57 protein-coding genes and 2 tRNA genes are annotated in these 50,511 nt (G+C 27.7%); 26 read left to right on the top strand and 33 right to left on the bottom strand.

The genetic code is table 11. From position 1 onward, the window contains the following. Window positions 1-48: 48 nt before the first annotated feature. Window positions 49-1,380, bottom strand: a complete 1,332-nt coding sequence (locus NL43_RS02500) for a prephenate dehydrogenase (RefSeq protein WP_069592469.1) — start codon at window positions 1,378-1,380, stop codon at window positions 49-51. A 46-nt stretch (window positions 1,381-1,426) separates the two neighbouring features. Continuing rightward, window positions 1,427-1,735: a hypothetical protein gene (locus tag NL43_RS02505; protein ID WP_069592470.1), complete on the bottom strand. Its 309-nt coding sequence runs from the start codon at window positions 1,733-1,735 to the stop codon at window positions 1,427-1,429. A gap of 171 nt (window positions 1,736-1,906) precedes the next feature. Between NL43_RS02505 and NL43_RS02510 the strand changes: the two genes are divergently transcribed. The 4 genes from NL43_RS02510 (at window position 1,907) to NL43_RS02525 (ending at window position 5,904) form a co-directional block, all read left to right on the top strand. Further along, complete coding sequence (locus tag NL43_RS02510; RefSeq protein WP_069592471.1) at window positions 1,907-2,962, top strand: mRNA surveillance protein pelota; 1,056 nt, start codon at window positions 1,907-1,909, stop codon at window positions 2,960-2,962. A 95-nt stretch (window positions 2,963-3,057) separates the two neighbouring features. Beyond that, window positions 3,058-4,032: a cell wall biosynthesis protein gene (locus NL43_RS02515; protein ID WP_069592472.1), complete on the top strand. Its 975-nt coding sequence runs from the start codon at window positions 3,058-3,060 to the stop codon at window positions 4,030-4,032. A 241-nt stretch (window positions 4,033-4,273) separates the two neighbouring features. After that, window positions 4,274-4,507, top strand: coding sequence for a ferredoxin (locus NL43_RS02520; protein WP_069592473.1), 234 nt, complete (start codon window positions 4,274-4,276; stop codon window positions 4,505-4,507). Window positions 4,508-4,854: 347 nt separating this feature from the next. Next, complete coding sequence (locus NL43_RS02525; protein ID WP_069592474.1) at window positions 4,855-5,904, top strand: glycosyltransferase; 1,050 nt, start codon at window positions 4,855-4,857, stop codon at window positions 5,902-5,904. Between the two features lie 53 nt (window positions 5,905-5,957). On the opposite strand, the gene NL43_RS02530 is transcribed toward NL43_RS02525, so the two are convergent. The 8 genes from NL43_RS02530 to NL43_RS02565 all read right to left on the bottom strand — a co-directional run bounded on the left by NL43_RS02530 (window position 5,958) and on the right by NL43_RS02565 (window position 13,897). After that, window positions 5,958-7,265: an NAD(P)/FAD-dependent oxidoreductase gene (locus NL43_RS02530; protein WP_069592475.1), complete on the bottom strand. Its 1,308-nt coding sequence runs from the start codon at window positions 7,263-7,265 to the stop codon at window positions 5,958-5,960. A gap of 134 nt (window positions 7,266-7,399) precedes the next feature. Next, window positions 7,400-8,449, bottom strand: a complete 1,050-nt coding sequence (gene trpD / locus NL43_RS02535; protein ID WP_069592476.1) for an anthranilate phosphoribosyltransferase — start codon at window positions 8,447-8,449, stop codon at window positions 7,400-7,402. Between the two features lie 6 nt (window positions 8,450-8,455). After that, window positions 8,456-9,265 (bottom strand): tryptophan synthase subunit alpha, encoded by an 810-nt coding sequence (gene trpA, locus NL43_RS02540; protein ID WP_069592477.1) that lies wholly within the window; start codon window positions 9,263-9,265, stop codon window positions 8,456-8,458. Next, window positions 9,262-10,443 (bottom strand): tryptophan synthase subunit beta, encoded by a 1,182-nt coding sequence (gene trpB / locus NL43_RS02545; protein WP_069592478.1) that lies wholly within the window; start codon window positions 10,441-10,443, stop codon window positions 9,262-9,264. Before trpB ends, trpA begins: the two co-directional genes overlap by 4 nt. A 9-nt stretch (window positions 10,444-10,452) precedes the next feature. Further along, on the bottom strand, window positions 10,453-11,130 hold the full coding sequence (locus NL43_RS02550; protein WP_069592479.1) for a phosphoribosylanthranilate isomerase: 678 nt from the start codon (window positions 11,128-11,130) through the stop codon (window positions 10,453-10,455). A gap of 22 nt (window positions 11,131-11,152) precedes the next feature. Further along, on the bottom strand, window positions 11,153-11,947 hold the full coding sequence (locus NL43_RS02555) for an indole-3-glycerol-phosphate synthase (protein ID WP_069592480.1): 795 nt from the start codon (window positions 11,945-11,947) through the stop codon (window positions 11,153-11,155). 6 nt (window positions 11,948-11,953) lie between these two features. Beyond that, window positions 11,954-12,523 (bottom strand): aminodeoxychorismate/anthranilate synthase component II, encoded by a 570-nt coding sequence (locus NL43_RS02560; protein ID WP_069592481.1) that lies wholly within the window; start codon window positions 12,521-12,523, stop codon window positions 11,954-11,956. Next, window positions 12,524-13,897, bottom strand: a complete 1,374-nt coding sequence (locus NL43_RS02565; protein WP_069592482.1) for an anthranilate synthase component I family protein — start codon at window positions 13,895-13,897, stop codon at window positions 12,524-12,526. 149 nt (window positions 13,898-14,046) lie between these two features. Here NL43_RS02565 and NL43_RS02570 point away from each other — a divergent pair, with 149 nt between their 5' ends. Further along, window positions 14,047-14,550, top strand: coding sequence for an amino acid-binding protein (locus tag NL43_RS02570; RefSeq protein WP_069592483.1), 504 nt, complete (start codon window positions 14,047-14,049; stop codon window positions 14,548-14,550). A gap of 54 nt (window positions 14,551-14,604) precedes the next feature. Here NL43_RS02570 and NL43_RS02575 read toward each other — a convergent pair whose 3' ends face one another. Next, window positions 14,605-15,912: a YhgE/Pip domain-containing protein gene (locus NL43_RS02575; RefSeq protein ID WP_084790350.1), complete on the bottom strand. Its 1,308-nt coding sequence runs from the start codon at window positions 15,910-15,912 to the stop codon at window positions 14,605-14,607. Window positions 15,913-16,198: 286 nt separating this feature from the next. Here NL43_RS02575 and NL43_RS02580 point away from each other — a divergent pair, with 286 nt between their 5' ends. Further along, window positions 16,199-16,417: a HypC/HybG/HupF family hydrogenase formation chaperone gene (locus NL43_RS02580; RefSeq protein ID WP_069592485.1), complete on the top strand. Its 219-nt coding sequence runs from the start codon at window positions 16,199-16,201 to the stop codon at window positions 16,415-16,417. 25 nt (window positions 16,418-16,442) lie between these two features. Here NL43_RS02580 and NL43_RS02585 read toward each other — a convergent pair whose 3' ends face one another. From NL43_RS02585 to sfsA, 11 genes are all read right to left on the bottom strand, one after another. Next, complete coding sequence (locus NL43_RS02585; protein WP_069592486.1) at window positions 16,443-17,405, bottom strand: transposase; 963 nt, start codon at window positions 17,403-17,405, stop codon at window positions 16,443-16,445. Window positions 17,406-17,554: 149 nt separating this feature from the next. Continuing rightward, a tRNA-Ile gene (locus NL43_RS02590) sits at window positions 17,555-17,629 on the bottom strand. Window positions 17,630-17,693: 64 nt separating this feature from the next. After that, a tRNA-Ile gene (locus tag NL43_RS02595) sits at window positions 17,694-17,768 on the bottom strand. Between the two features lie 115 nt (window positions 17,769-17,883). Beyond that, the gene (locus tag NL43_RS02600) at window positions 17,884-18,186 is read right to left on the bottom strand and encodes a metal-sulfur cluster assembly factor (RefSeq protein WP_069592487.1); all 303 of its coding nucleotides are present in this window, start codon (window positions 18,184-18,186) and stop codon (window positions 17,884-17,886) included. Window positions 18,187-18,261: 75 nt separating this feature from the next. After that, the gene (locus NL43_RS02605) at window positions 18,262-19,182 is read right to left on the bottom strand and encodes a DUF5591 domain-containing protein (protein ID WP_069592488.1); all 921 of its coding nucleotides are present in this window, start codon (window positions 19,180-19,182) and stop codon (window positions 18,262-18,264) included. 48 nt (window positions 19,183-19,230) lie between these two features. Beyond that, window positions 19,231-20,412: an NAD(P)/FAD-dependent oxidoreductase gene (locus NL43_RS02610; RefSeq protein WP_069592489.1), complete on the bottom strand. Its 1,182-nt coding sequence runs from the start codon at window positions 20,410-20,412 to the stop codon at window positions 19,231-19,233. Between the two features lie 9 nt (window positions 20,413-20,421). Beyond that, a complete protein-coding gene (locus NL43_RS02615) occupies window positions 20,422-20,586 on the bottom strand; it encodes a 4Fe-4S binding protein (protein WP_069592490.1) in 165 nt (54 codons plus the stop codon). Between the two features lie 24 nt (window positions 20,587-20,610). After that, window positions 20,611-20,820 carry a TIGR04165 family Cys-rich peptide gene (locus NL43_RS02620; RefSeq protein WP_069592491.1) on the bottom strand — a complete coding sequence of 70 codons (210 nt, stop codon included), beginning with the start codon at window positions 20,818-20,820 and terminating at the stop codon, window positions 20,611-20,613. Window positions 20,821-20,832: 12 nt separating this feature from the next. Then, complete coding sequence (locus NL43_RS02625; protein WP_069592492.1) at window positions 20,833-21,099, bottom strand: hypothetical protein; 267 nt, start codon at window positions 21,097-21,099, stop codon at window positions 20,833-20,835. A 162-nt stretch (window positions 21,100-21,261) separates the two neighbouring features. Further along, window positions 21,262-21,702 (bottom strand): TM2 domain-containing protein, encoded by a 441-nt coding sequence (locus NL43_RS02630; RefSeq protein WP_069592493.1) that lies wholly within the window; start codon window positions 21,700-21,702, stop codon window positions 21,262-21,264. 17 nt (window positions 21,703-21,719) lie between these two features. After that, window positions 21,720-22,436, bottom strand: coding sequence for a DNA/RNA nuclease SfsA (sfsA, locus tag NL43_RS02635; protein ID WP_069592494.1), 717 nt, complete (start codon window positions 22,434-22,436; stop codon window positions 21,720-21,722). A gap of 83 nt (window positions 22,437-22,519) precedes the next feature. On the opposite strand from sfsA, the gene NL43_RS02640 reads away from it, so the two are divergent. From NL43_RS02640 to NL43_RS02660, 5 genes are all read left to right on the top strand, one after another. Next, entirely contained in the window at window positions 22,520-23,014 is a 495-nt protein-coding gene (locus tag NL43_RS02640; RefSeq protein WP_069592495.1) for a hypothetical protein, read from the top strand. Window positions 23,015-23,025: 11 nt separating this feature from the next. After that, on the top strand, window positions 23,026-23,397 hold the full coding sequence (locus tag NL43_RS02645) for a hypothetical protein (protein WP_069592496.1): 372 nt from the start codon (window positions 23,026-23,028) through the stop codon (window positions 23,395-23,397). Window positions 23,398-23,570: 173 nt separating this feature from the next. Next, a complete protein-coding gene (locus tag NL43_RS02650) occupies window positions 23,571-24,578 on the top strand; it encodes an SIS domain-containing protein (RefSeq protein ID WP_069592497.1) in 1,008 nt (335 codons plus the stop codon). Between the two features lie 162 nt (window positions 24,579-24,740). Beyond that, complete coding sequence (locus NL43_RS02655) at window positions 24,741-25,799, top strand: DUF1611 domain-containing protein (protein WP_069592498.1); 1,059 nt, start codon at window positions 24,741-24,743, stop codon at window positions 25,797-25,799. After that, window positions 25,799-26,266: a hypothetical protein gene (locus NL43_RS02660; RefSeq protein WP_069592499.1), complete on the top strand. Its 468-nt coding sequence runs from the start codon at window positions 25,799-25,801 to the stop codon at window positions 26,264-26,266. The genes NL43_RS02655 and NL43_RS02660 overlap by 1 nt, the downstream gene beginning before the upstream one ends. 97 nt (window positions 26,267-26,363) lie before the next feature. On the opposite strand, the gene NL43_RS02665 is transcribed toward NL43_RS02660, so the two are convergent. The 4 genes from NL43_RS02665 to NL43_RS02680 are packed head-to-tail and all read right to left on the bottom strand — an operon-like array spanning window position 26,364 to window position 30,191. Next, window positions 26,364-27,128, bottom strand: coding sequence for a TatD family hydrolase (locus tag NL43_RS02665; RefSeq protein ID WP_084790351.1), 765 nt, complete (start codon window positions 27,126-27,128; stop codon window positions 26,364-26,366). A 9-nt stretch (window positions 27,129-27,137) separates the two neighbouring features. Next, on the bottom strand, window positions 27,138-28,880 hold the full coding sequence (gene glyS / locus NL43_RS02670) for a glycine--tRNA ligase (RefSeq protein ID WP_069592500.1): 1,743 nt from the start codon (window positions 28,878-28,880) through the stop codon (window positions 27,138-27,140). Continuing rightward, window positions 28,880-29,473, bottom strand: a complete 594-nt coding sequence (gene dcd / locus NL43_RS02675; RefSeq protein ID WP_069592501.1) for a dCTP deaminase — start codon at window positions 29,471-29,473, stop codon at window positions 28,880-28,882. Before dcd ends, glyS begins: the two co-directional genes overlap by 1 nt. 4 nt (window positions 29,474-29,477) lie before the next feature. Next, the gene (locus NL43_RS02680; protein WP_069592502.1) at window positions 29,478-30,191 is read right to left on the bottom strand and encodes an RNA methyltransferase; all 714 of its coding nucleotides are present in this window, start codon (window positions 30,189-30,191) and stop codon (window positions 29,478-29,480) included. Between the two features lie 291 nt (window positions 30,192-30,482). On the opposite strand from NL43_RS02680, the gene NL43_RS02685 reads away from it, so the two are divergent. Then, window positions 30,483-30,992: a DUF308 domain-containing protein gene (locus NL43_RS02685; protein WP_069592503.1), complete on the top strand. Its 510-nt coding sequence runs from the start codon at window positions 30,483-30,485 to the stop codon at window positions 30,990-30,992. A 98-nt stretch (window positions 30,993-31,090) separates the two neighbouring features. Then, window positions 31,091-31,411 (top strand): YbjQ family protein, encoded by a 321-nt coding sequence (locus NL43_RS02690; protein WP_069592504.1) that lies wholly within the window; start codon window positions 31,091-31,093, stop codon window positions 31,409-31,411. A 40-nt stretch (window positions 31,412-31,451) separates the two neighbouring features. On the opposite strand, the gene tfrB is transcribed toward NL43_RS02690, so the two are convergent. Next, complete coding sequence (gene tfrB, locus NL43_RS02695; RefSeq protein ID WP_069592505.1) at window positions 31,452-32,951, bottom strand: fumarate reductase (CoM/CoB) subunit TfrB; 1,500 nt, start codon at window positions 32,949-32,951, stop codon at window positions 31,452-31,454. Between the two features lie 294 nt (window positions 32,952-33,245). Here tfrB and iorA point away from each other — a divergent pair, with 294 nt between their 5' ends. Together iorA and NL43_RS02705 are read left to right on the top strand one after the other, a co-directional pair. Beyond that, entirely contained in the window at window positions 33,246-35,105 is a 1,860-nt protein-coding gene (iorA, locus tag NL43_RS02700) for an indolepyruvate ferredoxin oxidoreductase subunit alpha (protein ID WP_069592506.1), read from the top strand. Window positions 35,106-35,110: 5 nt separating this feature from the next. Continuing rightward, window positions 35,111-35,695 carry an indolepyruvate oxidoreductase subunit beta gene (locus NL43_RS02705; protein WP_069592507.1) on the top strand — a complete coding sequence of 195 codons (585 nt, stop codon included), beginning with the start codon at window positions 35,111-35,113 and terminating at the stop codon, window positions 35,693-35,695. 21 nt (window positions 35,696-35,716) lie between these two features. Here the strand turns inward: NL43_RS02705 and NL43_RS02710 are convergent, their stop codons facing one another. Beyond that, the gene (locus tag NL43_RS02710) at window positions 35,717-36,148 is read right to left on the bottom strand and encodes an acetolactate synthase (RefSeq protein ID WP_069592529.1); all 432 of its coding nucleotides are present in this window, start codon (window positions 36,146-36,148) and stop codon (window positions 35,717-35,719) included. Window positions 36,149-36,173: 25 nt separating this feature from the next. After that, a complete protein-coding gene (locus tag NL43_RS02715; RefSeq protein WP_069592508.1) occupies window positions 36,174-37,475 on the bottom strand; it encodes a phenylacetate--CoA ligase family protein in 1,302 nt (433 codons plus the stop codon). A gap of 250 nt (window positions 37,476-37,725) precedes the next feature. On the opposite strand from NL43_RS02715, the gene NL43_RS02720 reads away from it, so the two are divergent. Then, window positions 37,726-38,055, top strand: a complete 330-nt coding sequence (locus tag NL43_RS02720; RefSeq protein ID WP_069592509.1) for a hypothetical protein — start codon at window positions 37,726-37,728, stop codon at window positions 38,053-38,055. A gap of 29 nt (window positions 38,056-38,084) precedes the next feature. Here NL43_RS02720 and NL43_RS02725 read toward each other — a convergent pair whose 3' ends face one another. The 3 genes from NL43_RS02725 to NL43_RS02735 form a co-directional block, all read right to left on the bottom strand. Continuing rightward, the gene (locus NL43_RS02725; RefSeq protein WP_069592510.1) at window positions 38,085-38,648 is read right to left on the bottom strand and encodes a PRC-barrel domain-containing protein; all 564 of its coding nucleotides are present in this window, start codon (window positions 38,646-38,648) and stop codon (window positions 38,085-38,087) included. Window positions 38,649-38,720: 72 nt separating this feature from the next. After that, complete coding sequence (gene pyrE, locus NL43_RS02730) at window positions 38,721-39,263, bottom strand: orotate phosphoribosyltransferase (protein WP_069592511.1); 543 nt, start codon at window positions 39,261-39,263, stop codon at window positions 38,721-38,723. A gap of 14 nt (window positions 39,264-39,277) precedes the next feature. Then, window positions 39,278-39,550 carry a PRC-barrel domain-containing protein gene (locus NL43_RS02735; protein WP_069592512.1) on the bottom strand — a complete coding sequence of 91 codons (273 nt, stop codon included), beginning with the start codon at window positions 39,548-39,550 and terminating at the stop codon, window positions 39,278-39,280. A 203-nt stretch (window positions 39,551-39,753) separates the two neighbouring features. On the opposite strand from NL43_RS02735, the gene NL43_RS02740 reads away from it, so the two are divergent. The 10 genes from NL43_RS02740 to mtnA all read left to right on the top strand — a co-directional run bounded on the left by NL43_RS02740 (window position 39,754) and on the right by mtnA (window position 49,129). Further along, window positions 39,754-40,263: a hypothetical protein gene (locus tag NL43_RS02740; RefSeq protein WP_069592513.1), complete on the top strand. Its 510-nt coding sequence runs from the start codon at window positions 39,754-39,756 to the stop codon at window positions 40,261-40,263. Window positions 40,264-40,280: 17 nt separating this feature from the next. Beyond that, window positions 40,281-41,411, top strand: coding sequence for a DUF2117 family protein (locus tag NL43_RS02745; RefSeq protein ID WP_069592514.1), 1,131 nt, complete (start codon window positions 40,281-40,283; stop codon window positions 41,409-41,411). Window positions 41,412-41,515: 104 nt separating this feature from the next. Then, window positions 41,516-42,499: a methanogenesis marker 2 protein gene (locus NL43_RS02750; RefSeq protein WP_069592515.1), complete on the top strand. Its 984-nt coding sequence runs from the start codon at window positions 41,516-41,518 to the stop codon at window positions 42,497-42,499. Window positions 42,500-42,827: 328 nt separating this feature from the next. Next, the gene (locus NL43_RS02755; protein ID WP_069592516.1) at window positions 42,828-44,360 is read left to right on the top strand and encodes a methanogenesis marker 3 protein; all 1,533 of its coding nucleotides are present in this window, start codon (window positions 42,828-42,830) and stop codon (window positions 44,358-44,360) included. Continuing rightward, window positions 44,344-44,850 (top strand): methanogenesis marker 6 protein, encoded by a 507-nt coding sequence (locus NL43_RS02760; protein ID WP_084790355.1) that lies wholly within the window; start codon window positions 44,344-44,346, stop codon window positions 44,848-44,850. Before NL43_RS02755 ends, NL43_RS02760 begins: the two co-directional genes overlap by 17 nt. Window positions 44,851-44,920: 70 nt before the next feature. Then, window positions 44,921-45,379 (top strand): methanogenesis marker 5 protein, encoded by a 459-nt coding sequence (locus tag NL43_RS02765; RefSeq protein ID WP_069592517.1) that lies wholly within the window; start codon window positions 44,921-44,923, stop codon window positions 45,377-45,379. Further along, window positions 45,372-46,625, top strand: coding sequence for a methanogenesis marker 15 protein (locus NL43_RS02770; protein WP_069592518.1), 1,254 nt, complete (start codon window positions 45,372-45,374; stop codon window positions 46,623-46,625). The genes NL43_RS02765 and NL43_RS02770 overlap by 8 nt, the downstream gene beginning before the upstream one ends. A 24-nt stretch (window positions 46,626-46,649) precedes the next feature. Continuing rightward, window positions 46,650-47,201: a methanogenesis marker 17 protein gene (locus NL43_RS02775; protein WP_069592519.1), complete on the top strand. Its 552-nt coding sequence runs from the start codon at window positions 46,650-46,652 to the stop codon at window positions 47,199-47,201. A 29-nt stretch (window positions 47,202-47,230) separates the two neighbouring features. Beyond that, the gene (locus NL43_RS02780; RefSeq protein ID WP_069592520.1) at window positions 47,231-48,097 is read left to right on the top strand and encodes a radical SAM protein; all 867 of its coding nucleotides are present in this window, start codon (window positions 47,231-47,233) and stop codon (window positions 48,095-48,097) included. A gap of 90 nt (window positions 48,098-48,187) precedes the next feature. Continuing rightward, complete coding sequence (gene mtnA, locus NL43_RS02785) at window positions 48,188-49,129, top strand: S-methyl-5-thioribose-1-phosphate isomerase (RefSeq protein WP_069592531.1); 942 nt, start codon at window positions 48,188-48,190, stop codon at window positions 49,127-49,129. Window positions 49,130-49,137: 8 nt separating this feature from the next. Here the strand turns inward: mtnA and NL43_RS02790 are convergent, their stop codons facing one another. Continuing rightward, a complete protein-coding gene (locus NL43_RS02790) occupies window positions 49,138-50,160 on the bottom strand; it encodes a class I SAM-dependent methyltransferase family protein (protein ID WP_069592521.1) in 1,023 nt (340 codons plus the stop codon). Between the last annotated feature and the right edge of the window lie 351 nt (window positions 50,161-50,511).

Consider the following 50,511-nt stretch of genomic DNA (forward strand, 5'->3'; position numbering starts at 1 on the left):
TCAAAAATAAATATAACAAACTATTTTATAAAAAAAAGGTGATGATATTTATCTAATAGATCCACCAATACCTATTAAATATTTCTCAACAATAAATCTATCTTCTTTACTAAAAGTAGTATAATTGAAAGTTATACTTTTATAACCTTCCTTGATTTGTTTACCTAAATATATGTCTTTTACATGAATATCTATAACTTCATCAATACTATTTAATAAATCTAATAATATATTCTCATCACTAGTGCAGGGTAAAACAACTGAAACATCAAACATATATTGTTTCAAATGTTTCTTTTTCCATTCATATGTTTCTTCATCAGATAATATATTTATATTAGATATTTTTAAAGTTATGATTTTATCTCTTAAATTTTTTATAGTAACAGTATCAGCATCCATGGATTGTATAATACCTATATGTATTTTCTTAGAATATTGATGTTCAAACCCTTTTTCTTTTCCAATGGATGATTTAATAACATTCAAATCATGAGTTAAACTACTAATAGCTTTATCTGATCTACCTAATGCTTCTTCATATTCATCTAAATGTTTTGCAGAATCACTCATATCTTCTACAAATTCCTGTTCATTATTTTCATCAATAAGTTTTGCTAATCGTTCACATTCTTCAACTAATATTTTTCTAGAAATTGCTGTTTGTTTATTTGATTTTTGTATTGAATAATATAAATAGGGGTTTTGTGAAACAATACGACTAATCATATCTAACATTAAACTATAAACAGGACTAGCGAATTCTCTTGATTTTTTAACACTTATATTTAATTTTCTAATAGTTGATGCAATTGCAATATATGAAAAATGAGTTAATCCTTGAACAACACTCATAGTCTTATCATGTTCTTCAGGTGTACTTATTACAATATGAGCATCTTGTTTTTTAAGATATTGGTATACTTTATCAAACCATAATTCACATCTATCCTCAACAGGTGTTAATATAATTGACTGACCTTCAATTGAAGGAACACGTGGTCCAAACATAGGGTGACATGGTAATATCTCTGTATTTCTAGGAGCATATTCTTTAAGTGCTTGAGCAGGTTCAGTTTTTACAGAAGTAACATCCATCAACAAGGAATTTTCAGGAGCATTTGGTGCGACTTCTTTAATTGTTTGAATCATATATTCAATAGGTACACTAAATATAATTATATCTGCATCTTTTATAGATTCAATATTATTATCACTATAATTAACATCTATTTTTTTAGCTACTTTTGATCCTGAAATTTTGTTACGACTTGTGATTGTAATATTAAAACCATCTTGTTTAAGTTTCTCTGCAATCCATTTACCTAAACCTCGTGTACCTCCTATAATGGTAATATTAATATTTTTATCACATGTCATAACATCAATCCTTTTATCTATAATGTTTATTTTTATTTTTATTTCTTTATATTTCTATTCTTGGTATCTTATGTTTACTGTAATATTTGTTTATAACTTCAAGTAATTCCATTACTTTGGGGTTATTTAGAATTTCAGTAAATGAAGTTAATTCATTATTACTTTTTAAATATAATCCTCTTCGTTTTATGGGCTGTCCTCGAACTGATGGATTTATTTCTACAAATACTGTCTGATTATTATTTTGTTCTGGTGTTTTAACGACAAATACGCCTTCAATATTTGTAGGTATACGTTCCCATGCTTCTGTTTGTTCAATTGCTTTTACTAATCTTTTTTTCTGTTCTTCATTCATAATGATATTTTTAATTCACCTTGAAATTTTTTTTTATAATTATTCTTTTATTTTTCATAATATAAAAGTATTACTTATATACTAAATTAGTATTACTTAATTATAAAAATCAATAAAAATACAAATAATAATAAGATAAAAAAAATTATTTTAAAAAAGGAAACAATCATCATGCAAATAAAAAATCAAGATAAAAAAATAGGTTTAATCGAATTAATTCCTGAAACAATTGATGATTTATGGCATTTATCCCACATAGTTGAAAAAAATGATTATATTTCTACATTAACTACTCGAAGAATTCAAGATAATAATAGTGGTAAAACAAGAGCAGATAGAGGAGTTAAAAAAACATTCTATTTAGGTGTTCGTGTAGAAAAAATAAGTTTTCATAAATACACGGGAATGCTAAGATTCACTGGAATTATAGAATCAGGACCTGAAGAATTAGTACCTATTGGTTCTTATCACACAATAAATGTTCAAATAAACAATAGTATAAAAATACAAAAAAACTGGAATAAATGGTCATTAGATAGGTTAAATCTAGCAATAGAAGCATCTAAACGACCAACAGAAATTATAGTGGCAATGGAAGATAACACAACAGACCTTGGGATAATAAAACAATATGGTATTGAATATGTAGGTCCAATAATTGGAGATATATCTGGAAAAAGAAATATTCAAAAAGATCGTAATGAAAAAATTAATCAATACTATGAAGATGTGACTCAAGTAATTAATCAACATGGGCCAGTAAATAAACTAATTATTATAGGTCCTGGATTTACAAAGAATGGATATTATAATTATTTGGAAGAATATGAGTCTGAGTTATGTAAAAAAGCAATATTAGAAAGTACTGGTGCTGGTGGTCATGCAGGAATACAAGAAGTTTTAAAAAATGGGTTAATTGAATCATTATCCAAGGATGCTAAAATAGCATCAGAAACGTCACTTGTAAATAAACTACTAGAACAAATTGGAAAATCATCAGATATGGTAACTTATGGACAAAAACAAGTATCAACAGCATCAAATATGGGGGCTAGTGAAAAATTATTAGTACTTGATAATTTAGTAAAAGAAAAAAATATTCAAAATATAATGAATATAACTGAAAATATGGGTGGAACTGTTGTAATTATAAGTAGTGAACATGATGCAGGTAAACAACTAGAAGCATTAGGTTCTATTGCAGTATTTTTAAGATATCCTATTTAATATATGATGGATAATTTTATAATTTATATAATTTATATAATAATATAATGAGATATTATTTGTAATATTTTAACAAGTAGATTTAAGGTGAATTTATGGAAATCTATCAAATGTGGATAGTTGCATTTTTTCTAACATTAATTTTGACAATAATATTTACAGTATTATTTTCTAAGATAAAGGGAAATCTATTTGAAAACATTCGAGGTGGAATTCCAAGAGGTGTTGGTATAGCACCATTTTTAGTAATGGTATTATTTTTCCCAGAACCATATAACTATTTAATAGCTATAATTGGAATTATGGCTTTTATTGATGATTTAATAGGACGTAAACGTCTTGGTTCATACATGGAAATAGGTCAATTCTTTAGAGGAATTGGGATATTAGTAGTTATGATATATGGTTATTTGATAATGGGGCCAGTAGCTATACTAGTAGCATTAATGGTACAAATATTAAATATTGCTGATATGCAACCAGGTACAGCATGTTTTACAGTTATAATAATGTCTGTAGTATCATTTACAATACTAACATTATTCCATTCTTCATCATATTATATACCTATATTGTTATTATTAATTTGTTTAGGTTATATATCACAGGATTATTCTGGATATATTATGATGGGAGAAATTGGAAACCATTCATTTGGTGTGGCATTAGGTATTTGTTTTGCTCTTGTTTCAGCAACAATAACTAAAACAATTGCACCTACAGTTTTCTATCCGGTAGAATTTATAATAATGTTAATTTTATTCTTAATCACAGCAATAATAATTGCTAAATTACGTGAAGAAACATTAAGGTATTATTTAACATATTATTTACACATAGACACACCAACTTTCGGTGATTTTGTAATGGATGTTTTAACAGGTGGTGGATTAGGTGATCTTTTCAGAAGATTAATTTTAGAAAATGAACATCCCACCATTAAAAATTCTCTTTTAATAAAATTAGGTGGAAGAAGATTAGTATACAATCCATTTAAATCAAAAAAATCAAAAAAAGATATATTGAATAAAAAGATTTCTTTAGCTGAAGATGAAGAAGGATTTATTTAATTTTCTTTTTTTTTATTTACTATTTTTTTTAAATTATCATAAAACTTATTTTAATTAGATTTCATTGTTTTATTAGTTAGTTTATATTAGAACTTAAATTTATAAAAAAATAATGGTTTTGTAACAATTCAGGACTTTTAACTAAAATTCTATAAATCAATATTTCAAATCAAAACATTTATATATATACTATATTAAAATCTATCTCTATAATACTAATATTATTCAGGGAGATTAATAAATGTATGAAGTAGTTTTAGAAAGAGAAGACTGCACTATATGTGGAAATTGTATAGAAATTGATGATACATTATTTGCTTTTGATGATGATGATTTAGCAACACTTGTTGGGTCAATAAGGGATGATGATGTTGATGAAATTGAAATAGATGATGCAGAAATATACAAAGAAGCAGCAGATAATTGTACAGGTGAATGTATAGAAGTATATGATGATGAAGGAAATCCTGCTTAATCTTTAAACTAATTGTTGGCTAAAGCTATTTTTTCAAATTCAATTAGCATAATCTAATTTCAAATAAATCACATCAGAAGGATGTTTTAACTAATTTACATTTGAAATTAATGCACTGTAAAAAATAATTATTATTTATTTTATAATAATTTTAACCTTTAGTCAACAGTACCTGTTTAAATAAAAATAACTTTTATTATCATGTTCTATTTATTTTAACTAATTTTTAGTAAATATTAACTTTTTTTTAAATCAATTAATTTATTAGATATATTTAATATATGATTAATTAAAGAATTATTTAACACAATATTCAATTTTTTTATAAAATAATCAGGTGTTTATTAATGAAATTATTAATTTTTGTAACGGGAAGGGGTATTGGTGGTGATGCTGTAACTGCATACAATATAGCAAAAGCATTAAAAAGTAAAAACATCTCTTCAAAAATTGTTTTAGATCCAAGTGCTCCTGGATATTACTTTAAAAAACGTGGTATAGAATGGCTTAAATCACCTATACCTGCTGCAGGAGGACATGCAGCATCAAAATCAAAATTATTCAAAGCAGCATTAAAAACAATTAAAGCTTCAATTTCAGGAGCTCGTTTAATTAAAAAAGAAAATGCTGATGGTGTTATTGGCGTTATTGGTGGTGGTGCAGTAATAGGTTGTTTATCTGCTAAATTAGCTAGAGTTCCAGCAATAGGTGTGGTTGCAACACCAACAGATACAAAATTGTCACTTAAACTTAATCCAACATTACTTTTACCAGAATCTCCATTATTCACTATTGATTCAGTAAAATCAAAATATGCTGTAAATACTAATTATTCACCTATTAAAACAGATATTATTAAAGGAAATAAAGAAAATATTTTGGATAAATTACCTAATCAATTTGACTCTAATAAAAAATCAATATTATTCGCATCAGGTTCAACACTTTTTGATGATATGGCAAAGGCAGCACGTAAGTTTGCAGAAGAGAATGATGATGTGAATATATTTGTAGTTGGTGATCCATTACATGATGATATAAATGACATTATTAATCATCCAAATATTATTAATTTAGGTTATATTAATTATATTGATGACTTATATGATTTAGTTGACTTAGCTGTTATAACTGATGATGGTTTAACATTACATGAAACTTTAGCATGTGAAATACCTGTAGTTGTAGTAATTGGTGTTAAGTATGGTAGATATCATGGGCTTTCAAAAGTATTTGATGGTGCTGTTATAGAAAGTAATGTTGAAAATATAACTGAAAATATAACTAGTGCTTTATCTAATTATGAATATATGCAAGAAAGGGCTACTAAATATTCAATAGGTATTCTCAATGGTAGTTCTGATTTAGTAAACTTTGTATTAGAACATATGAGTTAAAGTTATATAACTTTTTTCTCATACTTTTTTTTTAAATTTATTGGAATATTTTTTTATAAATAACGTTTGAAGTATCCAGTTAATTTAGAAATTCCATCAGTAGTTGGATGAATTTCTATGAAGTTATCAAAATTATCTATTTTATTTCCATCTTTTATTAATTTAATCATATAATGAAGTGCAATACTACTTGAAGGGGCAATAGAAAGGATATCAGTAATTTCACCATCACTATTAACAACTTCTTTTGTATAACCTGTTTTTCCATTTAACATTTTCCAGAAAGTTCCAGGACCTGCTGCTCCTGGAATTGATGTTTTGGTTCCAATATTTGATACTTGGTGGCCTAAAACATAACTTACATCATAGGGTAGTGTTATAGTTAAGGGAATATATGAGTAATCTGCAGCTATGTGATTACCCATAATATTTTTAATAGCAGTCATTCCTTCCATACGTGACACGGGTGTAGCTTGAATTCCACCAATAACATCACCTGCAGCATATATGTCTTTGTTTGATGTTTGCATGTATTCGTTGACTAATATGTATCCATTTTCATCTAATTCTACTGTATTTTTAACTAGTTGTGAATTAGGGGTTACTCCTGTAGCAAGTAAAACAGTCCCTTCAATTTCTCCAAAATTTGTAATGACTGATCTATCTGTAATCTCTTTAATTTCAACATTTTCATGTACTATTGTATTTTTAAGTAAATTACGTACAATATACTCTTCAGCTTCAGGGTCATTTAATATTTTAAGGAATTGAGTTCTACATAATATTTCAACTTCACTACCCATACTTGAAAAGATTCCAGCATATTCTGCAGCAGTAGAACCTCCACCAATAATAACTAATTTTTCAGGAATTTCTTTTATCTTTAAAGTATCTTTATAAGTAAGAGCTTTTTCAACTCCAGGAATATCTGGAATTAAAGGTGATGAACCTGTACAAACTAATAATTTATCATATTCATATTCATCATCTTCATTAACTATAACTACTTTTCTTACACTATCTACTTCAGCAGTTCCCTGAACATAATCCACACCCGTGTTAATAGTTTCATTAGTAATAACAGAACGTATTTTTTTCTGAGTTTCCTTAATAATTTGTGTAACTTTACTATAATTTACAACAGGTTTAGACTCAATAATTCCTAATTCATCAAAATTTTCAGCATCTAATACATGCTTAGAAACATCACTTAATGCACATACAACCATACATGCTTGATTTAAACATTTTCCACCAATATGTTTATTTTCAATAAGTGTTACATCATTTCCCTCTTCAGAAGCAGCCATAGATGCAAAACGACCAGCAGGACCTGCTCCAATAATAACTATTTTTGTCATATTAATCAGTACTGTTTTTTATTTTAAATAAGTTTATACATTTATAGTACTAATTATGTTTTTAAATAATATATTCATTACTTAATTTAAATATTAAAATAAGAAAAAATTAAAGGGGAGGTTAAGATAAGAAATTATTCATTACTATATTTGATAATTTTTTCCAATTGTTTTTTAGCTGTTCCATCTTCAATAAGTTTTCTTGATAATTTCACACCTTCTTTTAATGAATCAACTTTTTCAGTTAAATAAAGTATACTTGCTGAATTCATTAAACATAAATCCATTCTAGCCTTATCTTTACTAGTTTCAGTTACATTATCTAATATTTTATAAATAATTTCAAGATGTTCTTCAGGACTATCTGGTGCCATTATATCTTCAGGATTACAAAATTCTAAACCAAAGTCTTCTGGTGTAATGTATTTAACTTCAATGTTTCCATGATTAATAAATGCAACTTTTGTTTTTCCAATATTTGAAATTTCATCCATAGCAGGATTACCATCCTGATCAAAACCATGAACAATCATTCCACGTTCAACACCTAAATTAGAAGCTACTTTAGCAATAGTTTCAACAAGGTCTGGGTCATAAATACCAGTTAATCTTGCAGTTACTTTACTTGGACAGGAAATTGGACCTAATAAATTGAAAACAGTTCTTGTTTTCAATTGTTTTCTTAACATCATAACATTTTTAGTAGCTTGATGGTAAATTGGTGCAAATATAAATGCAAAATTACATTTATCAATAGAATTAGCGACTTGTTCTGGTGTAAGTTCAATATTTATACCTAGTGCTTCAAGAGCATCTGCACCACCAAACTTACTACTTACACTTCTATTTCCATGTTTGGATATTTTAGCTCCACCAGCACTAGCTATTATTGAAGAAGCAGTACTTACATTAAATGTTTTAAATACATCTCCACCTGTTCCACAAGTTTCTATTAAATATTCTCCAGGATCATAATCAATAGGGATAGCATGGTCTTTCATACTTCTAGTTAATCCTGTGATTTCATCAATAGTTTCTCCTTTCATTCTCAATGCAATTAAAAATGATGCAATAACTACATCAGGGTAGTCACCACTGATTATATCATCCATACATTCATATGCTTCCTCATCTGTTAAATTTTGTCTTTTATCAATTATGTTATCTAATACATCACTTATCATTTTAGACTACCTTTTTGTTGCTTTTTTCATTTCTTGGATGTAATCTATAATATTTGCAAACATTACATCTTTATTATCTAAGTTTTCTTCAATAATGTTTAATACTGCACTACCTACAATTGCTCCATCTGAACCTGCATCAAGTACTGTTTTTACATGTTCTGGTTTGGATATACCAAATCCTACACATAATGGTAAGTCTGTATGTTCTCGCACACGTTTTATTAAGTCAGTAGAGTCATGTGAAACTTCTGTACGTGCACCTGTTGTTCCCATAACTGATGCAACATATATAAATCCACCAACTATTTTTGTAATTTGTTCTAATCTATCATTACTTGTTGCTTGTGATACAATGAATACTTGTTCAATACCATATTTATTGGATGCTTCAATTACATCATCTGCTTCTTCGGGTGGTAAATCCGCTATTAGTATTGAGTTTACTCCAATATCATGTAGTTTTTTATAGAATTCATCAATTCCGTGTTGGTATACTAAATTATAGTATAATAGTAGTCCAAATGGTTTATCAGTATATTCTCTTAATTCTTTAAGGAATGTGAAACATTTTGCAACTGTCATTCCACTTTTAAATGCTCGTATATCTCCATTTTGAACACTTTTACCATCAGCTATAGGATCAGAGAATGGAAAACCTATTTCAAGTGCATCTGCACCATTATCAACTAATGTTTTTGCAAGTTCTAATGATGTATCATAGTCTGGGTCTCCAGCTACTAAAAAAGGTATGAATACTCCTTCATTATTTTTTTTTGTTTCTTTAAACATTTCTGCATAGGTTTTCATGCTCATATTTCCACTCCTAATTGTTTTGCTACAGTAAACATATCTTTATCTCCACGGCCAGATAAGTTTACAATAATTGTTTTACCTTTGTTTTCTTCTTTTTTAGCATATTTTATTGCATAGGCCACTGCATGTGAACTTTCTAAAGCAGGTATAATACCTTCTGTTTCACATAATGTTTTGAAACCTTCTAATGCTTCATCATCATTTATTGGTACATATTGTGCTCTTCCTATACTTTTAAGGTATGCGTGTTCTGGACCAATTCCAGGGTAGTCAAGTCCTGCTGATACACTGCTTGTTTCTTTAATTTGACCTTCTTCACTTTGTAGAACTAATGATAATGCTCCATGTAGAATTCCATCGGTTCCTTTGGTAAGTGTAGCTCCATGATCTTCTGTGTCAATACCAGCTCCTCCTGCTTCAACACCTATAAGATTAACATCTTCATCATCTATAAATCCACTGAAAATACCTATTGAATTACTTCCACCACCAACACATGCTATCACAGTGTCTGGAAGGTTACCTTCAAGTTCAAGTATTTGTTCACGTGCTTCAGTTCCAATTACTTCTTGGAAAAATCTCACCATACTTGGATATGGATGTGGTCCCATAGTAGTTCCTATAAGATAATGAGTGGTGTCTAAATTTGAAATCCAATATCTAAATGCTTCATTAATTGAGTCTTTCAATGTTTTAGAACCAATATCTACTGGAATAACTTCGGCTCCTGATAATTCCATACGGAAAACATTTAATTTTTGACGTTCAACATCTTTGGATCCCATGAATATTTTCACATTCATGCCTAGTTTAGCTCCAATAACTGCTGTTGCAATTCCATGTTGTCCTGCACCTGTTTCAGCAATTAAATTAGTTTTTCCCATATATTTTGCAAGTAATCCTTGACCAATTGCATTATTTATTTTATGAGCTCCTGTATGTAACATATCTTCTCTTTTAAGATATATTTTACATCCTAGTTTTTTGGATAAATTTTCTGCATAATATAATCCTGTAGGTCTTCCAGCAAATTCTTTTAAATAGAATTTTAATTCGTTTATGAATTTTTCATTATCTTTAAATTTATAAAAAGCATCTTCTAATTCTTCTACTGCAGGTATTAATAATTCTGGTGCATAAACTCCACCATATTTACCAAATTTTCCTTTATATTTCATTATATCACTTTATTCTCTTAAAAATTTAACAATTTCTTTAATTTTTTTTATATTTTTCTTTCCAGGAGTATCTTCAACACCACTATTTAAATCAATCCTATCAAAGTAGTGTAATTTATCTTGTATTTCAGTTAAATAATCTAAATTTAATCCACCTGCTAAAGTTACTTCTGTTCTATTATCATATTTTTTCACGATTTTACTTGCTTTAACTGCAGTATCTATGGGGATGTGTGTGTTTGTACCACCAGTTAAATTATCTTTAACATAATCGAATAATATATTATCACTGTATAGACAATAATTCTTTATTTCTTTTTCTTTATTATTATCTACTTTGTCTTGTAGGCCTATTGCTTTTGTGATATTTAGACGTTCTCCATTATGGTATTGATTTAACCAAGTCATATATCGGATATCAAAACAGTTGAGTGAATGTAATTGTATGTTAAATATTTTTGTTCTATTAGTTTTAAGCAGTGCTTCATAAGCATTTTTAGGCTCTAAAACTAATGTACTTAACCTTTTATTTAATAATTGTTTTTCCAGATAGTTTATAGTATCTAAAGAAACATTTCTTTTTGATCTTCCAATATTTATAAAGCCTATGCGGTCAATATCTAGTTTTTCAATTGCTTTTAAATCATTTTCATTAGTTATTCCGCATACTTTTATTTTTATAGTCATATTCAATACCTTCTTATGTTGTCTATTTTTTCAATACATTACTTAAATTATTAATAACATCTTCTATTCCTTTTTTTTCATTGTTTTTAAGAATGCTGGTACCAATCAGTACTGCATTTGCACCATAGCTTTTTAATAATTTTGCATCTTCAGGAGTATTCACTCCACTTTCTGAAATCATAAAGTTAGGTACATATTTTTGTAATTTTTTAGTTGTTTCTAAATTAATAGTTAAATTAGTTAGATTTCTATTGTTTATTCCAATAATTTTCGGATTATATTCTATAATACTATCTATATCTTCTTTGGAATGACATTCAACTATAGCATCTAATCCTAAGTCTTCACATATATTTAAACAGTTATTAATATCTGGTGTTATATTTGTTATTAATAGAACTGCACTTGCATTGTATAATGCTGCTTCATATATCATGTATTCATCAATAACAAAATCTTTTCTAAGTATTGGTTTATTTGTTAGTTCTGTTGCCTTTTTTAGGTTTTGAAGATTACTTTTAAAGTAGGATTCTTCGGTTAAGACTGAAATCATATCTACTTTTGTTTGATTATATATTGGAATTACATCTTCTACTTTTAATGAACTTATATTTCCTTGAGATGGGCTGGCTGGTTTATATTCTGCAATTAATTTTGTGTGTTTATCTTCATTTAATTTTTCTTGAAATCGGAAGTTATTTGTTTTTGTAGATGTATAATCAATAGCTTCTTTTTTGATTTCATTTAATGATTTTTTGTTTTTTGTTTTGTTAAGAAGTTTCTTTTTGTTTTCTATGATTTTTGGTATAACATCCATGTTTCATCATTCCATATCTAAAAAGTTTTTTATTATAGTATCACCATATGAACTTCCTATTGATTCTGGATGGAATTGTATACCATAAGTAGGGTATTTTTCATGTTCAATTGACATAATTATGTTGTCATGGGTGTAACTGGTAATTTTAATATCATTTGGTATAGCTGTATCATCACAAATTAATGAATGATATCTTACTATTTCAAATTCTTCTGGAATATTCTTAAATAATTTTGATTTAGTATGGATAATTGTATCTTTTTTTCCATGCACTGGTTTATTTTTTAGAATTTTTCCACCATATTTTGTATATATTCCTTGATGTCCTAGACAAACACCAAGTATGGGTGTTTCTTTTAATTCTTCAATTATTTTTTTACAAATTCCAAAATCTCTTTCTTTTGTAGGATTACCTGGTCCTGGGGATATTATAATGTGATTGGGGTTTAATTTTTTTATTTCATCAATAGTTATTTTATCATTTCGTGCTACTTGGATATCATTAGTGAATTTTCCAACTAATTGGTATAAATTGTATGTGAATGAATCATAATTATCAATTATTAATATCATTTATAATACCTCACTGCCTGATTCTTCTAGTGCTTGAACTAATGCTTGTCTTTTTCTTTTACATTCTTCATATTCTGATGTTGGTATGGAGTCATATACTATACCTGCACCTGCTTGAATTTCTGCACGTTCTTTGTTAGTTGTTAATGTTCTAATTGTTATTGCAAAGTCTGCATTACCATTTAATGAAAAATAACCTACTGCTCCGCCATAGGGTCCTCTTGCATATTTTTCTTTTTGGTTAATAATTTCCATAGCTCTGATTTTTGGAGCTCCACTTAATGTTCCTGCTGGAAATAGTGACATAAAAGCATCAACTGCATCTAATTTGTCATTTATTTGTCCTGTTACATGTGAAACAATGTGTTGAACATGAGAGAATTTTCTTATTCCATAGAATTCTTCAAGTTTCACTGTGTCTTTTTTACTTATTTTTCCAATATCATTTCTTGCAAGATCTACTAACATTAGATGTTCTGCTAATTCTTTTTCATCATTTAATAATGATTCTTCAAGTTGTTTGTCTTCATCTTCTGTTTTTCCTCTTGGTCTTGTACCTGCAATTGGATATGATTCTACAATTCCTTTTTCTAATCTCATTAGCATTTCTGGACTTGAACCAATTATTTCTCTTTCACCTAATTTTATATGATACATGTATGGTGATGGGTTGATTTTTCTTAAATGTTCATATAATGGTAATTTACTTCCCTTTAGAACTAAGTTTTCTGAATTAGATATAACTGCTTGGAATATTTCTCCTTCTGTTATCAATTCTTTAGTTTCACTTACCGCATCTTCATATTCATGTTGTTCAAAGTCTTCTTTTATAATTTTATATTCAAGAATTCCATTGCTGTGCTGTTCTTGATATATTCTTTTTATAAGTTCACTTCTATCTTCATTTAGGGTGGTGTATTCACAGGTGTTATTTATGTTGTCATAAACCACACAATCTAGGAATAATCCAAATTCAAAGTCAGGGTATATGCTTTTATGTGTTGGTACTTCTTCGAAGTATTTTATTGATTCATATGATACATATCCTAGTAATCCTCCTCTGAATCCTTCTTGTTCAAAATCATTATTAATTAATGTTTTTATATCTAGTAATGGATTTTCTGCTTCATATTCTATTGTTTCGGTGTCTGTTGTGATTGTAACTTTATGGTCGTGTGCTTTTATTTTAGCCACTGGGTTGAATCCTATTATTGAATATCTTGCTAATCCACTATCGGATTCCATAGATTCTAAAAGAAATGTGTCTTTATAGTTATAGTATAAATTTTTGAATAATTTAACTGGGTTAGCTATATTGATTGGTTTGGTTTGTGGTTTGTTAATTAATTTTTTAAGGTCGCCAAAAACATTCACTCTTTTTCATTTATATCACTCTCTTTAGTATATATAATTATTACATCAATGAACTATATAAATGTTTAGTGTATAAATTTGTACATTATATTTATATACTACAATATACATAAAAAATAACTAGAAAAATATAATGGAACTGATTATAGATGTGGGCAGATATACTTAAAAAATTCAATAAATATCCTTCACAAAAAAAAGTAGTACTAAAAATACTAGAACTAGGCTTAAGAATAGGTGATGATAAAAAAATTTATTCAAAAGACGTGGAAGTAAATATATCATCACTAGCTAAATCATTAAACACAGATAGGAGAGTAGTAACATCAACAATTAATAATATCCTATCTGATGAATATTTAAAACAAATATTTATGAATATTTCACCATCAGGGCCCTTACTTTCTAATATTTCAGATATGTTAGGATTAGGTGTTATAGAAATAGAGGCTGATGGAACAGAAGTAGGGATATTGCATAAAGTAACAGAAATATTAGCTAATGAAAAAATAAGTATTAGACAAGCATATGTCAGTGATCCTGAAATTGATCCAGTTCCTCATGCAACAATAATTACAGATAGACAATTAGATGGTGATCTAATTCAATCACTATTAAAAATAGATGATATTTCAAAAGTTTCATTATATTAAATAAATTAATTATATAAAAATAGTTTCAGACAAAAAAAAATAAAAATAGTAGAATTACTTACGTAATTCAAATAAATTACTTTTACCAAGTTCTCTTTCAAAGTATTTTGCTTTCTTATCTAATTTTTCTTTAATTATAATACTAAATGCAATTGCTGCTAGAGGGAATATTATTAATAATCCTAAATTAATTGTAAAGTTAGGCATAACAATTCCAAATACAGCATCTTTTAATAGTAAAATACCATAAGTCATTGGTAAATAAGGCATTAATCCTCCAAAGAGGGAAGACATTATTTCAATTGGATAAATACCATTAGTTCCAGATATTTGGAATACAAGTATAATTAAAGCTAATGCTTTACCAACATTACCAAGTACTGATACTAATGAATAAATAACTATCATAAATGATAGACCAATAACTATCATAGATAAAATCATAGCTAATGGATTAACTATGTGAACACCTAATAAATTCAATCCAATGAATGTAACAATAGATTGACAAATATTCAATATAATGAATAATACCATTTTTCCAAAATATACTTCACTAGGTGAATATTTTTCTTCATCAGTCACAGGTTTTGTACTTAATAATGCTACAAGAATAATACATCCCACCCATGCTGCTAAAACAGTATAAAATGGAGTTACTTGTTGAGCATAATTATCTGCTTCATAATAACTGTAATTATTTAATGTTGTTGGTGAGTGGAAATAATTTCTAATATTTTGTACAGTCATTGATTCAGATACTTCAGCAGTATTAGTGTTATTAGTAGTACTATTATTTTGAATTTGTGTTTGTTGTAATGTAACTGCATTAGATGTTAAATAATTTCGAGTATTGTATTCTTCATTTATAGCATTATTTATTTCATTATTTACTCTTTCTGCAGCTTTTGAGGTTATTTTAGGTGCTACAGGACTAACTTTTTCATTATCAATGTATTCAATTTGAGCTTGTTTTGGATTTCCAGAATAAACCGATAATATATCTTCTGAGAAATCATCTGGAATAATAATGGCTGCATAATAAGTTCCATTTTTCAATAAATCTCTAGCTTCATCTTCATCCTTATAAACCCAATTAAAATTTGAATTATTTTGTAATGTACTTACAACTTTGTCTCCATAATTATATGTAGTACCATTTACAGTAACTGGATTATCATTATTTACTATAATATAATCTAAATTATCAGTATCCTCATAGGGATCCCAACATGCATATATATTTATAATTGAGTATAATGATGGAAGAATTAATAATGCTACTAATACAATAATAACTATTGGATTTTTTATAGTAGATTTAAAATCATTTTTAATTATTTTTTTTACATTTTCAATCATTATATCACACTTATTTTGATAATTCTATTTTAATAAATTATTTTAATAAAAAATTATTAGAATATATCACTCTCTAAAAGTTCATTTATAATGTATTTAATTTAATATATATAATTTTTTGTATATATCTTATCTTTTTCATATAATATATTTTTCATAATTTGTCTTTTTAAAAATTTAAATAATACAATAAATATATTATAAAATAATGACCAAAGTCAAATAAATTAAAGAATTTAACTATAATCATTTTTTTTGTACATATAAAATAAGGAGGAGTTTTATAATGTGTATTGCAGCACCAGCAAAAATTTTAGAAATTAATAATAATGTAGCAACTTGTGATTTTGGTGGAGTTAAACAAGAAGCAAAATTAGATTTAGTTGAAGCAGATATAGGAAATTATGTGCTTATTCATTCAGGTTATGCTATAGAAGTATTAACTGAAGAAGCAGCTAAAGAAACATTAGATGTTTGGAATGACTTACTTGAAGAATTAGATTAAGTATTCTATTCTTCAAATACTTTTTTTATATTTTATCTATATTCACATTAAATTTTACATTAGGATATTTATTTCTTAGACTTATCATAAATTTTTCAAAATCAGTATAATCCACTTGATTTAACTTACTTTTCTTTATAATTTTCATATCATATGCAATAATTATTAATATTATTTCTTGTATTTTAGTTGTAACTATTTTTTTTGGAATTTCGGATTTATTATTAATGTTTATAGAAGATATTATTTTACCATTAAGATCTTTTCTTTTAATGTTATTGTATGTAATTGGATATATTCTTGTTTTATTAAGATTAATCAATGCATCAATCATGTTAATAAAGATACTTTTTTCATTGGATTTCTTTAATGTTTTTTGTATCTCTTCTATTAAATTTATTTTTTCACTTGTTGTTAATTTCTTATTTTCATATACTTCAATAGCATCTTTACTTAGGGAGTATTCTTTTTTAAAAGTATCATTTTTTCTTTCATATTTTCTCATTAATTGAATTAACTCCTCTGTAAATTCATTAATATTTTTAAGTTGTTTGATATCATTTTCATTATCTGACATAAATGTACTATTTATTTGAACATTTTCTAAAACATATTTTTCATTAGAGTATTTTACTAATTTTTTTAGAACTTCTATAAATACATGTTCATGTTCTTGCATAAATCGTTGAATTGTACGTGGAGATGGCACAAGACCTCTTGTTAGATATCTATAATAAATATTACATTCACAGAGTTCACTTATTTCATAATTATTTCTTAGATTATCGTAGGTTCCATATAATATTATACTTAAAAGTGTTGTTTTAGGAAATGCTGGACGTCCACGTGTTTTTTCATATTTTTTATCAAGATAATTAAAGTTTTCAGAAACAAATCTTTTAATAAAATGAGTAATATGATTGCGGGGAATATTTGAATCCACGGTATTAAATGTTAATCTTGTTTGACCAGTATCTATATATGACATGAAATAACACCTTTATTATTATTGTATTAATATATGATTTGAAATAATATAAATATAAGTTTAATAAAGTTGATTATTAATTTAATCTTAAAAATAGTTTTTTCATGAAATAATATATGTATTTAAATTAATTAGAATTAGTTTTTAAATGGGCACGCTGGGATTCGAACCCAGGACCTCACGGTTATCAGCCGTGCGCGCTAACCAAGCTGAGCCACGCGCCCTATAGTTTCAATAAATCAAATATTTCTAGTTTTTTCTTTAAATTAATTAGAATTAGTTTTTAAATGGGCACGCTGGGATTCGAACCCAGGACCTCACGGTTATCAGCCGTGCGCGCTAACCAAGCTGAGCCACGCGCCCTAATAAAAGAGTTATATTTGTGCATATAACAACTATTATTATATTAATAATTCATGTTATATATACTTTATGGTATATCTTCTAAAAAAAAGGTGATGTTATAGAACATCATCAATTATTCTTCTTCTTTATTAACCATTTCATTAATTGTATCAGCCATCATATGATCAATAACTTTGATTTCAGCTTTATCAATATCATCTAATTTTTCAACTTCTAATTTAGCTGCCATTGCAATGTTTGCAATACTCATACATCCAGGATTAGTTGGTGATAATGTAATATCTACTTTTTTATTTGCTTCATCAATATCAATTTCTCTTACTAAACCCATTTCAACTATACTAATTCCCATATGTGGGTCTGCAATTAAAGCTAATTTATCTTGAATTGTTTGTCTTATTTCTGATTCTGCCATTTTATATCTCTCCTTAATATCATATTAAAATTTATTTTTTATATACTTTTTTATTAAATTATCATGATTTTTAGGTTATTTTATTTGATGTCTTATCTTGACACCAACACCTTTAGTTGAATCAACTAATTCTTTACCACTCATCATAGATTTGCCTACACCAACAACTTCATCATCTTTTATTATAACTACTTCATCATTAGGAATAATGTTATCATCAGCGTCATCAATTCCTGGGGTAAATAATGTATTGGTTTTCAGGTCAAAATTTATAAATACTCTATTAATTTCTTGTTCTTTTAATATTTCACCTGCAGGTAGATTTAATGTGTATAATCCTGTTTCAAAATGTAATGTTGCAATTTGATTGTTATCTATGAGAATTCTTGTATTAAAGCGTCCTCTTGTTTGTGTGGTATCTGGTATTAAATTATCTGCTTTTTTAGTATTAAATTGGTATCTTGCAATTGATCTTAAATCATGAATTCTATGTTTATTTTGACTTACTTTATCTGCTTTTTTCACTTCATTTTTAAGATTTTCTAAAGATTCATTTGATCGTGTATTTTCATCATTACATGTATATACTACATTATCTAAGTATTCTTCACAAGCTAATTTATAACCTCCAGAAACATGAGCAATAACTTTATAATCTTTAGCATACTCTTTTAAACATTTTCCAGAAGATTTAATTTCCTCATCAGACCAATCACCTGTTGTTGAGGCATCATATGATTGAATAGGATATGTTTTCTCCATTTCTCTTGGACAAATTCCAAAGGGGGATGTTAGTATAACTTCTTGTAATCCTTTAGTGTATTTTCTAAATAATGTATGTGATTTTGACTGAGAATATGGTTTTTTCATACTACATGGTAATACAATTATTGTATCACTGTATGGTTCAAGTAATTGCATACGTTCTTGCCATCTAACTACTTCTGGTCTGTGTAAAGATAATTCAGTTACACAAGGTATTTTTGCATTTTTCATGATATATTCGTTCCTTATTAAATTTTAAAAAAGTAAAAAAAGAGGAGTTTAGAATAATTTACCTAATTTAAGTAATGCTTTAGGTGATACTTTAATCAATGTTTTAATTAAAGAACGTGGATTTACTTCAGTAAATTCAATTTCTGAGAATTCTGCAGCAATTTCATTAAGTTCATCATCACTTAATGATAATAAATATTCTTTTGCTTTGTTATATTTTTTATAATTTTTACCTATATTATCATCTGTTAATTTGATGTATTCTTTTAAGTTTTTCTTACTATAGTTTCCATCTTCAATTGCTTGAGCAGCAACAATACCTGCATAAACTCCTGATTCTAATGCACTATTAATTCCACCACCAGTTAATGGGTTTACAAATCCTGCTGCATCTCCAACAACTAATATATTATCGCCTACTCTGTCAGGCATTAATCCATTTACAGGATCTCCACCTACATTTATTTCTACTGCTTGTGCATTTTTAGTTTCAGGACATGTTTTAATGAAGTCTGTTAGGTATTCATATGCTGTTTTATCTGCCTTGGTTTTTAAGATTCCAAGACCTACATTTGCTATGTCATCACCTTTAGGGAAAATCCATACATATCCTCCAGGAGCTGCACTTCCAAAGAATAATGCAAGATCTCTGTTATTTTCCATTTCTACTCCAGCCATTTCAAATTGGATACATGATTCCATATGTTCAAATGGTGTGTTACATTTTAATCCAGCCCATCTTCCTACTTTGGATTCTGGTCCATCTGCAGCTATAACAATTTTAGCATGTATTTGTATTTCTTCACCCATTTTGTTTACAGTAACAATAATTCCATCATCTACTCTTTCAAGTGATGTAGCTGCAGTTTTTATCATTATTTCTGCACCAGCACGTGCAGCATCCATAGCCATATGTTTATCAAATACTTTTCTTTCTAAAACATATCCTGATTCTGGTAATTGGATAGTATCATTATCTAAGTATACACTTGTATTGTCTGGTGCAACTAGTCTTACGCCTTCTAATTCTCTTGCAATCCATCTTGGATCTGGTTGTATTCCAAGTTCAGCTAATCCTGATTTAGATACTCCTTCTGCACATCTTTTTGGTGCACCTATTTCTGATTTTCTATCAATAAGTATTACATTAGCTCCACGTAATGCTGCTTCTTTTGCTGCTAATGATCCTGAAGGTCCAGCTCCAACAACTAAAATATCAGTTTCTATCATTTTTTCACCTTATTCTAATGTCAATGCATGAACTGGACATATATCTACACATAATCCACATTTTACACATTTTTCATCATCGACAACTATTTTAAGTTCTTGTACTTGAATTGCATCTACATTACATACTCCGGCACATGCTCCACAGTACATACAAAAATCTTCTATAATCATAAAAAATAACTCCCTCTTTATATTTTATTCATTTTTTTGTTCTTTAAGCTTTTTTTCTTCAGCTCTTCTGATATCTATTGCTTCATCTCTTGTTATAAAGATATGACCACAGTTTGAACATTTTAATTCGCCGTTAGCACCATATGCTAAGAATTCTCTATCAAAATCTCTATGTTGAGTTTTATCTTTAGAACCACATTCTGGGCATGGTTTTAATAATTCTTCTATTTTCATAATAATTCTATCCTATTTTTTATCTTTTTCTTTCAATAAATCAAGAAGTTTAAATTGTGCTGCTTGTAAATGTTTACAATAAAAACTACCTGGTTGACGCTGGTTTCTATATATATAATCAGCACAATCACAATTCCAATATCCATAGATCATGGATACTAGATAGAAATCATTTTCATTTTTTTTAACTTTGAATATAACATGGTCTGGCTCATAATGTTCAACAATTACAGCATCCTTTTTGTATAATTTGTATCCTTCTATTATTCGTGCAGCCATATATATCAGTTTTTATTGATTTCTTAGTAATAATCAATATACTTTATTTAAAAAGTTATTCATTTCTTATATTTGTTCTTATAAATAATTAATTTTTTTATATTATATATTATTTAACATATATAATTTATTTTACATACATATATGGTATTTTTCTAATCATTATTGTTTATAACATAATACTGAATCTATTATCTGATATCCTGCATTAAATATAACTATGTATATAAATTCGGGTATAATTGTAGATAGATAACCTGATATAATTGCAATAATTAGAAAAATAAGTCCTCGTTTATATTTACCTAGATAGAAATGTCCTAGACCGGTCATGAAAAAACTAAGAATAATGACTATCGCTAGATTTTTTTTAGGTTTTAAAATAATGGGTTTGTCTTCTTTTTTTTCAGGTCCTTTATATTCAACACGATAATAATCATGATTTTTTTGTTGGACATGGTTTTTATTCATAGTATTCTGATTTGTTCTGGGTTTAAAATAAGTAAATACTTCTACTTCTTCAGGTTCGGGTAATTTTTCACCGCAATTTATACAATAAGTAACATTCTCTGGATTTTCATAATAACATCTATCACATTTCATTTTTTCAAACAACCTTGTTATTCTAATTTAAGAGGTAATATTTTATCAGCTAGTAATTTTAATGAATTTTCTCTTTTTACAATATTTATATGGAATGGAATTATCATAACTCCTATTTCATATGCCTCTTTTAATGTTAAACTAAATTCAGGATCAGTATTATAATTTGGAGTAAATACTTTTGCAAAATTATTTAATATTAATATTATAACTGCACTATTCTTATCTTCCTTTTTTATTGAAATTAATTCTTTTAAATGTTTTGTTCCTCTTTTTGTAGGAGCATCTGGAAATTTAGCTAAGTGTTTTTCAACTAAGGTACAACCTTTAACTTCTAGGTATAATTCTTCATCCACTTTATTTTTTAATAAAAAATCTAATCGACTATTTCCATAACTATATTCTGATTTGAATATATGGTAACTTTCAAGACTTTGTATTTGTTTATTTTTTATTAATTCGTTAACTAATTTGTTATGATAACTACTATTTAATAAAATCCAATTATTTCTATTTTCAATTGCAATTACATCATATTTGGTTTTACGTCTTGTTTTTTCATAAGTGGGAATAAATTTTATTAAAATAGGTGTTTCTGGAATAAGTAATTCTTTTAAACGTCCAGGATCATGTAAGTGTGCAATATCTATTCTGTTATTATTATCTTTAAATTCAACAGTAAATCGATTTGGTCTTGAAATGTAAGTTACTTCTATTAAATTATCAATTTCCATAATAATATAATCCATTTCTTTATTATTTATAGTATAGATTTATATAAATATTAAATATATTATTATTTTAAATGTGATGTTTCATGGTTATATGTAAGTATTGTGGTTATACAAATAAAAATGAAAATAAGTATTGTATGCATTGTTCTAAAAAACTACTTTTAGACAATAAACATGTAATGGATACTCCTAAAATATTAGAGAATTTATCTGATTTAAATAATTGGAATGATTCTTTTTTATGTACTGATGAAAAGTCTGATTTGAAAGAACTATTGGAATATGCTGATGAACCTATTTCTCAAAAAAATTATCTGAGTAATTTAAATAAATCCTCAAAAAAACAATCTATAGCCACAGTATTATCAGCATTAATTCCTGGTCTTGGATTTTGTTATCTTAGACAATGGCGTAAAGGTTTATTTTATTTTTTAATAAATTTTTCATTAGTCTTTTTAACAAATATGTTGATGGATTTATTTAATTCAATTTTATTTGTATATATTATGTATATTACTAATTTAGTCGTGTATATTTTAATTATAATAAATACGTATAAATCTTCTGGAATATATTAAGGTGTATGTTTATGATTAGATGTCCCAATTGTGATTTTGAAAATTATGATAAAACAAAATATTGTGTTGATTGTGGAAAAAATTTAACTAATATAAAACAAACAAATACTTTTAAACTAAGAGTTAGTTTAATATTAGCTATTATATTACCTGGAATTAGTTATTTTTATTTGAAACAGATTTATAAAGGTTTAATGTTTTTAATGCTTTTCCCATTATTATTTTTTAATTTTCTATTCATTGGTGGAGAATACATGATATGTTATCCAATATCTATTAATCTTATTACACTATTCTTGGAAATAATATTTGTAATATTATATTTATTTCAAATATATGATATTATTAAAATAACTAAGAAAGCAAATAATTTTTTAGATTAATTATTCTAATTTAATTCAGTTTATTATATAAATTAAGAGCGTAGTTTATTTATATGAAAATTTTAAATAAGTTAAATAATATATATAAAAATATTGAAATTTATTAAATTAAAAATTATATTTCACAGGGTTACTAAAAGTATAATTTAATAATATAATGGAGACAAGTGTCTATGGAATATGGAATGTATCATGAAATTAAGGATCAACCAATCTCTTTAAGACGTACAATCGATGCAGAGAAAAAACATATGGAACAAATATCCAAAGAATTCAGTAAATTTGATAAGATTTTTTTAATTGGTTGTGGAAGTTCACTATCAACTTGTTATACTGTAAAAGATGCAATGAAATCTATTTCTACAAAAAACATTGATGTACAAACAGGTTTTGATTTTGTAGATTATCAATATTTAGAAAAAGACAGTAATGTGGGTGTTATTTTAACATCTCAGTCAGGTGAAACATCAGATACTCTTGCAGCACTAAGAAAAGCAAAAAAATACAATATAAAAACAGTATCAATCACTAATATTGAAGATAGTTCAATGGCAAAAGAAGCAGATGATACAATTATCACAAGATGTGGTGAAGAATTAGCAATACTTGGTACAAAAACATATGTAACTCAATTATTTTCCTTATATGTTATATTATTTAATATGGTGAAAACAGAAAGATCTCAAAAAGTTTTAGAACAGCTAGATTTAATTCCAGATATTATTGAAAATTTAATCAATAATACAGAAGAAAAATCAAAACAAATGGCTAAAACAAATAAAGATGTTGATTTATTCTATTGTATGGGTAGTGGATTAAACTTTGGACTGGCTTATAAATTAGCAATGACAATGTTCATGGAAGGATCACTAAAACATGCATGTCCTGTATATTCTGGAGAATTTAGGCATGGTTTAATAGAACGTGTTGAAAAAGATGTTACAGTTGTCTTCCTAAAATCAGATGATGATTTTGATGATGTAACAAAAAGAGCAATAACATTCTGTGAAGATTTAGAAGTAAATTCCATAATTTTTGATTTAAAAGATTATGCAGATATAGACCCATTATTAACACCATTCGGATTAATAATACCATTAGAATGGTTCATATATCACTTATCCATATATAATGGAGAAGACCCTGGAAGTACAAGACATATTGGAAAAATAAGATACTAATCTTACTTTTATTCTTTTTAAACTTTTATTCTAACCATCAATTTTTCAGTATTTTTTTTTAATATTAATAGTATAATTTAAATTACATTGTTTATAAAACTAAATATATACAAATAAGATATATTTTTTTATTTAAATAAAATTTTTTGGAGAAGTGATTTTTTGTATTCAATTAAATCTAGTAAAGAATTCAATGACTTAAGTCCATTTATAATAATTGGGGCTGGAGGTGGAGGAGAAAAATTCTCTAACTTTTCAGGTGTAGAAACAGCAGGTTTCTTAGATGATTCAGAACAAAAACAAGGAAAAGATTTCTGTGGACATATAGTAGGTTCTGACTTAAAAAAAATGGTTGAAGAAACTAATTCAAAAACAGTTGCAATAATGCTACCTATAGGAGCTGAAGGTGCCGCACTAAAATATGCTGTTCAAGCAATAGATCTTGGACAAAATGTATTAGCATCATTTAGATCATTACCTTTAGAAGAAAACCCTTCTTTAATAAAATTTGCAAAACAAAAAGGCGTTCAAATTAAACAAATTAGTTCAAGATTAGATAATGTTGAAAAAGTAATGGGAAAAGCACCTGAGAAAGTAACAGAAGTACTACCAAAAATAACATACATGCATAAAAAACCAGTAATATATGTTGGTGGAACTTCACAAGAATCTGGAAAAAGAACAACTACTAGAAAACTAGGAAAAGCTGCTAAAGATTTAGGACTTAATGCAATCATATTTTCAACAGATGAAATGGGATTAGATGAACCAACAGATATTAATTTCAGAGCAGGTAGTCTATCTGTAATGGATGTTCCTGCTGCAATTATGGGAACTGTAAAATACATGGAAGAAAATGAAGATGCAGATATAATATTTATAGAAGGTCAAGCTAGTTTAACAGAAACAGGAAATCCACATCCAAAAGGATTATCTGCATCAATATTGTTTGGAGCAATGCCTGATGCTGTAATATTATGTCATAGACCAAATCATCCATTTAGGGAACCAGTAAGTATAGCTACAGAATTAAACGCTGTTGAAGCAGTAGAACCAACAAAAGTAATTGGATTATCAATAAATAGAAGAAATTCTCCAGAAACTTCATTAGAAGAAATTGAATCAGAATTTAATTTACCAACAGTGGACTTACATACAGATTCAAATGGTGGAATAACCAGATTAATTAAAACAGTTTTAGATTATGTGGGTGAAGAATAATGGAAAATTCAATTAAAGATTTCACAGTTAATATAAAAAAATCGGTCAATGATTTTACTGATGAATATAGTATGGAACCAAATTTCAATAATAACCAAAAAATGATTGATGATAATGTTGTATCATCTATAGAAAAGTCTTATGATGATGATTATGAAGATATTGTAGTAGATCATGATGATGATTTAATTGAAATAGATCCTGTAAATACAATAGATACAATAAGATTAGTTAAAGTTAAATCACTTAGTGCATTATCTGATGAATTAGATAATGTTAATAAAACAGGTGTTCCAGCAATTTTGGATTTAAAATATATTCAAGAAAGACGAGCTTCAGAATTCAAAAAAGTTGCTTCAACATTCAGAGCTTTTAAAACCACAACAAATGCAAATGTTGTTTTATTAGGCAGTACAAAAAATGTTGTTGTTGTAACACCAGAAGATATATTATTATTAAAACAATAAATATTCTGAATTTAAAAAAAATCAGTACTTCTCTCTTTTTATTTTTTACAATATTAAATATTAATTCTATTTCTTTTAAAAAAAGTTATAAATAGTTTTAAATTTTCAAATCATGAAAATCAACAATATTTTTATATAAAACTTTGTTAATATCACTCTTTTTAAAACCATTTACTTCTAAGCTATGTTTAGTCTCTGGTAACGACATGTGATTTGATGGAGCAGAACTCATATCACTATCCAATACAAATTTATCAAAACCATATTTATCAAGCATACGTACAGTATCATCTACAGACATTTTTTCTGGTTGTACTGTTATACCAAGAGTATATTTCTTATCAATAATCATGTCAACTATTGAAAAATCAACATGGTCTAATTGAACTAATTTTGGATTAATATTATTATCAATTAATTCAATAGTTGTTTTAGTTACTTCTGCTTTATCTGTTCTTGGTGTATGTACAATCACATTATAATTGTTTTCATCAGCAAATTGTAATTGTTCTACAAATACTTCTTGTTCTAGTTTTGCTGTTGAATTTATACCAATTTCACCAACTGCAATAACATGTTTTTCCATCATATATTCTGGAAGTTTTTCAATAACTTTTGTGTAGTCAATAGGAATTGCTCTTGGATGAACACCTACTGCTGCATATACTGTGACACCATGCCTAGCTATTCTTTTAGGTTCTTGGTATACAATCCTATTTAAATGTTCAATTGTAACATTAGATTGATTCATTTCTAAAGGATCATGTGCACAGGCAATAACTGCTTCAACACCAGCCATTTTTATATCTTTAAAGTTTTCAAGTGGTCTAGTATCGGCATGCATATGAGCATCAATAATCATATCAATCACTTATTCTTTTATTTCTTCAAATTTAGAAAATCCATTAATAAGTTCAGTTATAATTAATGGTAATTTTTCAATATCTATTCGTTTTTGTTCAAAGGTATCACGATTACGTATTGTAACTTTTTTATCTTCAACAGTATCATAATCTATGGTTACTGCAAATGGAATTCCTATTTCATCACCACGTGCATATCTACGACCAATAGTTCCACTACCATCAAATGTTGTGATTATGTTGTTTTTACGTAACGTTTTTTCAATATTTCGAGCAATATCTACTAATGGTTCTTTGTTTACTAATGGTAGAACAGCAACTTTTATTGGAGCTATTTTAGCTGGTATTTTAAGGTATGCTCTTGTTTCTCCTTCTTCAGAAGTATCTTCGGTATATGAATGAAGTAATGTTGAATAAATTATACGGTCAATACCATATGATGGTTCAATTACATGAGGTACTATTCTTTCTCCTCTTATTTGTTCTTCTTTTGTTTCAAATGTTACAAATGAATCATCTATTTCATATTGAGTATCATTTATTTCAAATTCATATTTATGTCCTGATTCAAATGTGGATTTAATTATATCTGGATTTGTTTTTTCAAGTATTTCTTTAGCTTTTGCAGAATCTCCTTTGAATGTTGGACCAAATTTTTTCATATTAAAGGATGGTTTGGTCACTGTCACTGTTTTCGGAGTTTCATATTCTTTGAATACGGATAAATCTTCTTTACTATGTGCAATATGTGATTTTAAGTCAAAATCAGTACGATCTGCAATACCTATAATTTCTACCCATCCATATTGGTCAGTTTTAACTTCAGCATCCCAGCAATCAATAGCATAGTGGGCCATTTCATCAGGTAAGTGTTGTCTGAAACGTATTGCATCTTCAGGAATTCCAATATCAGTTAAGAATTTACGTGCAATAACTATTTGATATATTAACATTTCGCTTGATACAATGTTATTTTTAATAGCATCTTTAACTTTTATTTGTATTGGTTCTTCTTCATTTAATTGTTCTTTTTGACTATATAATCTTAGTTCATAGTCTTCAATTGTAGAATAATTTTCATGACTTTTATCTGAAGGATCTACGAATATTTCTGCTTCTGCTTGAGTAAATTCTCTTAGTCTTATTACTCCTTGTCTTGGGGATAATTCATTTCTATATGATTTACCTAATTGAACTATACCAAATGGTAGTTTATCTTTGTAGAATCTACTTATTCTTTTAAATGCAATAAATATTCCTTGCGCTGTTTCAGGACGCATATATCCTGTTTGTTTTCCGCTTACACCTATTTGTGTTTTAAACATTAGATTATAACTTTGTACAGGAGCTAGTTTTCCTTCACAGTTATCACATACAATATTGTTTTCTTCAATGATTTCTGTTAAAGTTTCATCTGGAAGACCTTCTACTTCTTTATTTATTGCTGCTTCGATTATATGATCAGCTCTATATACTTCGTTACATTCAGTACATTGGGTCATAGGGTCAGTAAAGTTATCAACGTGACCTGATGCTTTTAATGTATTTCTTGGCATAATTGTTGGTGCTTCTATTTCATAGAATCCTTCTTGTGAAACATAGTATTTTCTCCAAAGATTCATTATATTATTTTTAAGAACACCACCTAATGGCCCGTAATCATAAAATCCTGCTACTCCTGAGTATATTTCAAAAGATGGATATAAAAATCCTCTTTTTCTTGATATACTCATCATTTCTTCATTTCCCATTATTTTCCTCCTTGTTTTATATCAAAGTCTTCTTTTATTTTACTTACTTGTGGTCCTGTTTGTCCCATATATTTACTATCTCGTTCTTTATGGCCATATGGTTTAGCAGATGGTGAGGTCATAGTTTCAAATACTATTTGACATACTCTTTGTTTAGGATATAATGCAACAGGCATTTTTCCAATATTGGATATTTCAAGTGTTATTTTACCTTCAAATCCTGGATCAATATAACCTGCTGTTACATGCATTGTAATACCTAATCTTCCCATGGATGATCTACCTTCTACACGTGCAACAATATCATCTGGTAGTTTCACGGTTTCAAGTGTTGTTGCAAGGGTAAATTCACCAGGATGTATTATGAATGGTTGTTCATCATCTATTGTAAATGATTCCATATATGATTCTAAATCAGTATTGTCAAAGGGGTCTATGTATGGTTTACTGATTATTTTAAATCCTTTGAATTCATTTCCTATTCTTAAATCTACTGATGATGGTTGAATTTGTTTTTCATCGAGTATGGGATCAATTACAATTTTATCTTCATCTAAATATTTTTTTATATCGATGTCACTAAGTATTGCCATAGGTCTATTCCTCATGAGACTTTTTGATTCTGGTATCTATACGTTTTAATGTTCCACGAAGGGTTCGTGTTTCACGTCCTACCATAAATGCTCTTCCTATTATTCGTTTAACAAGAATTTTCACTTGTTTTTCTTTATGTTCTGCATAATCTAATTTTGAGATAATATTGTCTGTTAGTTGAAGTAATATTTCTTTATCTTCATAACTTGCAATATCTATATTATCTATTGGGTAACTTTTCTTATTTTTAAATATTTCATAAAAAATAATTGTAGCAGCGTGTGTAATATTCATTATGGGGTATTCATCACTTGTAGGAATCGTAACTAAAACATCACAAGATTCTAATTCATGATTACTAAGTCCATCACCTTCACGTCCAAATAATAGTGCAATATTACCATTTATTTGCATTGTTTTTCCTAATTCTTCTGGTGTAATTGGGATGCGTGGTACATTATAACTTCCTCCAGGAGTACCTGTAGTACCTACAACTGAAGTTATTTCATTATCTTTTATAAACTCATCAAGAGTATCATATATCAATGCATCTTGTACTAATTCTCGAGCATGCATTGCTTGATAATATGCGTCATTTTCTAGTTTACATGGATTAATTAAAACTAGTTTTTTTAATCCAAAATTTTTCATACATCTTGCAAGAAATCCAATATTTCCAGATGTTTTTGGTTCAACAAATACTGTATAAATTTTCAAATAGAATCACTATATTTATATTTGTATGATATTTTTAAAATAATTTGGGGGTGTGATGTTACTGTAAAAAAATTATGGATGTAATTATTAAATAGTGTATTATTTTTCATGTTTTAACGTGTGGATAAAACTAATTTTTTATTAAATTATTTTTTTTTCAATTAATTTTAGATTTTTTTTTGGAGGATGCTCTTTTTTCAATGGAGGGGTATTTACTGATGTAATATAATATAAATTTAAATATTATTACTATTTAATAATTAATCATTAAATTATGGAGGTTAATAATTCATGAAATTACCATCAAATTTTAATATTAATTTAAATGCAGTAATCCTTTTATTACTAGGACTTATAGCAATATCATTTCCTCTAGTTTCAACAATGACTGTTGGAATTATCACAGGTTTCATGTTTTTAATGGTTGCTTTAGTATTGTTCATAACATCAACTGGTAAATTTATATTTAGTAAATATTTGGGTTATTTATCTATAATTCTTGCTGTTCTTTGTTTAATTCTCAGTTGGTTTTTAATGTTTGATCCTGCAGATGTAACAATGCTTGCAAGCTATGTTATATATATTTTAGGAATAATAATGATAATTTCAGGTATTTCTCATATTATAACTGCTAAGGTATTTAAACCAGTGTTGATTATGGGAATTATTGATGTACTTTTTGGTATTTTATATATTATTGTTGGTACATTTATTATTAATCCAGTACATTTAGGTTATGTTATTGGTGTATGGCTGTTATTATCTGGAATTTTATCATTATTTTCTTGGGATAATTATTAGTTTTTTTATCCTATTTTTCTTTTTTTTTAACTGTAACTAATTTTATATTACTTCTCAACATATATTATTATATAATTCAACTATATGGATGATAAATAATGAAACTTGTAACAACACCTAATATTGAAGGAAAATCTGTTAAAAAATACTATGGTATAGTGAATGGTGAAGGTTTAATAGGTGCTAATGTGTATAAAGATATTTTTTCAGGAGTTCGTGATGTAGTTGGTGGTAGAACTTCTACTTATGAAAAAGAATTAAAAAAAGCACGAGAAATAGCAATTAATAGTATGATAGAAAAAGCTGAGGCTATGGGGGCTAATGTTATTTTAAATGTTAGAATAAAATATAGTAATTTAGGTGGTACTATGGGTAATACAATTTTAGTAAGTGTTAATGGAACTGCTGTGTTATATTGATTATTTTTTTTTTAAAAAAAATATAATATAAGAAGCATATTTATTCATATGCTCTTTTTATTAATTCCATTAAGTTAATAATGGATGTGTTCATATTGTTTTTAGTTAATGAATCTTGTATGTTAAATTCACAGAAAGGACAATTTGTAACAACATAATCCACATCTAATTCTTTAATCATATCTACTTTATCATCTGCTAAAGCTTCTGCTAGTTCAGGTTTTCCAGATTTTACTCCTCCACCTGCACCACAACATTGATCAGGTTTTGCCATTTCAATGAATTCAACACCTTTTAAATTATTTAAGATATTACGTGGCTGTTTACTAATTCCTTGTCCTCTTATAAGATGACATGGGTCATGGTATGTAACTTTAATATCTAATTCTTTCATATCTTCTGAATTTAATTTTCCATCTAAAAATTCAGTAATGTCCATTACATTAAGATTTGCACCATATTCAGGATAATTTCTTTTAAGTGTTGAACCACAACCAGCACACACTGTTAGTACAATATCGTATTCTTTAAATATTTCATAATTTTTCTTCACTAAATTTGGTATAATTTCAGTTTGTCCTGTTCTTAGTAAAGGTGAACCACAACATACTTGTTCTTCAGGTATATCTACTTCATAACCTAGTTTGGTTAGAATAGTAATAAGATTTTCTGCAATCCATGGTAGCCGATTATCTATCATACAACCAGTGAAGAATGCAATTTTAGGTTTTTCTTCAAACTTATGTGTTTGATTATATGATTTAACAAATCCTTCAGGATATTTTCCTTCGCCTGTTGGTTGAACACTACGACCTGTATCATGAACATATTCTCTTATTATTTTATGTTCTTTTAATGGACCTTCTTTTTCAGTACATATTTGTGCTCTTAATTTTTCAATAGCTTTTCCATAGATATCTATTTCTTTTGGACAAGTTATAGAACATTGACCACAAGAGGTACAATAATAAATACCAGCATCTATAGCATCTTCATTTCGAGAAAAATCTTCTCGTGGATCAAATGAAATTTCAGATAATGCTCTCATAAAATAAGGGCCTACATAATTTTCAGTTTTTTGAATAACAGGACACATAGAAATACATGAATAACAATCAATACATCCTCTTAATGCTTCTGTTCTTTTGTATTCTTCTGGTTTTATAATTGCAGGTTCACTTACAGTTTCATTAGAATCTATTGAAGCCATATATAAATTAAGATTATTTGTTTCATCATTTAATGTACTACGATCAACAATTAAATCTTTAATAACTTTAAAATCTAATGGTTCTAATGTATCATTGTCATTAATTTCAGCTTTACATGCTAATTTTGCTTTTCCATTTACTTTAATTGCACAGGATCCACATTGTCCTGCTCTACAAGAATATCTATAAGCAATTTCTGCATCATATTTATTATTTATTTGTTGTAACGCATCTAAAACTTTCATTTTATTTGTTTTTTCAATTTCATATGATTCCATATAATGTTCTTCTTTTTTAGGATCATATCTTTTAACGTTAACAGTAATCATATACTACCCCTAATTAAATTCAGTATAAAAGAATAATAATTTCTCGTGAAATTTTGTTTATTTAAAAAATTTTCATTATTTTTTTTATATTTAATATTATCTTTTTTTTAACTTTTATAATTTTAATTTATGTGTTTTTATGATTTCATATATTTATGTATTATAACTTAAATATTTTATAAGATAAATATAGTAATATAATTGTAATTATTAATTATTAATTTTTCATCATTTTTAATTAACTATTTTTTTACATTTATTAACAAAGTTAATTATTTATAAGGAGTAAGTAATATGAATATAAATGAATTACTAGATTCAGAAAAAGGTAAAAAACGTTTCATGTTAGGTAATGAAGCGGCTGTAAGAGGTGTTCTTGAAGCTGGAGTTTCCTTAGCAGCAACATATCCTGGAACTCCATCATCTGAAATTGGGGATATTTTATTTCACATAGCAAAAGATGCCAATATTTACTTTGAATTTTCAGCAAATGAAAAAGTAGCAATAGAAGTAGCAGCATCTGCTGCAAGTTCAGGGTTACGTACATTTTCATTTATGAAACATGTTGGAGTAAATGTGGCAGCAGATTCACTTATGACTAGTGCTTATATGGGTGTAGAGGGAAGCTTTTTAATTTTAGTAGCTGATGATCCTTCAACATTTTCATCACAAAATGAACAAGATACTAGACATTTTGCAAGACAAGCAAATATACCTATATTTGAACCATCAAATCCACAGGAAATAAAAGATTTTATCCATTATGCATATGATATTTCAGATAAATATAATATACCAGTTATCATAAGAACAACTACGAGAGTATCTCATATGAGGGGTATTGTTGAAACAGATGAATACACTAAAAATACTATAACTAGTAGTACTTATGAAAATAAAGGTTTACATGTACCAGTACCAGAAATAGCAAGAGTTATGCATAAAAATCTTGTAGAAAAAATACATGATTTACGAGAAATTTCAAATAAAAGTCCATTAAATAAGGTATATGATAATGGGGCTAATATTGGAGTAATTACTTCGGGTGGGGCATATAATTATGTTGCTGATGTTATAAATCAACATGATTTAAGTGTAAATATTTTAAAACTAGGCTTTTCACATCCATTCCCTGAAGATTTAGTAAAAGATTTTTTAGAAAATAATGATGAAGTATTAGTTGTTGAAGAAGTTGATCCAATAAATGAAATGGAAACATTAGCTGTAGCAGGGTTGAATAATATTAATACTATTATTCATGGTAAAAAAGATGGTTCTTTACCTGAAATTTTAGAATATACTCCAGATATATTATATGAAGCTTTACAAAATTTACTTTCATTTGATGCAGAAGAAATTGAAGTAAATGCACCTTCAGAAATTCAATTACCTTCTAGGCCAGCAAACTTATGTTCTGGATGTCCACATAGGGCTTCATTCTATGCAGCAAGACAAACAATTAATAAAATGAATTTGGATGTTGAAAGTATTCATCCATCAGATATTGGATGTTATACATTAGGAATAGCACCTCCATATAATATGGCAAATTATTTAATGTCTATGGGTGCAAGTGTTGGGGCAAGCTGTGGTTTTAGTAAAGCAACTGATAATCAACCTATTATTAGCTTTATTGGTGATTCAACATTTTTCCATGCTGGAATACCACCTCTTATAAATGCTATACATAATAAAATGAAATTTACACTTGTAATACTTGATAATAGAATAACTGCAATGACTGGTGGACAAACAAATCCAGGAATTCCAATTGATGGGATGGGTGATGAAGCCCCTGCTATTGACATTGAATCATTAGTAAAATCAATTGGTGTTGGTTTTGTAGAATCAATTGATCCAATGAATGTAAATGAAATGATTGATTTATATCAAAAAGCTTTATCTTATGATGGGGTATCAGTAATAATTGCTAAACATCCTTGTGTTCTAATTAATAAGAAAGAGATAAGGTCAAGAAATTATCAAATTAAAGTGGATAGTGATAAATGTATTCATTGTAATAAGTGTACAAATCAATTAGCATGTCCAAGTATCAATGAAATCGATGGTGAAATAAGAATTAATCAAGCATGTACTAAATGTGGAGTATGTATAAACGTATGTCCAACAGATGCAATACATAAAGAGGAGTAGGTAACATGGCATATAATATTTATATTTGTGGTATTGGTGGACAAGGAATTATTAAAACATCTATAGTTATAGGAGAAACTGCTCTTAAAGAAGATATGAATGTAGTTATGAGTGAAATACATGGAATGTCTCAAAGAGGAGGAGTGGTGTCCACTGAATTAAAAATAGGTGATGATAAAAGTCCTATAATTCAAAAAGGAACTTCTGATTTAGTCTTAGCATTTGAACCAGTAGAAGCACTTAGGGCTTTAGAAAAAACAAATAAAAGTACTATTGTAATAGTAAACACATCGCCTGTACTTCCCTCCACGATAAATCAGCAAGATGTTGATTATCCGGAAGTGGATGCTATATTAGCAGAATTATCTGATAAAGTCAAAGAAGTATATAGTATGGATGCTAATAAAATAGCATTAACTGCTGGACATCCATTATCCATGAATATGGCAATGTTGGGTGGTGCTGCTGCAGTATCATCATTCCCGTTAGATGTTGATAAAATAATTGATACAATGAAAGAAAATTTACCACCAAAATCAATTGAAACTAATATAAAAGCATTTGAAGATGGATATAATTCTTGTAAATAAAAAAAAGTAGTAAGAAGGATATTATATTGAATATATTTCTTCAGGAGAAATAATATTTGAATTTCCTTCTTTTAATATTTCTAATCCTTTTTCCATATCTTCTAATTTTAATATAACAATAGCATTATATGTTTTCTGTTCAACAAATGCATATAAGTATTCGAGGTTAATATTATTTTTTTCAAGTACTCTGAGAACTTCATTTAGTCCTCCAGGTTCATCACTAATAGATACTGCTAATACTTTTGTTATTTTAACTATGAAATTATTTTTTTCTAATTCATCTTTAACTTTAATAGGGTCTGTAACAATTAATCTTAGAATTCCAAATTCTGATGTATCTGCAATAGATAATGCGCGTATATTAACATTCAGTTTTTCAATAATATCAAGTGCATTTAACATTCTACCTTCTTTGTTTTCTAAAAAGATAGATAATTGATTTACATACATATTCATATAATCATATCCCTTTTTTTTATTCATTTCGTTTATCAATTACACGTACTGCTTTTCCTGAATCTACTCTGTCAATTGTTTTAGGTTCAACAAGAGTTACATTAACTCTTAAACCAATTTCGTCATGTATTGCTTGAGCTAATTTGTCTCTTATGCCTACTAATTCTTTTACATTATCAAAGAAAATATCAGGGGATGCTTCAACTTTAACTTCTATTTGATCTAACACATCTGGTCTTGTTAATATGATTTGATAATGAGGTTCAACACCTTTAATTGATAATAATGCTTTTTCAATTTGTGATGGGAAGACACTAACTCCTTTAATTTTAAGCATGTCATCTGTTCTTCCTCTGATTTTACCCATTTTTATAAGAGTTCTACCACAACCACATTTTTCATGGTGTATGTCTGTAATATCTCTTGTACGGAATCTGATTAATGGCATCCCAACTCTGGTTAGTGTTGTTAAGACAAGTTCTCCTTCATTACCTTCAGGTAATTGTTTCATGGTATTTGGATCAATTATTTCTGGGTAGAAATGATCTTCATATAAATGAAGTCCGTCTTGTTCTGAGCATTCCATAGCAACACCAGGTCCCATAACTTCAGTTAAGCCATATATATTGTATGCTGGTGTTTTGAATTTTTCCTCGATTTGTTGTCTCATTTCATCAGTCCAACTTTCAGAACCAAAACCAATTACATTAAGATTTAAATCTTCTGGTTTTATTCCCATTGATTCTAATTCTTCTGCTATATGTAATCCATAGGATGGTGTAAAAATTAATACTGATGTTTTGAAATCTTTTAGTAATTCAATTTGTCTTAGAGTTTGTCCTGTAGATATAGGTACTACTGTTGCACCTACTTTTTGTCCACCATAATGAACTCCAAATCCTCCAGTAAATAAACCATATCCATGAGTATTTTGGATAATATCATCTTCACCTACACCCATCATGGTTAATCCTCTAGCTATAACTTCGCTCCATGTGTCTAGGTCTTCTTTAGTATAACCTGATACTGTTGGTTTTCCAGTTGTTCCACTTGAAGTATGTATTTCTACTATTTCTTTTTGTGGTACTGCAAATAATCCGAAAGGATAAGAAGCTCTCAAGTCTGTTTTTGTTGTGAATGGTAGTTTTTCAATATCTTCAAGAGTTTCTATGTCTTCAGGATATACTTCTTCTTCGGTGTATCTTTTATGGTAGTATGGTACTTTATTAAAAGCAGTTGTAACAACTTCTTGCAGGCGTTTTAATTGTAATTCTTTCATGTCATCTAATGACATGCATTCAATTGGTTCATCCCAAATCATGTATTTACTTCCTATTTATTTTTTCATTAATTAATAGTATATAGAAAGTATTTAATTAATTTGTTGTATTAAGGAGAATATTTAGTTATTAAATTCATAATATTGTTTTAATCAATAATAAGTTAACAGATAATGTAATTATATAATACAAGTATATTTAATTTTAAAATAGATAATTAATATTAATAAAAAGTTAGTATAATTAAGATTCATATTCTAACTTTGATTATTAGTTTGGAAGGGTGAAAAAATGAGTGATAAAAAAATAACATATGATGATGTTAAACAATATGAATCATTATTTACAATGGTACCTTCATTTATTTTAGGTACAACTATAAAAAGAAATACTAATGTAGTATCTAAATTCAAATCAATAGTATTATCTAATCTAGAAAGTTTAAGTCCTGAAAATAGGGAAAAATTGAATATTATATTAGAATCAGAGGTTTCAGAATTACAATCCGTTATGAAAATTGCTTATTCTAAAACAAAGAAAAAACAGTATAAATTATTAGCAGATCCTAAGGCTGTTGATTTTATAAAATTTAATTTAAATGAGTTAAAAAAATTACTTTAAAAAAGAAGAATGTTTAGAATAATTTTTTTTTATTCTATATTCACATTAATTTTTTCTTTAGTATCTTCTTCTGAATCATTGTTTTCGTCTGGTGTTGGTTCATCTTCAGTTTTTATTATTTTATTGATTAAGATATAATCTCCAATACCTATGATGTCATCTTTGTTAAGTATGGTTGTATTTTTTGGTTTTCCGAATGAAGATGGTTTTCCAATAGTTAAATTAGTAACTTTTAATTTTTCAAAGTCAATGTCTATATTAAGTAATTTTCCAGTTTCATTTCCTTGTGAATCTAGAACAGTTTTACCTATAGCATTATTTATTTTAAGATTGTCTTCTTCATCTTCAGGTATTTTTTCAAAGATATTTCCAGATATATCATCTTTTGTTTTGTTAAGTAAAATGTAATCTCCAACTATTTCAAGGTCTTCTGAAGTTAAATTGTAATATTTTTTATTTATAGGATTTCCAAGAGAACCAATTATTTTAGTTACTTCGTATGTTTTAACATTGAAACTTATTTCAGCTACTTTTGCAACATCTTTTGCATCTTTACTTATTATTTTCATTCCAAAGATATCTTTTGCATTCATATTAATCACTTCTGTATAACTTTCCTTTTCTTTTATTAACTTTTATTTTATATTAATACTTATTTATATTATTTATTCATCTAAGTATTGTTTAAATTCACTTATTGTTAATAATGGTTTAAATTGTACATTGTTTTCTTCAAATGTTTTTTGTGCACCTTCTTCTCTATCAACTATTACAAAAGCTTGTGTGATATTTCCACCATTTTCTTCAATTACTTTTATAGCTTTTAATAATGAGCCTCCTGTTGTTGTTACATCTTCAACAATAACTACATTATCATTTTCAAGTAATTCTCCTTCAATTTGTTTACTAGTACCATATGATTTTTTTTCTTTTCTAATCATTAACATTGGTTTTTTTGATATTAATGATGTTGCTGTTGCAATTGGTACTGCACCTAATGCAGGTCCTGCTATTTTATCTATGTTGTCATCTTGTATTTGTTCTGTTATTAGATGAGCTACACATTCGAGAATTTCTGGTTCTGTTATTGCTTTTTTCATGTCAACATAGTAATCACTTTCTTTTCCAGAGGATAATGTGAATTTTCCAAATTTTATTACATTATTATTTTTTAATAATTCTATTAATTTGCTTTTGTAATCTGTCATTTCAAACCCTTTTTTTATAATTCATTTTCTAATTCTTCAATTACTAATTCTGCATCGTTTATTGCTTGTTTGAGGATTATTTTATCACCAATACGGTTTATCATTTCAAATGGAACGATAATTTCATTTTTTGATATACCAATACTTTCACTTATTCCACCTTTTGTAACAATAAGTGATTCAAGTCTATTGGTTGATGTATCCAGTTCTACATCTTTAATTTTACCCATTATTGATGCTGAATTGTCTAATACTTCTTTCCCAATTAATTCATTTAATAAACGCATATTAATCACTTTAAATAATTATATTATGAATTGTTAAAACATAATGTATAATACTAATATATATGTTATTTGGATGTTATAATTTTTTACAATTATACTTTATTTTATTATAGTTCTAATACTATTTTTTTATCAAAATAATTAAACTATTAAAATACTAAATAATATTAGATATACTAATAAAAGTTATGGGGAATTATTTAATGAAGATATATATTTTAGATGCATCAGGTTTAATCAATGGTTTTTATTCTAAAGATTCACTTAATCTAATGACATCCTCAACAGTATCTGAAATTAGGGATATTAATACAGAAATGTTATTAAATAACTGTATTAATGAAGGAATTATAAGAATTGAAAATGTAAACTTCAATGAAGAAAAGGATATTCAGGATGTATTATTATCTAGTGGAGATTTAATGAGACTTTCGGCTACTGATAAGGATATAGTAGCATTAGCACTTAAATATAAAAAAGAAGGTCATGATGTAATTACTGTCACTGATGATTATTCAATGCAGAATGTACTAAAATTACTTAATCTTAAGTTTAAATCTGTACGTACTGAAGGTATTAAAAAAACAATTCAATGGCAGAGAATTTGTAAAGGATGTAGAAAAAAATATCCCTCTGACAGTACAGAAAAAGAATGTGATGTATGTGGATCACCAATTATTAGAAAACGTATGAAAGCAAGAAGTAATCATTAAAAAAAATAGAGGGTATTATGAGTTTAAAAATTGGAATAATAGTTCATGGTCCTGGAATAATTGACACAGGAGAAGCAAAACGAATTATAGGTATTTTATCTAATTATGGTGAAGTTTCATGTAGACTTGGTGGAACAATGGGACGAACTGCTGTTATTGATGCTAATTTAGAAGACATAATTAATATTGAAGATAAATTACTACCAAGTCAATCTATACAATTATTGTCTGAAGACAATGATATTTTATTCTTACTAAATTATGGAAAATCCACAGTTACAGGTCATACATTTGGATATAAAGTATTAAATAATGTTGGTAAACAGGTTAATTTAGTACAAATAGAACGTCCTGGAGAAAGTGATGGTATTATAATTCAATGGAATAAATTCTCAGATATTAACTTAATAAAAAGGATTGCTCATGATTTAAAATTACCTATAACTAATTATGATGAAGTAATTGATTTAGTTGAAGATTTAACTGGTTATAGTAGAGAAAATAATAGAATTGAACGAAAAGTTGCAGGTGTATCCCCTGAGGAAAATATAATGTTAAATGGTATAATTATAGGGAAGGTTACATCAAATAATTTAACAATAATTTCAGAAAATAATCAAATTATAGAAATGAAAGGTGGAATTATTAAACAACATGGCTTAGAAAAATTAGGGGATGTTGATTTATCCAAGGCTATTATAAAAACAGGATTACTAAGAAAATCAGAAAATATAAATCCTAGAATTATAAATCATGAACGAAAAGATAAACTAAAAGTAATGTTCCTAGATCATGCAGCGGAAGATATTTACAAGTACAAAGACATTGATTTATTAGTTACAATAGGTGATGATACAACACTATTATCATCAGATATATTATATCGTTTTAGTATTCCTATTATTGGAATAACTGATGGTGACTTAGATAAAGTAGTGCTTAAAGGATTTAGACATGATGATTCTCTAATTATTCAAGTAAAATCGGGGTATGATGATATTATTGGTAATATAATTCATGAACTATTATTTAAATCAGAGAATTATTTAATCATAGATGATATGGAAGAATTTAAAGAAAAAATAATAAGTATCATAAATAATCAAAAAATATCTTATAAATTTGTAGATAAACAATTAGTGGATTAGATAACACTTTGTTAAATTATTAGTATTTAAAATAATAAATGAATAACTATTGATAACAATTAACTACAATATAGTATATTATAATAATCAAGCGGGGAATAATTTTGGATTTTAATGAAATAATTGAATCAATAAGAACATTTAAGGGAGTAACACGTAAAAAATCAATAGCAGATGTACGCGAGAAATTAAAAGATGTATATAATGTTTCAGGTAATGTCTATTTAGCATTTGGTGATGATGCAGCCGCTATAGATATAGGGAATAATCAATTAATGTTACTGGCAACTGATGGTATATGGGGCTCATTAATGGATATAAATCCATGGTGGTCTGGATATTGTTCTGTACTAGTAAATGTTAATGATATAGCAGCAATGGGTGGACTTCCAATGGGAATGACTAATGTTTTATCATCATCCAATCCAGAAATAACAGCAGAAATAATGGATGGAATAAAAGAAGGTGTGAAAAAATTTGGAGTACCTATGGTTGGAGGACATACTCATCCAGACACACCGTATGATGCATTAGATGTAGCAATAAGTGGGATTGTGGATAAAGAAGCAGTTATACCAAGTTGTGGTGCAAAAACAGATGATAATATTATAGTAGCAATAGACTTGGATGGTAGTATATATCCAGGAACAGAAATAAATTGGGATACAACAAGTGATAAATCACCAAAATATGTTCAGGATCAAATAAAAGTAATGAATACAATTGGTAAAAAACAATTAGTTCATGCTGCAAAGGATATTAGTAATCCTGGAATTGTAGGAACACTAGGAATGTTACTTGAAGCATCTAATATGGGTGCTCAAATAGAATTAGAACAAATTCCTCGACCTGATGATATTGACTGGATTAGGTGGTTTAAAATGTATCCTGGAAGTGCATTTGTATTAACAGCACCTGAAGAAACCACTGATAAAACTATTAGTTTATTGAATAAAGAACATATCAATGCAGAATGTGTTGGAAAAGTAATAGATAATCATAAATTAGCAATGTCTTATAAAAACAATACTAAAACTGTATTTGATTTTAATTCTGAAATAATCATGGGATTTACAGAAGACAAATAAAAAAAATTCTTTTTCCTAAAATTTCATATTTAACTTCCTCTTTTTTTTCTTTGTAGATTTGGTTTTAAACTAATTTTTTTTTCAGGAATTTCATTGTAAATTTGTTATTTTTTTTATAATCTTGAGACTTAACCATATGTTAATGAATGTAAGTATATTTCTAAGTTACTATTTCTCTTAATTAAGTGCCCAGTTAATCATTTAAATGTATTAATACTATAAAGCTAATAAATTAAAATTATAGAAATACTTCATAATTTCTAAAAATCAGGGAATTATTTATTTAATATTTTTGTCATGTAATAATTCTTTATTTGAGGCGAAAAAAATGCAAGTTAAAATCAATAATGTGGAAATGGATATACCTATAGGATCAACTGTGGAAGATGCTATAAAACTGTCCAAAGCACCTTATATTACTGGTTCGGCTATTGCTTTAATTGAAGGGCGAGAAGAGCTTGAAAGTCATGTAAATAAGTACAGTATTGAAACTACGGGTGGTAATATAATTATTGAATTAGTTGATACTGCAAATATGTTAACTGATTTCTGGAAGAATAATTATAAAAAATTCATAGGAACAGCTATAAGGTGGACAACATCTCATGAGGTAGCTATAGGTTCAATAGTATCTGATTTAGAACCTACTAATGAGGAACATCTTTATAATAGGGGAGATGTGATAATCAGTTTATCTAGTTTTTCTAATGAATCTACACATATTATCATTTCTAAAGTTAAACATGAAGGTATATATGGAGTACCTAATCAAAATAAGGGTGTTTTTGCTACAGTAGTGGGTGGTAAACGAAATATAATAAAACTCAAAAATACTGATGAAGTTTTAGATATTCATCCAGTCATAGAAAGAAAGAGTATAATAAAAAGTGCAGCAGTCACGGATTTCAACACAGAATTAAAACAGGGAAATGAATTATACACTTACATTGAAGTTGAAGCAAACCCTGAAGCACCTATATCATTTGAACATTTTCTTAAAATAATTGAAGATGGAACATTACATGTAGATTATGAATCAGAAAGTTTCATAGGAAATAACACTTTAAAAGGTTTAGAAAAAGATACAGAACTAATTGAAAAAAGAAAAAGAGGTGTTGTAACACTAAGAAATCAGGGGGCTGGTGTAGGACGAGTATATATTTATAGAGAAGATCGTGTATCCGTACCAACACATAATATAATAGGTCATGTTACACGAGGTATTCAAATACTAGATACTGTAAATGAACATGATAAAATAACAATAGTAACAAATCCTGAAAAAATATCTACTGTTGCTCTTACACAAAAAGAAGCAGATGACTATCTTGATAAACTAGGTATTGAACATGAACGTGATGGTCTAACTGATGATGATGCAATTATTGTAGCACAAGATCCACTATACACTATAGATGTACATAAAGAAAATAAACTTAAAACTCTAGGAGTACCAAAAGAAGACTTTGTGGAAATAGAATTATATCCAGAAGAAAGTCCAAGTTCTGTATGGTACTTTAGGAAAATATCAGGCTTACTTAATGGTGATGTAGGACATCTACAAGTAAATATGGCTATTAAAGAAATGAATATATTAATGTTCAAAGCAGTAAATAAAGAAGCAAAAGGTTTAATTCCTGAAAAATTACCTGATGGAAAAGTACAAGCATGGGAAATTTGTGTAAGTAATACTGCATGTAAGCATGTTGGAAATATAGGTATACGATTTATAGACAACACAGAATTTGGTCCGACAGGTGAATCATTCAGTAGTACAAATATTATTGGAAGAGTAGTTGGTGGATTCGATAATCTTAAAGCATTTAAAGAAGGAGATACAGTCTATGTTAAAGAACGATAAAGATATTGATACAGAATTTTGTCATATTCCTATGGGTGATGGAACATATCATGATTCTAATCAAAAAGGTAAAATTACACGTATGATAATTTTAGGTCCTGGATGTGCAGTAAGTTCAAAAGAATTACTGAATTTCTTACATTTATTAGAATTACCAATAAATATTCGTTTAACCTGTTATGGTGCTAATTTGAATGGAACTCCTGAACATGTTATGGAAGCAGTTCAAAAAGCAAGAGCTATTGATCCATCACATATATTCATAAAATTTAGGGGATTTCCTCCAGGTGATCCAAGAAGATGTAGAGCAAAAAGAGGAGGGGCTCGTGAAGGATTCCATCAAATTGAAGCAGAATATAAGTTATTACAAGATGTAAGTTATGCTTTAGAACATCCTAAACATATTGATATAACAGTACCTGAGAAAATTTCAGTAGATGAATTTATAGAAGTAGTAAATTCAGTGGATGCTGAAACTAATAAGAAATAATATGGGAAAATGGATGATTATAAAAATGAAATTTAATTTAATAAGGAGAAAATAAAATAGAGGTTATATTATGAAAGTTGCAATATTTCCACCAAATTCTATGATTTTAGCGGATATGATTGTTAGAGGAGGGCATGAACCATTAGTTGTTCAAAGTGAAATGAAACAAAAAGTTACTAGTCCAGAAATAGATGCACCTCCATTTAACATGACTGAAGAAGATCCAATTGCAGGTCTTAAATATGCTGCAATTGAAGTGCCTTCTGGAGTAAGAGGACGTATGTCTTTATTTGGTCCTATAATAGAAGAAGCAGAAGCAGCAATTATAATGAATGAAGCACCATTTGGATTTGGATGTGTGGGTTGTGCAAGATCTTCTGAACTAACAGTATTTTCTTTAAGAAGAAGAAATATACCTATTCTTGAACTAGATTATCCAACTTCACGTGATGCTACAGTTGAAATGGTTTATAAAATAAATACATTTTTAGATGAATTGAATGAAAAGGAGGCTAAATCTGATGATTAAAATAGCTCAATTATCATGTGGTACAGAATATAGTGGGATTCAAAAAGAAATAGAAAAAGCTGCAGAAATGTTTGGAGCAGAAATGGTTCTTCCCGATGTAAATCTTGATGATATAAATGAAGCATATGAGAAATTTGGTTTAAGTTGTGCAAGTTCAAGTCTTAAATTAATGATTGCAAGGGCAATGTCTTTAGTAGAAGGAAAAAATGATGCAGATGCTGTATTTATATGTACTTGTTTTAGATGTGCAGAAGGGGCTATAGCAAGAAATGAAGTACGTAGATTAATTCAAAATAATACAAATTTACCTGTAGTAACATATTCATTCACAGAAAAAACAAAAGCTTCAGAATTATTCATACGTATGGAAGCATTAACTACTGTAGTTTCAAGAAAAAGTATTCTTGCACGTGAAAAACAAGAAGGTCTTACTTTAGGTATAGATAGTGGTTCCACCACGACAAAAGTAGCATTAATGGAAAATGATGAAGTAATTGGAACAGGATGGGTACCAACAGGAGATATTCTAGGTTGTGCAAATGATGCTATTAATCAAGCATTGGAAGGTACATGTTATAAATTAGATGATGTTGAAGCTATTGGTACAACAGGTTATGGTCGTATTACTATTGGTAAACAAATGGGTGCAAAACTTATTCAAGAAGAAATATCTGTAAATAGTAAAGGTGCAGTTTATCTTGCAGGAGCACAGAGAGGTGAAGCAACAGTACTGGATATTGGAGGTATGGATAATAAGGTAATTACAGTAAATAATGGTATACCTGATAACTTTACTATGGGTGGTATCTGTGCAGGAGCATCTGGTCGTTTCTTAGATATGACTAGTGGAAGATTAAATGTGGATATTACAGAACTAGGACCTCTAGCACAAAAAGGTAACTATAAAAATGCAGTATTAAACAGTTATTGTATTGTATTTGGTATTCAAGACTTAGTAACATCTCTTGCAGGTGGAGCTAAAAAAGAGGATGCTGCAGATGCTGCATGTCATTCAGTAGCAGAACAAGTATATGAACAACAATTACAGGAAATTGATGTTCGTGAACCATTAATTCAGGTAGGTGGTACTTCTCTTATCACAGGTTTAGTCGATGCAGTTCAAGATATTCTTGGAGGTATTGAGATTATTGTACCTGAATATTCACAGTATATTGGAGCAGTAGGTGCTGCAATGCTTGTATCTGGACTTAAAGATACTGATATTGATGATAGTAAAAAATTCTAATCATGATTGAGGAGTGAATGTAGTATGTATGTAGAATGTTATGATGAAGTAGGTGCTCAAGTATATGATACACTACTTAGACATACACTTCAAGATTTAAAATTAGCAAGAGCAATTAGTGCTATAAAAATATTCATAGAACCTCGTGAACCCATATTTATAGGAGTAGTTAAACTAGAAAAAGCATCCACACCAATATATCTTAATGATATAGCTTCCTATAAATTAGAGGAGAATGTTTTGAAAATAACAGTTGAAAATGAGGATTATACTCCAAATCTATTAAGAGCATTATGGGAAAAGGAAGGACGAATTAATGTAACTCAACCTGATAGATATAAAATTGAAGTAGAAAATCCAACAATAGATGCTGAAAAATTAATGATTCATAATCCATCACAAGAATTAAAACGAAAAGTTTATGATGCATTATTTAGAATAATACCTGAAGGATTTCGTATGACACGTAATGCAAGTGAAGGAAATCTGATTAGTATTATGTGTAGTGATGAAATAATTGATGAAAAATGGAATAAGAAATTTAATGAAGTAATAGAAGAAGTTAAAAATCAATAATTTTCAAAACAGTTATTGGAGGGTTTTTCGTGAATGATGAAAAAAAGAGTCATTTTGCGCATGTAACACAAGCACATCCCTGCTTCAATGAAAAAATACATGATAAAGTAGGTAGGATTCATATTCCAATTGCCCCTAATTGTAATATTCAATGTGGTTTCTGTACAAGAAAATTTAACAATACAGAAAATAGGCCAGGAGTAACATCATGTATTATGTCTATAGATGAAGCTATAAATCATATAAGAAATACCACAAATGAAATTCCCATAAGTGTTGTTGGTGTTGCAGGACCTGGAGATTCATTATGTAATGAAGAAACACTAGAATTATTTTCACGAATTAAAGAAGAATTTCCTGATTTAATATTATGTATGAGTACAAATGGATTGCTTGTACCAAAATATGCAAAAAAAATTTCAGAAGTAGGTGTTAAAACAGTAACAATAACTATAAATGCTGTTGATTTAGATATTGGTGCAGAAATTTATGATAATATAGAATATGAAGGTAAAATATATCATGGCAAGGAAGGTTTCAAAATACTTCTTGAAAATCAATTAAAAGGTATTGAAATGTTATCACAGTTAGGTGTAATTGTTAAAGTTAATAGTGTATTAATACCTGGAGTAAATGATGAACACATAGTAGACATAGCAAAAACTGTTAAAAGTAGAGGAGCATCTATTATGAATGTTTTACCATTAATACCATTAAATAAATTTAAGAATCTTGAAAAACCTGGCTGTGGTATGTTAAGTGATGTTCGTGAACAAGTTGAAGAATATCTTCCAGTATTCAGAGCTTGCACACAATGTAGAGCAGATGCATTTGGTATACCTGGTAAAAAAGAACAAGATTTTTCACTAGAATTAATACCTAATAGTCATTATTAACCACCATATTTTTTTCCTTTTTTTATAAATATTATTAATTTTAAAAAATATACAATATAGTAACTATTATTATTTTAGGAGAATTATATGATAGAAACATTATATTGGAAAGATAATACATTATTTTTATTAGATCAAACATTACTTCCGCATGAAATAGAATTTTATGAATGTAAAACATATCATGAAGTAATTAATGCAATTAAAACAATGAAAGTAAGAGGTGCTCCTGCAATTGGAGTTTCAGCAGCATATGCAATGGCACTTGCAGAGTTAGCTGGAGTTGATTTAAACAAAGCAGGGGATGAAATTAAATCTGCAAGACCAACAGCAATAAACTTATTTTGGGCAGTAGATCAGGTTTTAAAAGCAGTAAATGATGGAAAATCTGCTGTTGATACGGCAATTATGATGGAAAAAGAAGATATTGCAATTAATAAAAAAATAGGTGAATATGGAAATACTGTGATTAGTGATGGTGATACAATACTTACTCATTGTAATGCAGGAGCATTAGCATGTGCGGGTTATGGAACTGCATTAGGTGTGATAAGAGCTGCACATGACGCTGATAAAAATATTGATGTAATTTGTGATGAAACACGTCCGGTACTACAAGGTGCTAGGTTAAGTGTATTTGAGATGCAAGAAGAAAATATTCCTGTACGATTAATTGTTGATGGAGCAGCAGGACATATGATGCAAAAAGGTGAAGTTGATAAAGTAGTTATTGGAGCAGATAGAGTTGCAAAAGGTGGAGTTGCAAATAAGATAGGTTCACTTATGGTTGCATTAGCTGCTAAACGTTACGACATACCATTTTATGTGGCAGCACCAATAAGTACATTTGATTTTGAAAATGAAATATTTGACACAACAATAGAAGAGAGAAATTCTGATGAGGTATTAAAAATTAATGGTGGTTATATTTCTAGAAAAGATACAAATGTAGAAAATCCTGCATTTGATATTGTAGAGTCAGATTTAATTACTGGAATAATAACTGAAGAAGGTATAAAAAAACCATTATAATACCTTTCTTATTTTATTTTCATGTCAAGTCCAATATGCCATACACCTGGACTTTGAGATTTAACTTTTCTTATATTTAATACTTCAGTTTCTCGTGGATATGCTATTTTTTTAACTCTATCAATCACTGTTTCATAATCTGATGAAAATTCATAATAGTTTAATATACCATTTTTATTCAAATGATTTACTGCAATATCTAAAAAGTCTTTAGCAGTTCCAGGTAAATTCATGATAATTCTATCTGCAAGTGGAAGTTCTGGTATGACTTTACGAATATCACCTTCAATTGGAATTACTTCTCCAACTAATTTATTAAGTTTCATGTTTTCGTTAACATACTTGTAAGCTTCAGGATTAATATCTATACTGTATATCTTTGCTTTTTTTACATGTGCAATACTTATGGGGAAAGATCCTATTCCTGCAAAGAAATCAATTACTGTTTCATTTTCTTGTACTTGATTAACTATACGTGCTCTTTCAGTAGCTAATCTTGGACTAAAATATACTGTTGAGGGATTTAATTTAAATCTAATACCATATTCTTTATGGATAGTTTCAAGATTATCTTCTCCTGCTAGAAATTCTAGTTTTCGGGTACGAGTTACTCCTTGAATTTTACTTTTCTTGTAATATACACTTCGTCTTTTAGTAAATTTAAGTACTGCTTCTCCAATAATTTTCTTTTCATTTTCAAGTTCTGGTGGAATTTCTAATATGACAATATCACCTATTGTATCAAATGATTTTCTAATATTTTCAATTGCATCTTCAGGTATTTTATCATTTAAGTATTCCATGAAATTTTTTGCTTTATATTGACCTTCTAGAAAATCATAGTCTTCTATTATAATATGATAATCTTGTTTTATATTTTCAATGAGGGTGATGTCATAGTTATCTATTAGTGGAATATAAACATTATTTTCATCACTTTTTAATTTATATTCAGAATTAATTTGATTATTATTTATTAGAATTTTTCGTACTTCATTAGCCTTCTGTTTTTTAATTTTTATACCTTTCATATGGTCACTTCAATATTTTTTAAAGTTAGTTAATTATCATAAAAATAGAGTTATGTCTAAGTTTCTAAGCTAGTTACTTGTTTTATTATTTAACTTATTTATTTTTTTTATTAGTTTTTTCATTATATCTTTTGTGCAATATTTTCTATTTATTTTGATGTGGTTGGTTTGTTGAGTATAGTATGTGCTACAAAAAGCGTAACACTTGAACAAATTGAACAGTATGTTCATTGTAATGAAAGTTGTTTTTTCCAAGTGTAGCAATAATTATGATGATAATGAGAACTAAAATAAAGTCTTATTATGCTAACTAGTATAATTTGATGGTTTAGTTTGATGTATGTTAAACGT

Origin of the sequence: Methanosphaera sp. WGK6 (assembly GCF_001729965.1) — an archaeon.
GTDB lineage: Archaea > Methanobacteriota > Methanobacteria > Methanobacteriales > Methanobacteriaceae > Methanosphaera.

Coding starts and splice junctions, on each gene's coding strand:
- NL43_RS02500 (WP_069592469.1), bottom strand. CDS start 1,380: ATGACATGTGATAAAAATATTAATATTACCATTATAGGAGGTACACGA.
- NL43_RS02505 (WP_069592470.1), bottom strand. CDS start 1,735: ATGAATGAAGAACAGAAAAAAAGATTAGTAAAAGCAATTGAACAAACA.
- NL43_RS02510 (WP_069592471.1), top strand. CDS start 1,907: ATGCAAATAAAAAATCAAGATAAAAAAATAGGTTTAATCGAATTAATT.
- NL43_RS02515 (WP_069592472.1), top strand. CDS start 3,058: ATGGAAATCTATCAAATGTGGATAGTTGCATTTTTTCTAACATTAATT.
- NL43_RS02520 (WP_069592473.1), top strand. CDS start 4,274: ATGTATGAAGTAGTTTTAGAAAGAGAAGACTGCACTATATGTGGAAAT.
- NL43_RS02525 (WP_069592474.1), top strand. CDS start 4,855: ATGAAATTATTAATTTTTGTAACGGGAAGGGGTATTGGTGGTGATGCT.
- NL43_RS02530 (WP_069592475.1), bottom strand. CDS start 7,265: ATGACAAAAATAGTTATTATTGGAGCAGGTCCTGCTGGTCGTTTTGCA.
- trpD (WP_069592476.1), bottom strand. CDS start 8,449: ATGATAAGTGATGTATTAGATAACATAATTGATAAAAGACAAAATTTA.
- trpA (WP_069592477.1), bottom strand. CDS start 9,265: ATGAGCATGAAAACCTATGCAGAAATGTTTAAAGAAACAAAAAAAAAT.
- trpB (WP_069592478.1), bottom strand. CDS start 10,443: ATGAAATATAAAGGAAAATTTGGTAAATATGGTGGAGTTTATGCACCA.
- NL43_RS02550 (WP_069592479.1), bottom strand. CDS start 11,130: ATGACTATAAAAATAAAAGTATGCGGAATAACTAATGAAAATGATTTA.
- NL43_RS02555 (WP_069592480.1), bottom strand. CDS start 11,947: ATGGATGTTATACCAAAAATCATAGAAAACAAAAAGAAACTTCTTAAC.
- NL43_RS02560 (WP_069592481.1), bottom strand. CDS start 12,523: ATGATATTAATAATTGATAATTATGATTCATTCACATACAATTTATAC.
- NL43_RS02570 (WP_069592483.1), top strand. CDS start 14,047: ATGTGGGCAGATATACTTAAAAAATTCAATAAATATCCTTCACAAAAA.
- NL43_RS02575 (WP_084790350.1), bottom strand. CDS start 15,912: ATGATTGAAAATGTAAAAAAAATAATTAAAAATGATTTTAAATCTACT.
- NL43_RS02580 (WP_069592485.1), top strand. CDS start 16,199: ATGTGTATTGCAGCACCAGCAAAAATTTTAGAAATTAATAATAATGTA.
- NL43_RS02585 (WP_069592486.1), bottom strand. CDS start 17,405: ATGTCATATATAGATACTGGTCAAACAAGATTAACATTTAATACCGTG.
- NL43_RS02600 (WP_069592487.1), bottom strand. CDS start 18,186: ATGGCAGAATCAGAAATAAGACAAACAATTCAAGATAAATTAGCTTTA.
- NL43_RS02605 (WP_069592488.1), bottom strand. CDS start 19,182: ATGAAAAATGCAAAAATACCTTGTGTAACTGAATTATCTTTACACAGA.
- NL43_RS02610 (WP_069592489.1), bottom strand. CDS start 20,412: ATGATAGAAACTGATATTTTAGTTGTTGGAGCTGGACCTTCAGGATCA.
- NL43_RS02615 (WP_069592490.1), bottom strand. CDS start 20,586: ATGATTATAGAAGATTTTTGTATGTACTGTGGAGCATGTGCCGGAGTA.
- NL43_RS02620 (WP_069592491.1), bottom strand. CDS start 20,820: ATGAAAATAGAAGAATTATTAAAACCATGCCCAGAATGTGGTTCTAAA.
- NL43_RS02625 (WP_069592492.1), bottom strand. CDS start 21,099: ATGGCTGCACGAATAATAGAAGGATACAAATTATACAAAAAGGATGCT.
- NL43_RS02630 (WP_069592493.1), bottom strand. CDS start 21,702: ATGAAATGTGATAGATGTTATTATGAAAATCCAGAGAATGTTACTTAT.
- sfsA (WP_069592494.1), bottom strand. CDS start 22,436: ATGGAAATTGATAATTTAATAGAAGTAACTTACATTTCAAGACCAAAT.
- NL43_RS02640 (WP_069592495.1), top strand. CDS start 22,520: ATGGTTATATGTAAGTATTGTGGTTATACAAATAAAAATGAAAATAAG.
- NL43_RS02645 (WP_069592496.1), top strand. CDS start 23,026: ATGATTAGATGTCCCAATTGTGATTTTGAAAATTATGATAAAACAAAA.
- NL43_RS02650 (WP_069592497.1), top strand. CDS start 23,571: ATGGAATATGGAATGTATCATGAAATTAAGGATCAACCAATCTCTTTA.
- NL43_RS02660 (WP_069592499.1), top strand. CDS start 25,799: ATGGAAAATTCAATTAAAGATTTCACAGTTAATATAAAAAAATCGGTC.
- NL43_RS02665 (WP_084790351.1), bottom strand. CDS start 27,128: ATGATTATTGATGCTCATATGCATGCCGATACTAGACCACTTGAAAAC.
- glyS (WP_069592500.1), bottom strand. CDS start 28,880: ATGGGAAATGAAGAAATGATGAGTATATCAAGAAAAAGAGGATTTTTA.
- dcd (WP_069592501.1), bottom strand. CDS start 29,473: ATGGCAATACTTAGTGACATCGATATAAAAAAATATTTAGATGAAGAT.
- NL43_RS02685 (WP_069592503.1), top strand. CDS start 30,483: ATGAAATTACCATCAAATTTTAATATTAATTTAAATGCAGTAATCCTT.
- NL43_RS02690 (WP_069592504.1), top strand. CDS start 31,091: ATGAAACTTGTAACAACACCTAATATTGAAGGAAAATCTGTTAAAAAA.
- tfrB (WP_069592505.1), bottom strand. CDS start 32,951: ATGATTACTGTTAACGTTAAAAGATATGATCCTAAAAAAGAAGAACAT.
- iorA (WP_069592506.1), top strand. CDS start 33,246: ATGAATATAAATGAATTACTAGATTCAGAAAAAGGTAAAAAACGTTTC.
- NL43_RS02705 (WP_069592507.1), top strand. CDS start 35,111: ATGGCATATAATATTTATATTTGTGGTATTGGTGGACAAGGAATTATT.
- NL43_RS02710 (WP_069592529.1), bottom strand. CDS start 36,148: ATGTATGTAAATCAATTATCTATCTTTTTAGAAAACAAAGAAGGTAGA.
- NL43_RS02715 (WP_069592508.1), bottom strand. CDS start 37,475: ATGATTTGGGATGAACCAATTGAATGCATGTCATTAGATGACATGAAA.
- NL43_RS02720 (WP_069592509.1), top strand. CDS start 37,726: ATGAGTGATAAAAAAATAACATATGATGATGTTAAACAATATGAATCA.
- NL43_RS02725 (WP_069592510.1), bottom strand. CDS start 38,648: ATGAATGCAAAAGATATCTTTGGAATGAAAATAATAAGTAAAGATGCA.
- pyrE (WP_069592511.1), bottom strand. CDS start 39,263: ATGACAGATTACAAAAGCAAATTAATAGAATTATTAAAAAATAATAAT.
- NL43_RS02735 (WP_069592512.1), bottom strand. CDS start 39,550: ATGCGTTTATTAAATGAATTAATTGGGAAAGAAGTATTAGACAATTCA.
- NL43_RS02740 (WP_069592513.1), top strand. CDS start 39,754: ATGAAGATATATATTTTAGATGCATCAGGTTTAATCAATGGTTTTTAT.
- NL43_RS02745 (WP_069592514.1), top strand. CDS start 40,281: ATGAGTTTAAAAATTGGAATAATAGTTCATGGTCCTGGAATAATTGAC.
- NL43_RS02755 (WP_069592516.1), top strand. CDS start 42,828: ATGCAAGTTAAAATCAATAATGTGGAAATGGATATACCTATAGGATCA.
- NL43_RS02760 (WP_084790355.1), top strand. CDS start 44,344: ATGTTAAAGAACGATAAAGATATTGATACAGAATTTTGTCATATTCCT.
- NL43_RS02765 (WP_069592517.1), top strand. CDS start 44,921: ATGAAAGTTGCAATATTTCCACCAAATTCTATGATTTTAGCGGATATG.
- NL43_RS02770 (WP_069592518.1), top strand. CDS start 45,372: ATGATTAAAATAGCTCAATTATCATGTGGTACAGAATATAGTGGGATT.
- NL43_RS02775 (WP_069592519.1), top strand. CDS start 46,650: ATGTATGTAGAATGTTATGATGAAGTAGGTGCTCAAGTATATGATACA.
- NL43_RS02790 (WP_069592521.1), bottom strand. CDS start 50,160: ATGAAAGGTATAAAAATTAAAAAACAGAAGGCTAATGAAGTACGAAAA.